This is a genomic window from Nonomuraea sp. NPDC047529 (assembly GCF_040642995.1).
Taxonomy (GTDB): Bacteria; Actinomycetota; Actinomycetes; order Streptosporangiales; family Streptosporangiaceae; genus Nonomuraea.
In genome coordinates this window covers 1-55369 of the sequence record NZ_JBEYTJ010000027.1, presented here as the reverse complement: position 1 = coordinate 55369, position 55369 = coordinate 1, and the positions used below count along the sequence as shown (strand labels likewise).

Annotated in this window: 56 protein-coding genes and 1 riboswitch (1 of these 57 cut by a window edge); of the genes, 22 read left to right on the top strand and 34 right to left on the bottom strand. The window is 72.2% G+C overall.

The genetic code is table 11. The annotated features are described in order from the left end of the window. The 7 genes in view from ABZ815_RS34235 to pyrR are tightly spaced (at most 37 nt apart) and all read right to left on the bottom strand, a layout consistent with a single transcriptional unit that may run on beyond the window. Positions 1-292: the 5' portion of a dihydroorotate dehydrogenase gene (locus ABZ815_RS34235; RefSeq protein ID WP_357705340.1), read on the bottom strand. It extends 686 nt beyond the left edge of the window; 292 of the gene's 978 nt are visible here — the first part of the coding sequence; it begins with the start codon at positions 290-292; its stop codon lies beyond the left edge, outside the window. After that, the gene (locus tag ABZ815_RS34230; protein WP_357705339.1) at positions 282-1133 is read right to left on the bottom strand and encodes a dihydroorotate dehydrogenase electron transfer subunit; all 852 of its coding nucleotides are present in this window, start codon (positions 1131-1133) and stop codon (positions 282-284) included. The genes ABZ815_RS34235 and ABZ815_RS34230 overlap by 11 nt, the downstream gene beginning before the upstream one ends. Positions 1134-1170: 37 nt before the next feature. Then, positions 1171-4458, bottom strand: coding sequence for a carbamoyl-phosphate synthase large subunit (gene carB / locus ABZ815_RS34225; protein ID WP_357705338.1), 3288 nt, complete (start codon positions 4456-4458; stop codon positions 1171-1173). Beyond that, complete coding sequence (carA, locus tag ABZ815_RS34220; protein ID WP_357705337.1) at positions 4445-5551, bottom strand: glutamine-hydrolyzing carbamoyl-phosphate synthase small subunit; 1107 nt, start codon at positions 5549-5551, stop codon at positions 4445-4447. Before carA ends, carB begins: the two co-directional genes overlap by 14 nt. After that, positions 5548-6843: a dihydroorotase gene (locus tag ABZ815_RS34215; RefSeq protein ID WP_357705336.1), complete on the bottom strand. Its 1296-nt coding sequence runs from the start codon at positions 6841-6843 to the stop codon at positions 5548-5550. The genes carA and ABZ815_RS34215 overlap by 4 nt, the downstream gene beginning before the upstream one ends. After that, positions 6840-7757 carry an aspartate carbamoyltransferase catalytic subunit gene (locus ABZ815_RS34210; RefSeq protein ID WP_357705335.1) on the bottom strand — a complete coding sequence of 306 codons (918 nt, stop codon included), beginning with the start codon at positions 7755-7757 and terminating at the stop codon, positions 6840-6842. Before ABZ815_RS34210 ends, ABZ815_RS34215 begins: the two co-directional genes overlap by 4 nt. After that, complete coding sequence (gene pyrR, locus ABZ815_RS34205) at positions 7754-8299, bottom strand: bifunctional pyr operon transcriptional regulator/uracil phosphoribosyltransferase PyrR (RefSeq protein WP_357705334.1); 546 nt, start codon at positions 8297-8299, stop codon at positions 7754-7756. The genes ABZ815_RS34210 and pyrR overlap by 4 nt, the downstream gene beginning before the upstream one ends. 225 nt (positions 8300-8524) lie before the next feature. Here pyrR and ABZ815_RS34200 point away from each other — a divergent pair, with 225 nt between their 5' ends. The 8 genes from ABZ815_RS34200 (at position 8525) to ABZ815_RS34165 (ending at position 16559) form a co-directional block, all read left to right on the top strand. Next, on the top strand, positions 8525-8740 hold the full coding sequence (locus ABZ815_RS34200; protein WP_357705333.1) for a DUF3040 domain-containing protein: 216 nt from the start codon (positions 8525-8527) through the stop codon (positions 8738-8740). 105 nt (positions 8741-8845) lie between these two features. Continuing rightward, positions 8846-10261, top strand: coding sequence for an amino acid permease (locus ABZ815_RS34195; RefSeq protein WP_357705332.1), 1416 nt, complete (start codon positions 8846-8848; stop codon positions 10259-10261). Then, complete coding sequence (locus ABZ815_RS34190) at positions 10258-11502, top strand: arginine deiminase (RefSeq protein WP_357705331.1); 1245 nt, start codon at positions 10258-10260, stop codon at positions 11500-11502. Before ABZ815_RS34195 ends, ABZ815_RS34190 begins: the two co-directional genes overlap by 4 nt. 22 nt (positions 11503-11524) lie before the next feature. Next, the gene (gene argF / locus ABZ815_RS34185; RefSeq protein ID WP_357705330.1) at positions 11525-12529 is read left to right on the top strand and encodes an ornithine carbamoyltransferase; all 1005 of its coding nucleotides are present in this window, start codon (positions 11525-11527) and stop codon (positions 12527-12529) included. Continuing rightward, on the top strand, positions 12530-13465 hold the full coding sequence (gene arcC, locus ABZ815_RS34180) for a carbamate kinase (protein WP_357705329.1): 936 nt from the start codon (positions 12530-12532) through the stop codon (positions 13463-13465). A gap of 9 nt (positions 13466-13474) precedes the next feature. Further along, positions 13475-14896, top strand: a complete 1422-nt coding sequence (locus ABZ815_RS34175; protein ID WP_357705328.1) for an amino acid permease — start codon at positions 13475-13477, stop codon at positions 14894-14896. A gap of 1 nt (position 14897) precedes the next feature. After that, on the top strand, positions 14898-15764 hold the full coding sequence (locus ABZ815_RS34170; protein WP_357705327.1) for a universal stress protein: 867 nt from the start codon (positions 14898-14900) through the stop codon (positions 15762-15764). Positions 15765-16064: 300 nt separating this feature from the next. Continuing rightward, the gene (locus ABZ815_RS34165; RefSeq protein ID WP_026214021.1) at positions 16065-16559 is read left to right on the top strand and encodes a transcriptional regulator; all 495 of its coding nucleotides are present in this window, start codon (positions 16065-16067) and stop codon (positions 16557-16559) included. Positions 16560-16850: 291 nt separating this feature from the next. Here ABZ815_RS34165 and ABZ815_RS34160 read toward each other — a convergent pair whose 3' ends face one another. From ABZ815_RS34160 to ABZ815_RS34150, 3 genes are all read right to left on the bottom strand, one after another. Continuing rightward, positions 16851-17237, bottom strand: coding sequence for an SAV_6107 family HEPN domain-containing protein (locus ABZ815_RS34160; protein WP_357705326.1), 387 nt, complete (start codon positions 17235-17237; stop codon positions 16851-16853). A gap of 554 nt (positions 17238-17791) precedes the next feature. Next, entirely contained in the window at positions 17792-17983 is a 192-nt protein-coding gene (locus tag ABZ815_RS34155) for a (4Fe-4S)-binding protein (RefSeq protein ID WP_357705325.1), read from the bottom strand. A gap of 6 nt (positions 17984-17989) precedes the next feature. Next, positions 17990-19162 carry a cytochrome P450 gene (locus ABZ815_RS34150; protein WP_357705324.1) on the bottom strand — a complete coding sequence of 391 codons (1173 nt, stop codon included), beginning with the start codon at positions 19160-19162 and terminating at the stop codon, positions 17990-17992. Positions 19163-19252: 90 nt separating this feature from the next. Here ABZ815_RS34150 and ABZ815_RS34145 point away from each other — a divergent pair, with 90 nt between their 5' ends. Both ABZ815_RS34145 and ABZ815_RS34140 read left to right on the top strand, forming a co-directional pair. Further along, positions 19253-19852: a helix-turn-helix domain-containing protein gene (locus tag ABZ815_RS34145; protein WP_357705323.1), complete on the top strand. Its 600-nt coding sequence runs from the start codon at positions 19253-19255 to the stop codon at positions 19850-19852. A gap of 114 nt (positions 19853-19966) precedes the next feature. Further along, positions 19967-20470: a hypothetical protein gene (locus ABZ815_RS34140; protein ID WP_357705322.1), complete on the top strand. Its 504-nt coding sequence runs from the start codon at positions 19967-19969 to the stop codon at positions 20468-20470. Here the strand turns inward: ABZ815_RS34140 and ABZ815_RS34135 are convergent. Further along, on the bottom strand, positions 20453-22081 hold the full coding sequence (locus ABZ815_RS34135; RefSeq protein WP_357705321.1) for a hypothetical protein: 1629 nt from the start codon (positions 22079-22081) through the stop codon (positions 20453-20455). The genes ABZ815_RS34140 and ABZ815_RS34135 overlap by 18 nt on opposite strands. A 158-nt stretch (positions 22082-22239) precedes the next feature. Beyond that, complete coding sequence (locus ABZ815_RS34130) at positions 22240-23079, bottom strand: L,D-transpeptidase family protein (RefSeq protein ID WP_357705320.1); 840 nt, start codon at positions 23077-23079, stop codon at positions 22240-22242. A 99-nt stretch (positions 23080-23178) separates the two neighbouring features. On the opposite strand from ABZ815_RS34130, the gene ABZ815_RS34125 reads away from it, so the two are divergent. Then, positions 23179-23655, top strand: a complete 477-nt coding sequence (locus ABZ815_RS34125; RefSeq protein ID WP_357705319.1) for a YbaK/EbsC family protein — start codon at positions 23179-23181, stop codon at positions 23653-23655. A gap of 10 nt (positions 23656-23665) precedes the next feature. Next, complete coding sequence (locus ABZ815_RS34120; protein ID WP_357705318.1) at positions 23666-24229, top strand: GNAT family N-acetyltransferase; 564 nt, start codon at positions 23666-23668, stop codon at positions 24227-24229. A 187-nt stretch (positions 24230-24416) separates the two neighbouring features. Here the strand turns inward: ABZ815_RS34120 and metF are convergent, their stop codons facing one another. Next, the gene (gene metF / locus ABZ815_RS34115; RefSeq protein ID WP_357705317.1) at positions 24417-25337 is read right to left on the bottom strand and encodes a methylenetetrahydrofolate reductase [NAD(P)H]; all 921 of its coding nucleotides are present in this window, start codon (positions 25335-25337) and stop codon (positions 24417-24419) included. Positions 25338-25422: 85 nt separating this feature from the next. Between metF and ABZ815_RS34110 the strand changes: the two genes are divergently transcribed. Further along, positions 25423-26490, top strand: coding sequence for a polyprenyl synthetase family protein (locus tag ABZ815_RS34110; RefSeq protein ID WP_357705316.1), 1068 nt, complete (start codon positions 25423-25425; stop codon positions 26488-26490). Between the two features lie 62 nt (positions 26491-26552). Here ABZ815_RS34110 and thiE read toward each other — a convergent pair whose 3' ends face one another. The 3 genes from thiE to ABZ815_RS34095 are packed head-to-tail and all read right to left on the bottom strand — an operon-like array spanning position 26553 to position 28758. Beyond that, entirely contained in the window at positions 26553-27206 is a 654-nt protein-coding gene (thiE, locus tag ABZ815_RS34105; protein WP_357705315.1) for a thiamine phosphate synthase, read from the bottom strand. Then, entirely contained in the window at positions 27184-27558 is a 375-nt protein-coding gene (locus tag ABZ815_RS34100) for an Rv2175c family DNA-binding protein (protein WP_357705314.1), read from the bottom strand. The genes thiE and ABZ815_RS34100 overlap by 23 nt, the downstream gene beginning before the upstream one ends. Positions 27559-27588: 30 nt before the next feature. Further along, complete coding sequence (locus ABZ815_RS34095) at positions 27589-28758, bottom strand: FAD-dependent oxidoreductase (RefSeq protein ID WP_357705313.1); 1170 nt, start codon at positions 28756-28758, stop codon at positions 27589-27591. Positions 28759-28810: 52 nt separating this feature from the next. After that, positions 28811-28927, top strand: a riboswitch (TPP riboswitch). On the opposite strand from ABZ815_RS34095, the gene ABZ815_RS34090 reads away from it, so the two are divergent. The 4 genes from ABZ815_RS34090 (at position 28917) to pknB (ending at position 33506) form a co-directional block, all read left to right on the top strand. Further along, positions 28917-30458 (top strand): FAD-dependent oxidoreductase, encoded by a 1542-nt coding sequence (locus ABZ815_RS34090; protein WP_357705312.1) that lies wholly within the window; start codon positions 28917-28919, stop codon positions 30456-30458. (Overlaps the previous riboswitch by 11 nt.) Further along, the gene (thiS, locus tag ABZ815_RS34085) at positions 30455-30655 is read left to right on the top strand and encodes a sulfur carrier protein ThiS (protein WP_352331034.1); all 201 of its coding nucleotides are present in this window, start codon (positions 30455-30457) and stop codon (positions 30653-30655) included. The genes ABZ815_RS34090 and thiS overlap by 4 nt, the downstream gene beginning before the upstream one ends. Further along, a complete protein-coding gene (locus ABZ815_RS34080; protein ID WP_357705311.1) occupies positions 30648-31403 on the top strand; it encodes a thiazole synthase in 756 nt (251 codons plus the stop codon). Before thiS ends, ABZ815_RS34080 begins: the two co-directional genes overlap by 8 nt. 168 nt (positions 31404-31571) lie before the next feature. Continuing rightward, positions 31572-33506, top strand: a complete 1935-nt coding sequence (pknB, locus tag ABZ815_RS34075; RefSeq protein WP_357705310.1) for a Stk1 family PASTA domain-containing Ser/Thr kinase — start codon at positions 31572-31574, stop codon at positions 33504-33506. Between the two features lie 6 nt (positions 33507-33512). On the opposite strand, the gene alc is transcribed toward pknB, so the two are convergent. Genes alc through ABZ815_RS34060 form a run of 3 tightly spaced genes read right to left on the bottom strand, consistent with a single transcriptional unit; the run spans position 33513 to position 36910 of the window. Beyond that, a complete protein-coding gene (gene alc / locus ABZ815_RS34070; RefSeq protein WP_357705309.1) occupies positions 33513-34460 on the bottom strand; it encodes an allantoicase in 948 nt (315 codons plus the stop codon). Then, positions 34461-35771, bottom strand: coding sequence for an allantoinase AllB (allB, locus tag ABZ815_RS34065; protein ID WP_357705308.1), 1311 nt, complete (start codon positions 35769-35771; stop codon positions 34461-34463). After that, positions 35768-36910, bottom strand: coding sequence for a glycerate kinase (locus tag ABZ815_RS34060; protein ID WP_357705307.1), 1143 nt, complete (start codon positions 36908-36910; stop codon positions 35768-35770). The genes allB and ABZ815_RS34060 overlap by 4 nt, the downstream gene beginning before the upstream one ends. Before the next feature lie 247 nt (positions 36911-37157). On the opposite strand from ABZ815_RS34060, the gene ABZ815_RS34055 reads away from it, so the two are divergent. After that, positions 37158-38309, top strand: a complete 1152-nt coding sequence (locus ABZ815_RS34055; RefSeq protein WP_357705306.1) for a winged helix DNA-binding domain-containing protein — start codon at positions 37158-37160, stop codon at positions 38307-38309. Between the two features lie 78 nt (positions 38310-38387). Here the strand turns inward: ABZ815_RS34055 and ABZ815_RS34050 are convergent, their stop codons facing one another. The 7 genes from ABZ815_RS34050 to uraD are packed head-to-tail and all read right to left on the bottom strand — an operon-like array spanning position 38388 to position 43046. After that, complete coding sequence (locus tag ABZ815_RS34050; RefSeq protein WP_357705305.1) at positions 38388-38600, bottom strand: EF-hand domain-containing protein; 213 nt, start codon at positions 38598-38600, stop codon at positions 38388-38390. 46 nt (positions 38601-38646) lie between these two features. Continuing rightward, positions 38647-40029, bottom strand: coding sequence for an 8-oxoguanine deaminase (locus tag ABZ815_RS34045; protein WP_357705304.1), 1383 nt, complete (start codon positions 40027-40029; stop codon positions 38647-38649). Beyond that, positions 40026-40496 (bottom strand): (2Fe-2S)-binding protein, encoded by a 471-nt coding sequence (locus ABZ815_RS34040; protein ID WP_357705303.1) that lies wholly within the window; start codon positions 40494-40496, stop codon positions 40026-40028. The genes ABZ815_RS34045 and ABZ815_RS34040 overlap by 4 nt, the downstream gene beginning before the upstream one ends. Continuing rightward, positions 40496-41356, bottom strand: a complete 861-nt coding sequence (locus tag ABZ815_RS34035; RefSeq protein ID WP_357705302.1) for an FAD binding domain-containing protein — start codon at positions 41354-41356, stop codon at positions 40496-40498. Before ABZ815_RS34035 ends, ABZ815_RS34040 begins: the two co-directional genes overlap by 1 nt. Before the next feature lie 5 nt (positions 41357-41361). Then, positions 41362-42225, bottom strand: coding sequence for a factor-independent urate hydroxylase (gene pucL, locus ABZ815_RS34030; protein ID WP_357705301.1), 864 nt, complete (start codon positions 42223-42225; stop codon positions 41362-41364). Further along, complete coding sequence (uraH, locus tag ABZ815_RS34025; RefSeq protein WP_357705300.1) at positions 42226-42525, bottom strand: hydroxyisourate hydrolase; 300 nt, start codon at positions 42523-42525, stop codon at positions 42226-42228. It lies immediately after the preceding gene. Beyond that, entirely contained in the window at positions 42522-43046 is a 525-nt protein-coding gene (uraD, locus tag ABZ815_RS34020; protein ID WP_357705299.1) for a 2-oxo-4-hydroxy-4-carboxy-5-ureidoimidazoline decarboxylase, read from the bottom strand. The genes uraH and uraD overlap by 4 nt, the downstream gene beginning before the upstream one ends. A gap of 145 nt (positions 43047-43191) precedes the next feature. On the opposite strand from uraD, the gene ABZ815_RS34015 reads away from it, so the two are divergent. Beyond that, entirely contained in the window at positions 43192-44034 is an 843-nt protein-coding gene (locus ABZ815_RS34015) for a deoxyribonuclease IV (protein ID WP_357705298.1), read from the top strand. Positions 44035-44612: 578 nt separating this feature from the next. Here the strand turns inward: ABZ815_RS34015 and ABZ815_RS34010 are convergent. The 3 genes from ABZ815_RS34010 to ABZ815_RS34000 all read right to left on the bottom strand — a co-directional run bounded on the left by ABZ815_RS34010 (position 44613) and on the right by ABZ815_RS34000 (position 47211). Continuing rightward, entirely contained in the window at positions 44613-45353 is a 741-nt protein-coding gene (locus tag ABZ815_RS34010; RefSeq protein ID WP_357705297.1) for a LytTR family DNA-binding domain-containing protein, read from the bottom strand. A 66-nt stretch (positions 45354-45419) separates the two neighbouring features. Further along, positions 45420-46559: a histidine kinase gene (locus ABZ815_RS34005; protein WP_357705296.1), complete on the bottom strand. Its 1140-nt coding sequence runs from the start codon at positions 46557-46559 to the stop codon at positions 45420-45422. A gap of 55 nt (positions 46560-46614) precedes the next feature. Beyond that, positions 46615-47211, bottom strand: coding sequence for a molybdopterin-dependent oxidoreductase (locus ABZ815_RS34000; RefSeq protein ID WP_357705295.1), 597 nt, complete (start codon positions 47209-47211; stop codon positions 46615-46617). Between the two features lie 156 nt (positions 47212-47367). On the opposite strand from ABZ815_RS34000, the gene ABZ815_RS33995 reads away from it, so the two are divergent. Beyond that, positions 47368-47658 carry a YiaA/YiaB family inner membrane protein gene (locus tag ABZ815_RS33995; RefSeq protein WP_357705294.1) on the top strand — a complete coding sequence of 97 codons (291 nt, stop codon included), beginning with the start codon at positions 47368-47370 and terminating at the stop codon, positions 47656-47658. A gap of 1 nt (position 47659) precedes the next feature. On the opposite strand, the gene thiI is transcribed toward ABZ815_RS33995, so the two are convergent. The 3 genes from thiI to ABZ815_RS33980 form a co-directional block, all read right to left on the bottom strand. Further along, a complete protein-coding gene (gene thiI / locus ABZ815_RS33990; protein ID WP_357705293.1) occupies positions 47660-48856 on the bottom strand; it encodes a tRNA uracil 4-sulfurtransferase ThiI in 1197 nt (398 codons plus the stop codon). Between the two features lie 66 nt (positions 48857-48922). Continuing rightward, on the bottom strand, positions 48923-49591 hold the full coding sequence (locus tag ABZ815_RS33985) for a response regulator transcription factor (RefSeq protein WP_357705292.1): 669 nt from the start codon (positions 49589-49591) through the stop codon (positions 48923-48925). A 9-nt stretch (positions 49592-49600) separates the two neighbouring features. Next, positions 49601-50728 carry a DUF5931 domain-containing protein gene (locus ABZ815_RS33980; protein ID WP_357705290.1) on the bottom strand — a complete coding sequence of 376 codons (1128 nt, stop codon included), beginning with the start codon at positions 50726-50728 and terminating at the stop codon, positions 49601-49603. A 114-nt stretch (positions 50729-50842) separates the two neighbouring features. Here ABZ815_RS33980 and ABZ815_RS33975 point away from each other — a divergent pair, with 114 nt between their 5' ends. Beyond that, entirely contained in the window at positions 50843-51703 is an 861-nt protein-coding gene (locus ABZ815_RS33975; protein WP_357705288.1) for an MHYT domain-containing protein, read from the top strand. Positions 51704-51925: 222 nt separating this feature from the next. Here ABZ815_RS33975 and ABZ815_RS33970 read toward each other — a convergent pair whose 3' ends face one another. Further along, positions 51926-52951 carry a 6-phosphofructokinase gene (locus tag ABZ815_RS33970; RefSeq protein ID WP_357705286.1) on the bottom strand — a complete coding sequence of 342 codons (1026 nt, stop codon included), beginning with the start codon at positions 52949-52951 and terminating at the stop codon, positions 51926-51928. Positions 52952-53125: 174 nt separating this feature from the next. Here ABZ815_RS33970 and ABZ815_RS33965 point away from each other — a divergent pair, with 174 nt between their 5' ends. Next, the gene (locus ABZ815_RS33965) at positions 53126-53851 is read left to right on the top strand and encodes a Clp protease N-terminal domain-containing protein (RefSeq protein WP_357705284.1); all 726 of its coding nucleotides are present in this window, start codon (positions 53126-53128) and stop codon (positions 53849-53851) included. On the opposite strand, the gene ABZ815_RS33960 is transcribed toward ABZ815_RS33965, so the two are convergent. Continuing rightward, complete coding sequence (locus tag ABZ815_RS33960) at positions 53848-55209, bottom strand: N,N-dimethylformamidase beta subunit family domain-containing protein (RefSeq protein ID WP_357705282.1); 1362 nt, start codon at positions 55207-55209, stop codon at positions 53848-53850. The two genes, ABZ815_RS33965 and ABZ815_RS33960, sit on opposite strands and share 4 nt — an antisense overlap. Positions 55210-55369 lie beyond the last annotated feature (160 nt).

Below are 55369 nucleotides of genomic sequence, written 5' to 3'. Positions count from 1 at the left end.
TGGTCTTGATGCCGCGCTGGGCCAGCCAGGGCAGCTCGCGCTCCAGGTACGCCTCGATGCCCGGCCCCTGGAGCCCGACGGCGTTGAGCATGCCTGAGGGCGTCTCGGCCATGCGCGGCGTCGGACGCCCCGCGCGCGGGGCCATGGTGACGGACCGGGTGGTCAGCGCGCCGAGCCGGTGGAGGTCGAAGAACTGGGCGAGCTCCTGGCCCGAACCCGCGCAGCCGGCGGCCGTGGTGATCGGGTTCCCCAGCTCCACGTGCGCCAGAAATGTACGCATATCAACTGACATGTCGTGCACCGCCTCCGGGGGCGCCGAGCGCGTCGAACGGGATCGTTCCCACGTCCTCGAACCGCACCCGCTCCCCCCGGAACACCGGCCCCTCCGCGCACGCGCGGACCATCCTGGTCGCGCCGTCGTCGCCGATGACCGGGATGACGCACGTCATGCACACGCCGATGCCGCAGGCCATCGACTCCTCGACGGCCACCTGCACCGGGATGTCGAACTCCATCGCCACCGCCGTCACCGCCCGCAGCGCCGGCATGGGCGCGCAGGCGTAGACGGCGTCGGCCCGGGTGTCGGCGATCACCGAGGGCAGCGCGTCGGTGACCTTGCCGCGCAGGCCGAGCGAGCCGTCCTCGGTGGTCAGGGTCGTCGTCTCGGCGATGCGGCGGGCCCGCATGGCGCCGAAGACGCGGTCGGCCCCGGCGCCGCCGAGCACGAAGTCGACCCGGCAGCCGCGCGCCAGCAGCGCGTCGGCCAGCGGGAACAGCACGGCCGAGCCGTACTCGGCGCCGACCAGCACGCAGTTGACCGGGTCGCGCGGCAGCGGGAACGGCCTCCCGAGCGGCCCGACCAGGTCCAGCGTGTCGCGGGCGCGCCGCTCGGCCAGCCAGGACGTGCCCGGCCCGGCGGCGGTGAAGACGAGCTCGACCGTGCCGCCGTAGTCGGACTTGACGTCATGGATGGACAGCGCGCGGCGCGTCACCATCGACGTGTGGGGCCCGCCGACCGCCACGGAGACGAAGTGGCCGGGGCGGTAACGCTCGGCGATGCCGGGCGCCACCACCGTCAGCGCATGGTAGGCGTCGACCCGGCGCGTCGTCAGCACCGTGCCCGTCACCTGCACAGGTGTGCCGGCCAGTCGTCTTCACCTCCCGCGCGGGTCAGCCGCGTAGTGCCTGTGCGTGCTCCTGGAGTGAACGCACCCCGACGTCGCCGCGGACGATCGCCTGGATCCCGGCCGCCGCGGCGGCCAGCCCGGCGACGGTGGTGATGCACGGGATGCCGCGCAGCACCGCCGCGGTGCGGATCTCGTAGCCGTCCAGGCGCGGCCCGGACTGGCCCGGGCTGCCGAACGGCGTGTTGACGATCAGGTCCACCTCGCCGTCGAGAATCGCCTGCACGCTCGTAGGCTCACCTCCGGGCCCGGTCCCCTCGCTGTGCTTTCGCACGATCTTGGCATGGACACCGTTGCGGCGCAGCACCTCGGCCGTGCCCTCGGTGGCGAGGATCTCGAAGCCGAGGTCGGCCAGTGCCTTCACAGGGAAGATCATCGCACGCTTGTCCCTGTTGGCCACGGACACGAACGCGCGTCCCTTGGTCGGGAGTTCCCCATAAGCGCCCGCCTGGGACTTGGCGTACGCCACGCCGAAGAACGCGTCGATGCCCATGACCTCGCCCGTGGAGCGCATCTCGGGCCCGAGCACGATGTCGACGCCCCGGAAGCGGTTGAAGGGCAGCACGGCCTCCTTGACCGCGATGGACGCCTCCATCGGCAGCGTGCCGCCGTCGCCGGTGGCCGGCAGCATGCCCTCCGCGCGCAGCGAGGCGATCGAGGAGCCGAGCATCACCCGGGCCGCCGCCTTGGCCAGCGGCGTGGCCGTGGCCTTGGACACGAACGGCACGGTACGGCTCGCCCGCGGGTTGGCCTCCAGGACGTACAGGACGCCGGCGGACATGGCGTACTGGACGTTCAGGAGCCCGCGCACGCCCACCCCGGCGGCGATGGCCTCGGTGGCGGCGCGGATGCGCTTGACGTCGTGGCTGCCGAGCGTCAGCGGCGGCAGCGCGCAGGCCGAGTCGCCGGAGTGGATGCCGGCCTCCTCGATGTGCTCCATGACGCCGCCGAGGAACAGCTCCTCGCCGTCGTAGAGCGCGTCCACGTCGATCTCGATGGCCTCGTCGAGGAACTTGTCCACCAGGACCGGGTGGCCGCCCTCCTGGGCCGCCATGTACGTCGTCAGCGTGCTGTCGTCGTAGACGATGGCCATGCCGGCCCCGCCGAGCACGTACGAGGGCCGCACCAGCACCGGGTAGCCGATCTCGCCGGCGATCTCCAGCGCCTCCGGCACCGTCAGCGCGGTGCCGTGCTTGGGCGCGGGCAGGCCGGCCTCGGCCAGCACCCGCCCGAACGCGCCGCGCTCCTCGGCCAGGTGGATCGACTCGGGCGAGGTGCCGACCACGGGCACGCCGGCGTCCTTGAGCGCCTGCGCCAGGCCGAGCGGCGTCTGCCCGCCGAGCTGCACGATCACGCCCACGACCGGGCCGGTCTGCTGCTCGGCGTGCACCACCTCCAGGACGTCCTCCAGCGTCAGCGGCTCGAAGTAGAGCCGGTCGGAGGTGTCGTAGTCGGTGGAGACGGTCTCGGGGTTGCAGTTGACCATGACGGTCTCGAACCCGGCCCGCGACAGCTCGAACGAGGCGTGCACGCACGCGTAGTCGAACTCGATGCCCTGCCCGATGCGGTTGGGCCCGGAGCCGAGGATGATGACCTTCTCCCGCTCGCCGTAGGGGACCTCGGTCTCCTCGTCGTAGGTGGAGTACAGGTACGGCGTCCTGGCGGCGAACTCGGCGGCGCAGGTGTCGACGGTGTTGTAGACCGGCCGCACGCCGAGCGCGTGGCGCAGCCCGCGCACGTGGGCCTCCTCGACGCCGCGGATCTCGGCGATCTGCGCGTCGGAGAAACCGTGGTGCTTGGCGCGGGTCAGCGCGCCGGCGGTGAGCTCGGGCGCGGCGGCGATCTCCTGGGCCTCCTCCTCCAGCAGCAGGAGCTGGTCGAGGAACCAGGGGTCGACGCTGGTGGCCTCGAACAGCTCGGCCGCGGTCGCGCCCGCGCGCACGGCCTGCTGCATCGTGCGCAGCCGTCCGTCGTGCGGGGTGCGGCAGGCCGCCAGCAGCTCGTCCTTGTCCTGGACGGGCCCCGCCCAGGTGAAGGCGGAGTCCTTCTTCTCCAGCGAGCGCAGCGCCTTCTGCAGCGCCTCGGTGAAGGAGCGGCCGATGGCCATGGCCTCGCCCACGGACTTCATGTGCGTGGTCAGCGTGCGGTCGGCCCCGCGGAACTTCTCGAAGGCGAAGCGCGGCACCTTGACCACGATGTAGTCGAGCGTCGGCTCGAAGGAGGCCGGGGTCTCCTTGGTGATGTCGTTGGGGATCTCGTCGAGGGTGTAGCCGATGGCCAGCTTGGCGGCGATCTTGGCGATCGGGAAGCCGGTGGCTTTGGAGGCCAGGGCGCTGGAGCGGGAGACGCGCGGGTTCATCTCGATGACGATCATGCGCCCGGTGCGCGGGTCGACGGCGAACTGGATGTTGCAGCCGCCGGTGTCGACGCCGACCTCGCGGATGACCGCGATGGCGACGTCACGCATGTTCTGGTACTCGCGGTCGGTCAGGGTCAGCGCGGGCGCGACGGTGACGCTGTCGCCGGTGTGCACGCCCATCGGGTCGATGTTCTCGATGGAGCACACGATGACGACGTTGTCCGCCTTGTCGCGCATGACCTCCAGCTCGTACTCCTTCCAGCCGAGGATGGACTCCTCCAGGAGCACCTCGGTGGTCGGCGAGGCGTCGAGGCCGGCGCCGGCGATGCGGCGCAGGTCGTCCTCGCCGTAGGCGAAGCCGGAGCCGACGCCGCCCATGGTGAAGCTGGGCCGTACGACCAGCGGGTAGCCCAGCTCGCCGGCGGCGGCCAGGCAGTCCTGCATCGTGTGGCAGATGACCGATTTGGCCGACTCGGCGTTGAGCCCGTGCTCGCGCGCGACCTTGGCGACGATCTCCTTGAACTTCTCGCGGTTCTCGCCCGCCTGGATCGCGTCGAAGTCGGCGCCGATCAGCTCGACCTCGTACTTCTCCAGCACGCCCGACTCGTGCAGGGCGACCGCGGTGTTCAGCGCGGTCTGGCCGCCCAGGGTGGGCAGCAGCGCGTCGGGGCGCTCCTTGGCGATGATCTTCTCGACGTACTCGGGGGTGATCGGCTCGACGTACGTGGCGTCGGCGAACTCCGGGTCCGTCATGATCGTGGCCGGGTTGCTGTTGACCAGGATGACGCGGAAGCCCTCGGCCCGCAGCACCCGGCAGGCCTGGGTGCCCGAGTAGTCGAACTCGCACGCCTGGCCGATCACGATCGGGCCGGAGCCGATCACCAGGACCGACCGGATGTCCTCACGCTTGGGCACGGCTCATGACCTCACAGAACTCGTCGAAGAGATAAGCGGCGTCGTGCGGACCCGCGGCGGCCTCGGGGTGGTACTGGACGCTGAAGGCCCGCCCGTCGAGCAGGCGCAGGCCCTCCACGCAGCGGTCGTTGAGGTTGACGTGGCTGACCTCGGCCGGACCGTACGGGGTCTCGAACGCCTCGCCGATCGGCGCCTCGACCGCGAACCCGTGGTTGTGGGCCGAGATCTCGACCTTGCCCGTGCGCACGTCCTGGACCGGCTGGTTGACGCCGCGGTGGCCGTAGCGCAGCTTGTACGTGGACAGGCCGAGCGCGCGGCCGAAGAGCTGGTTGCCGAAGCAGATGCCGAAGAACGGCACCCTGGCCGCGAGGACACTCTGAAGGGCCGACACGTCGGCGGTGGCGGGGTCGCCGGGGCCGTTGGAGAAGAACACGCCGTCGGGCTCGACCGCCATGATCTGCTCGTACGTGGCCGTGGCGGGCAGCACGTGCACCTCGCAGCCGCGCTCGGCCATGCGGTGCGGGGTCATGCCCTTGATGCCCAGGTCGACGGCGGCGACGGTGAAGCGCCTGGCGCCGACGGCGGGCACGACGTAGGGCTCGGCCGTGGCCACTTCGGCGGCCAGGTCGGCGCCCTCCATGGCGGGCGAGTTCCGCACCCGCTCGACGAGCTCGTCGACGGTCGCGGAGGGGTCCGAGAAGATGCCGGCCCGCATCGCGCCGCGCTCGCGCAGGTGGCGGGTCAGGGCGCGGGTGCCGGTGATGGCGATGCCGACGACGCCCTGCTGCTTGAGGTAGTCGTCGAGCGAGCGGTCGGCCCGCCAGTTGGAGACGATCCTGGACGGCTCGCGCACGACGTACCCGGCGACCCAGACGCGGCCCGACTCGGGGTCCTCGTCGTTGACGCCGGTGTTGCCGATGTGCGGGGCCGTCATGGCGACGATCTGCCGGTGGTAGGAGGGGTCGGTGAGGGTCTCCTGGTAGCCGGTCATGCCGGTGTTGAAGACCATCTCGCCGAACGTCTCGCCTTCGGCGCCGTAAGAGGTTCCGCGGAAGACGCGGCCGTCTTCCAGGACGAGCACCGCGGTGTTCAAACCAGCTTCCCTTCGAGAACGGTCGGCGTGCCGCGCAGGAACGTGGCGACCACCCGGCCGGGCAACGTCATCCCCTCGTACGGGGTGTTCCTGCTCTTGGAGGCGTAGGCGGAGGGGTCCACCTCGGTGCGGGCCGACGGGTCGTACAGCGTGATGTTGGCCGGCGCGCCCGGCTCCAGCGGCCTGCCGTGGCCGGACAGGCGGCCGATGCGGGCGGGGGTGAGCGACATGCGCTCGGCGACCCCGGCCCAGTCGAGCAGCCCGGTCTCGACCATGGCCTCCTGGACGACGCTCAGCGCCGTCTCCAGGCCGATCATGCCCATGGCCGCGGCCGGCCACTCGGTCTCCTTGTCCTCGACCGGGTGGGGGGCGTGGTCGGTGGCGACGACGTCGATCGTGCCGTCGGCCAGCGCGGCGCGCAGCGCCTGGACGTCGGCGTGCGTGCGCAGCGGCGGGTTGACCTTGTAGATCGGGTTGTAGGCGCCGACCGGGGACTCCTCGACGAGGTCGTCGGTGAGGAGCAGGTGGTGAGGGGTGACCTCGGCGGTGATGTTCCAGCCCTTGGACTTGGCCCAGCGGATGATCTCGACCGAGCCGGCGGTGGAGACGTGGCAGACGTGCAGGCGGGAGCCGACGTGCGCGGCCAGCAGGCAGTCGCGGGCGATGACCGCCTCCTCGGCCACGGCCGGCCAGCCGGTCAGGCCGAGCCTGCCGGAGACGACGCCCTCGTTCATCTGGGCGCCCTCGGTGAGCCTGGGCTCCTGGGCGTGCTGGGCGACGACGCCGTCGAACGCCTTGACGTACTCCAGGGCGCGCCGCATCAGCACGGCGTCGCTGACGCACTTGCCGTCGTCGGAGAAGACCCGGACGCGGGCGGCGGAGTCGGCCATCGCGCCGAGCTCGGCGAGCTGCCTGCCCTCCAGGCCGACGGTGACGGCGCCGACCGGCTGCACGTCGCAGTGGCCGAACTCGCGGCCGAGCCGCCAGACCTGCTCGACCACGCCGGCGGTGTCGGCGACGGGCGAGGTGTTGGCCATGGCGTGCACGGCGGTGTAGCCGCCGCGGGCCGCGGACTGGGTGCCGGTCTGGACGGTCTCGGCGTCCTCGCGGCCGGGCTCGCGCAGGTGGGTGTGCAGGTCGACCAGGCCGGGCAGCGCGATCGCGCCGCGGCCCTCGACGGTCTCGCCGCCGGGACCGGCGTCGAGGCCGGCGCCGATCTCGGCGATGCGCCCGTCGGCGATCCGGATGTCCACCGGCTCCCCGCCGAGGATCCTGACATTTCTGATGATCACTGGATCTCTCCCCCGAGCAGCAGGTACAGGACGGCCATGCGGATGGTCACGCCGTTGGCGACCTGCTCCACGATGGTGGAGCGCGGCGAGTCGGCCACCTCGGCGGCGATCTCCATGCCCCGGTTCATCGGCCCGGGGTGCATGACGATGGCCTCGTCCGGCATCTTGGCGAAGCGGTCGCGGTCGAGGCCGTAGCGGCGGGAGTACTCGCGCTCGCTGGGGAAGTAGGCGGCGTTCATCCGCTCCTTCTGCACCCGCAGCATCATGACCGCGTCGGACTTGGGCAGCACGGCGTCGAAGTCGTAGGACACCTCGCACGGCCAGGTGCCGACCGAGACGGGCAGCAGCGTGGGCGGCGCGACGAGGGTGACCTCGGCGCCGAGCGTGTTGAGCAGCAGCACGTTGGAGCGGGCGACCCGGCTGTGCAGGACGTCGCCGACGATGGTGACCCGGCGCCCGTCGAGCCCGCCGAGGCGGCGGCGCATGGAGAAGGCGTCGAGCAGGGCCTGCGTGGGGTGCTCGTGGGTGCCGTCGCCGGCGTTGACGACGCTGCCGCGCACCCAGCCGGCCAGCCGGTGCGGCGCGCCGGAGGAGCCGTGGCGGATGACGACGGCGTCGGCGCCCATGGCCTCCAGGGTGAGCGCGGTGTCCTTGAGCGACTCGCCCTTGGACACGCTCGACCCCTTGGCCGAGAAGTTGATGACGTCGGCCGAGAGCCGCTTGGCCGCCGCCTCGAAGGAGATGCGGGTGCGCGTGGAGTCCTCGAAGAACAGGTTGACCACCGTGCGGCCGCGCAGCGTGGGCAGCTTCTTGATGGACCGTTCCGAGACCCTGGCCAGCTCCTCGGCGGTGTCGAGGATGAGCAGCGCGTCGTCCTTGGCGAGGTCGCCCGCCGAGATGAGATGCCGGTTCATCTGTCGTCCTCCTTCATGAGCAGGACGGCGTCGCGGCCGTCGATCTCGGAGAGGTAGACCTTGACCTTCTCGCTCTTGGCGGTGGGCAGGTTCTTGCCCACGTAGTCGGCGCGGATCGGCAGCTCGCGGTGGCCGCGGTCGACCAGCGTGGCGAGCTGCACGGCGGTGGGACGGCCGAGGTCGTTGAGCGCGTCGAGCGCGGCGCGGACGGTGCGGCCGGAGTAGAGCACGTCGTCGACGAGGACGACCACCTTGCCGTCGATGCCGTCGGGCGGCAGCTCGGTGCGCCCGAGCGGGCGGACGGGACCGCTGCGCAGGTCGTCGCGGTACATCGTGATGTCGATCGAGCCGACGGGGATCTTGAGCCCTTCGAACTGCTCCACTCGGTCGCCGAGCCTGCGGGCGAGCGTGGCGCCGCGGGTCGGGATGCCGAGGAGGACGACGTCACCGGCGCCTTTGGTGCGTTCGAGGATCTCGTGCGCGATACGGGTCAGCGCCCGGTGGATGTCCGGGCCTTCAAGCACGGCCCTGGAATCGGACATGGAGGATCTCACCACCTTTCCCGCCTCACGGGACGGGTCTTAAAAGGGTGTTGGTCGGGACACACAGTACCAGGCACTACCTGGTACAACGCGAGCACCCCGCCCTGCCCTCCGGGTGCGGCGGGCCCTCCTGACCGGCCGTTCGTCCCGCCACACCAGCGAATTTGGCAATTGCCGACATACAGGTATAAAACCTCCTCTAAGTCTTCTCGGGGGAGGTTTCACATGGCGTTGTCGGCACGCGAGCAGTCGGTGCTCAAGGCCATCGCCCGGCAGGTCCGGCAGGAGGACCCCGAGCTGTTCGCGGCCATGTCCCGGCACGGCGCCCCCGCGTCGCTGGCCTGGCCGTTGGCGCTGATGGCGCTGTGCCTGGCGGTGTTCGCCGTCGTGCTGCTGCTGACGGGCTCGCCCGACACCCTGCCGCACCCCGCGATCAGGTAAAACCCCCGCCACTCCCCGTGTCGGCGTCCTTCGCGTAGGGCACGTCCCCGAGGGCCGTACGCGTTCGGCGGCGGCTCTTCCTGGGGACTCGCGCGGGGGGCACGCATGGGGGAACCACGTCCGCCCTCGAACGGCGTGCGGACGGCGGCGCGCGGGACGCGCTCGTCGGCCGCGGGCGGCCTGGGCCTCGGCGCGGCCGTCGCGCTGGTCATGGGGAACGTCGTGGGCACCGGCATCTTCCTGCTGCCCGCCTCGCTGGCGGCGTTCGGGACGGTGAGCCTGGTCTCCATGGTCCTGGTCACCGCGGGCGCCATCGCGATGGCGATCGTCTTCGGCCGCCTGGGCGGGCGCGTCCCGGCGGCGGGCGGCCCCTACGCCTACGCCCGCGAGGCGTTCGGGGAGTTCGCCGGGTTCTGGATCGCCTGGTCGTTCTGGCTGACCGCGTGGATCGGCAACGCGGCCATCGCCGTGGCGTGGGTGGGCTACGTCCAGTACCTGGCCCAGGGGTTGTTCGGGCTCAACTGGGGCGGCACGCTCAGCGCGATCCTGATCGGCCTGGCCGGGGTGTGGATCCCGGCCGTGGTGAACCTGGCGGGCGTGCGCAACGCGGCCGCCTTCCAGGTGGTCACCACGATCCTGAAGTTCGCGCCGCTGCTGTTCGTGGCGGTCGTGGGCCTGTTCTTCGTGCACCAGGACAACTACCCCCCGTTCAACGCCACCGGGGACGGCTGGGTCTCGGCCGTCTCCCTGGCGGGGGCGGTCACGCTGTTCATCTACTCGGGCGTGGAGAGCGCCGCCATCGCGGCCGACCGGGTCAGGGACCCCGCCCGCACCATCGGCCGGGCCAGCGTCATCGGCGTGCTGGCCTGCGCCGTCATGTACATCCTCAGCACGGTCGCCGTCATGGGCACCGTGCCGCAGGAGGAGCTCGTCGGGTCCACCGCGCCGTTCGCCGCCGCGCTCGACCACATGTTCGGCGGCACCGGCGGCGGGCTGCTCATGGCGGTCTGCGCCATGATCTCCGGCATCGGCGCGCTGAACGGCTGGACCCTGCTGGTCGCCGAGATGCCGCTGGCCGCCTCCAAGGACGGCTTGTTCCCGCCCGCCTTCGCCGTGGTCACCCGCCGCGGCGCGCCCCTGACGGGCATCCTGGCCGGGACCGTCCTCACCTCGCTCATGCTGCTGGTGGGCTACGCCTCCGCCAACGCCTTCGACACGATCGTGCTGCTGGCCTCCTTCACCACGGTCATCCCGTACTTCTTCTCGGCCGCCGCGCAGCTGTTCTGGCTGGTGACCCGGGAGCGGCGGATCGACCGGGGGCGGCTGGCCCGCGACCTGGCCGTCGCGGTGCTCGCGCTGCTGTTCTCGTTCTGGATGGCGTACGGCTCCGGGCCCCCGGCCGTGCTCGGCGGCACGCTCATGTTGTTGGTCGGCGTGCCCGTCTACATCTGGCTGAAGGCCAGGCACGGCGAGTACGGACCGCGTGATGTCCGCCGCGCTGAGGGGATATCTGAAAAATGACCTTTCATGTCGATTCAGAGGTCGGCCGGCTGCGTCAGGTCCTGCTGCACAAGCCGGAACTGGCCCTCAAACGGCTGACCCCGAGCAACAAGGACGCCTTCCTGTTCGACGACGTGCTGTGGGTGCAGCGCGCGGTGGAGGAGCACGAGGAGTTCGAGCGGGTGCTGCGCGACCGCGGCATCGTCGTCCACATGCTGGCCGACCTGCTGCGCGACGTGGTCGACATCCCCGAGGCCCGCAAGCACATCCTCGACGCCGTCATCGACGAGCGCTGGCTCGGCCCGGTCGCCATCGACGACATCCGCAACACCCTCGACGGCATGGACGCCACCACTCTCCAGGTGCACCTGACCGGCGGCATCACCAAGCGCGAGCTGGTCGCGATGGGCTGCGACCCCAAGTCGGTGGCCTTCCACTCCACCGCCGACGACGACTTCATCCTGCCGCCGCTGCCCAACCACCTGTTCACCCGCGACACCTCCTGCTGGATCTACGACGGCGTGTCGATCAACGCGATGCGCAAGAAGGCCCGCATGCGCGAGACGGTCAACCTGGAGGCCGTCTACCGGTTCCACCCGATGTTCGCCGCCGGCTTCGACCGGCCTTACGAGGGCGGCTTCCACTGCTGGCTGCCCGGCCACGCGATGGCGCCGGCCACCCTGGAGGGCGGCGACGTGCTGGTCATCGGGCGCGGCGCGGTGCTGGTCGGGATGAGCGAGCGCACCCAGCCGCAGGCGGTCGAGATGCTGGCCCAGCGGCTGTTCAGCGCCGGGTCCGCGACCCGGATCGTGGCGCTGGACATGCCGAAGGCGCGCGCGTTCATGCATCTGGACACGGTCATGACCATGCTCGACGTCGGGGTGTTCACCAAGTACGCCGGGCTCGGGATGTTGCCGGCGTACACCATCGAGCCGGGCGACACCTCCAAGGAGCTCAGGGTCACCGACCACCCACCCCAGGACATGCACAGGGCCATCGCCCATGCCCTGGACATGGACGACATAACCGTCCTGACCCCCCACCAGGACGTGTACGCCGCCGAACGCGAGCAATGGGACGACGGCTGCAACGGCCTGGCCGTCGAGCCCGGCGTCGTCGTCGCCTACGAGCGCAACACCACCACGAACAACCACCTGCGCGACAACGGCATCGAGGTCATCACGATCCGGGGCAGCGAGCTGGGCAGAGGACGCGGCGGGCCGCGGTGCATGAGCTGCCCGCTGGAGCGCGACGGCATCTAGGACGGCATCCAGAAGGGATGACATGGCGTTCAACCTGCGCAACCGCAGTTTCCTCAAGGAACTGGACTTCACGCCGGAGGAGTTCGGCTTCCTGCTGCACCTGTCGGCAGAGCTGAAGGCCGCCAAGTACGCCGGGGTCGAACGGCAGCGGCTCCACGGCAAGAACATCGCGCTCATCTTCGAGAAGACCTCGACCCGCACCCGCTGCGCGTTCGAGGTGGCCGCCCACGACCAGGGGGCGCACGTCACCTACCTCGACCCGGCCGGCTCGCACATCGGGCACAAGGAGTCGGTCAAGGACACCGCGCGGGTGCTGGGCCGGATGTTCGACGGCATCGAGTACCGGGGCAGCAAGCAGTCCTACGTCGAGGACCTGGCGGCACTGTCCGGCGTGCCGGTGTGGAACGGCCTGACCGACGAGTGGCACCCCACGCAGATGCTGGCCGACATGCTCACCATCCGGGAGCACAGCGACAAGCCGCTGCGCGAGGTGTCCCTCGCCTACCTCGGGGACGCGCGCAACAACACCGGCCACTCGCTGCTGGTCACCGGCGCGCTGCTCGGCCTGGACATCCGGCTGGTCACCCCGCCGGCGCTGCGGCCCGACCGCGACCTCGCGGTGCGGCCCGCCGAGGAGCTGGCCAGGTCCACCGGCGCCCGGATCACCATCACCGAGGACGTGGCCGAGGGCGTCAGGGGCGCCGACTTCCTCTACACCGACGTGTGGGTCTCGATGGGCGAGCCGAAGGAGGTCTGGGACGAACGGATCGAGCTGCTGCTGCCGTACCAGGTGAACGACGACGTCGTCCGGGCCACCGGCAATCCGGACGTGAAGTTCATGCACTGCCTGCCCGCCTTCCACAACCGGGAGACCGGCGTGGGCGCCGACATCTACGCCAGGACCGGCCTGGAGGCCCTGGAGGTGACCGACGAGGTCTTCGAGTCGCCGCGTTCCATCGTCTTCGACGAGGCCGAGAACCGGCTGCACACCATCAAAGCGGTCATGGTCGCAACCCTGGGGGACTGAATGCGGGTCATCGTCGCACTCGGCGGCAACGCGGTGCTCAAACGCGGCCAGAAGCCGGACGCCGAGGCGCAGAGGGACAACATCGCCACCGCCGTCAGGACGCTGGCCCGGCTCGCCGGCGAGCACGAGCTGGTCATCACCCACGGGAACGGCCCCCAGGTCGGCATGCTGGCGCTGGAGAGCGCCGCGGACCCGAACCTGAGCCGCCCCTACCCCTTCGACACGCTCGGCGCGCAGACGCAGGGCATGATCGGCTACTGGATGCAGCAGGCGCTGCAGAACGCCCTGCCCGGCCGGCAGGTGCTCGCCATGGTCACCCAGACCCTGGTCAGCGCCGTCGACCCGGCCTTCGACGACCCCACCAAGTTCGTCGGCCAGGTCTACGAGGAGGACGAGGCCCGCAAGCTGGCCGCCGAGTACGGCTGGACGGTCAAGCCCGACGGCGACCGCTGGCGGCGCGTGGTGCCCTCGCCCACGCCGCAGCGCATCGTGGAGACCCGGCTGATCCGCAAGATGATCCGCGAGGGCGTCGTGGTGGTCTGCGCGGGCGGCGGCGGCATCCCCGTCGTGCGCGACGCCCGCGGCCGGCTGGCGGGCGTCGAGGCCGTGATCGACAAGGACCTGACCGCCTCGATGCTGGCCGAGGCGCTGGAGTGCGACGCCTTCCTCATCCTGACCGACGTCCCGCGGGTGTACCGCGACTTCGGCGCGCCGGGCCAGACCGAGATCGCCTGCACCACCCCGCACGAGCTGCGCGGGCTGCGCTTCCCGGCCGGGTCGATGGGGCCGAAGGTCGAGGCGGTGTGCCGGTTCGTCGAGACGACCGGCGACATGGCCGCCATCGGCAGGCTCGACGAGGCGGCGGACATACTCGCCGGCTCCGCGGGCACGATCGTCACGCCCAACGGGATGTGGCCGCTGACGAGCACCCTCTAGGAGACCGACGTGACACTGGCCGCACGGCTGCTGCGCACCAAGCCGACCGAGCGCATCGTGGCCGAGGGCGGGCAGGGCGAGGGCGGCGAGCTGCGACGCACGATGACGCTGTGGCAGCTCACGCTGTTCAGCGTCGGCGCCACGCTCGGCACCGGCATCTTCGTCATCCTCGGCCAGGCGGTGCCCAAGGCGGGGCCGGCGGTGGTGCTGTCGTTCGTGCTGGCGGCGATCACGGCGCTGTTCTCGGCCCTGTCGTACGCCGAGCTGGCCGGGACGATCCCGGTGTCCGGGTCGTCCTACTCCTACGCATACGCGACGCTGGGCGAGCTGGTGGCCTGGGTGTGCGGCTGGTGCCTGATGCTGGAGTACGCCGTGTCCGTCGCGGCCGTGGCCGTGGGCTGGGGCGAGTACCTCAACGCGTTCCTGCGCAGCCTGTTCGGCTGGACGCTGCCCGAGGCGATCACCCGCTCCCCCGGCCAGGACGGCGGCGTCGTCAACGTCACCGCGATCCTCATCGTGCTCCTGGCCACCTGGCTGCTGCTCTACGGGGCCTCGGAGTCGGCCAGGGCCAACGCGGTGTTCGTGCTGATCAAGATCGCGGTGCTGGTGTTCTTCTGCGTGGTGGCGTTCACGGCGTTCCAGACCGGGAACTTCACCCCGTTCGCCCCCCTGGGGGTGGCCGGGATCACGGCCGCCGCCTCGCAGGTGTTCTTCTCCTACATCGGCTTCGACGCCGCCTCCACCGCCGGTGAGGAGGCCAGGAACCCCAAGCGCGACCTGCCCCTGGCCATCCTGCTGTCCCTGCTCATCGTCACTGCCGTGTACGTCCTGGTCGCCGTGGCCGCCATCGGGGCCAAGCCGTGGACCGAGTTCGACCCGGAGAGCACCGAGGCGAGCCTGTCGCAGATCGTCGACCAGGCCACCGGCGCCACCTGGCCCGGCGTGATCGTCTCCTTCGGCGCGGTGATCGCCATCGCCAGCGTCGTGCTCACCGTCATCTACGGCCAGACCCGCATCCTGTTCGCGATGTCCCGCGACGGGCTCATCCCCAGGATCTTCCAGCGGGTGAACCCGCGTCACCAGGTGCCGGTCGCCAACACGCTGATCGTGGCCCTGTTCATCTCGGTCCTGGCCGGGCTGGTGCCGCTCGGCCAGCTCGCCGAGGCCACCAGCATCGGCACGCTGTTCGCCTTCTTCATCGTCAACGTCGGCGTGCTGGTCCTGCGCCACCGCAGCCCCGAGCTGCCGCGCAGCTTCCGTACGCCGCTCTTCCCCCTCACCCCGGTGCTCGGCGCGGTCTTCTGCGTCATCGTCATGGCCGGGCTGGCGGGCGTCACGTGGGCCGCCTTCGGCCTGTGGATGCTGGCCGGCCTGATCTGCTATTTCCTGTACGGCTACGGGCATTCGCGGCTGAATGCCGAGGTGCGGTGACATGAAGTTCGAGAAGGTGCTGGCCGGGTACATCGCCGAGCCACGCGGCAGGGACGGGCTGGCGCTGGCCGTCCTGCTGACCCGGCAGACCGGGGGGAGCCTGACGGTGGCGACCGTCCAGCCGCCCGTGACCACCACGCCGGGCCCCGCCCGCGCCGACGAGGGCGCCTGGCGCTCCTACCTGCGCGAGCAGGCCGAGACCGCGCTCGCGCAGGCCCGCGAGCTGGCCGGCGACCAGGTCGAGTACGTCCGCCAGACCAACAGGGGCAGCGGGCGCGGGCTGGTGGAGGTGGCCCGCAGGCGCGGCGCCGACGTCGTGGTGATCGGCTCGGCGCCCGGCGGCGGACGGTCCCGCATCACCGTCGGCAGCACCGCCGACCAGCTCCTGCACTCCTCGCCGGCGCCCGTGCTGCTGGCCCCGCGCGGCTACGGCGACGACCCGCCGGCCGCGTTCGAGCGCATCACGGTCGCCTACCGCCGCGGGCCCGGCGCCGACACCGCCGTCAAGGGCGCGGCCAAGGCCGCGGTCACCCTGGACATCCCGCTGCGGCTGGTCACGCTGGTGGTCAGGACCGGCCGTCGCGTGCAGATCGAGGAGGACATGCTCGTCCGGCTGCGCGACCAGGCCGCCGCCGACCTGCGTGCCGCGGCCCGGGGGCAGCGGCGCAGGCTCCAGGTCGAGGTGGAGCTCCTTGAGGGCCGGAACGTGGCACAGGCGCTCGGCACGACCACCTGGCTGCCCGGGGAACTGCTCGTGTGCGCCTCCAGCGACGCCGGGCCGCTGCGGCGGGTCTTCCTGGGCGACACGTCCATCAAGATCGTCCAGGCCGCGACCTGCCCGGTCATGATTTTGACCCGCGAGACCTGACGCTCGATTTCACTCGTCAAACTATGACGAAGTAGTGTTGCCATCGGTACAAGAGGGGCGTTTGTTGCGTTCCCTCCCGGACCGGATTCGGCATCTTTTTTCCAATCAGCTTGACCTTAGGCTCCCACCCCTTTACCGTCACTGTGCGTAACCACACCGCGCGGCGTTCTGGGGTAAACCCAGGGCCACGGCTACCGATGGTGCCGAGCCTGGCACTGTACCCCCCGGTGGCTGGGGCATATGCCGCAAGGGAGCACAATCTACTGAGAGCGCTACATACGAGAGCCGGGGGGCCACACGATGCCGTCTGAGTACGCAAAGTCGCTGGGTGCAAGACTCCGCGCCATCCGCACCCAGCAGGGGCTGTCCCTGCATGGAGTCGAAGAGAAGTCGCGCGGCCGGTGGAAAGCCGTGGTCGTGGGCTCCTACGAGCGTGGCGACCGAGCCGTGACCGTGCAGAAGCTTGCCGAGCTTGCCGATTTCTACGGAGTGCCCGTCTCCGAGCTGCTGCCCGGGGGCGCCGCTCCGAGTCCGCTCGGGCCCACTCCCAAGCTTGTGATCGACCTGGAGCGCCTGGCGACACTGCCGAAGGAGAAGGCCGGAGCGCTCGCCCGTTACGCCGCCACCATTCAGAGCCAGCGTGGCGACTACAACGGCAAGGTCCTGTCGATCCGCCAGGAGGACCTGCGTTCGTTGGCTGTGATCTATGACAAGTCGCCCAGCGAGTTGACCGAGGAACTCATCAGCTGGGGCGTGCTCGACGCCGAGGCGCGCCGGGCCGTCGAGTCGTTCTAGGACCTACCGCTTCACCACTGGAGGGCTCGCCAATTCCCCTGGCGGGCCCTCCGCCGTACCGGCTGGGAATTCTTCGGCCCGATACACGGACATTACGCCCTTTTACCCCGATAACCCGCTATTACGAACAACGGTCCGGGGAAACGACAGCGCCGGGAGCCCGCCGAAGCCGCGCCCGCTTTTGGGCATGCGTCAGGGCCACAGCCGCCCTGCCTGCCTCTTCGCGCCGCTAGACCCCGCCACCCGCGCTTCTCCGCTCGGCGGCGTCGCCCGGAGAGCCGGACGGCGGGGTCAGCCCGCCAGCGGGACGTCCACGGGAAGCTGGGCCTGGACGGGGACGCCGAGCAGCTCTTCCACCGTGGAGACGAAGGTCTCGGCCTCGGCCAGGATCTCGGCGGCGTCGGCCGCGCTGATGCCGCGGACCACGCCCGCCTCCGCGGCCGCGCGCTTGGCGGCGCTCACGGAGAAGTAGGCGGCCCACTCGGCAAGGTGGGGCTCGGCCTCGGGCAGCAACTCCCACGCGCTGCGCAGACGGCGCCTGCGGCCCTCCATGGGACGGGGACGGGCGGCCAGGATCGCCGCAGCCGCCCGAAGAGCCGCCAGGTGAGCGGCCACGTATCGGGACGCCGGGGTGCGGGCGGCGGTCGCCTCCGCCAGGCAGGAACGTGAATCGGTCAAGTGTGCCCGAACCGCAGGCGACAGCCGGGGCCCGGGTGTTTCTCTAGGCCGTGGTGCCATCTTGCGCGCCTCCTTGGAGTCGTGGGCGGCGGCCGGCGTCTCCGCCGGTGAGGTCAACACTTGCAGACGCCACCGACATTTCCGCCGAGCCGGCCGGACGAGGAGCTTCCCCTCTCCCCGTCCGGCCAGGACACGCCCACTCGTCTCCGCCGACGACGAGGACGCGCCCTTCGCCCGTGGAACCCGGCCGCGGGGATCGCTTTGGGGAAGCGAACGGCCCGCGACCAGGTCCTGGGGTGACGTTGAGCCGCGAGCCTCACCGCCACTAGGTCGAACATAATTTCGATCACGCTCGGTGTCAACCTGTTCCACGAACACAGGTTCGATGACCAAGGATCGAAGTGATCGATCCGGCGCGTGACGTCACCCTGTTCGCGCGTGATCCCTTGCGGGTGGCGTCCGGCCCTCAGAGGGCCCCCACGAGGCCCGGGCCGCCGCACACGAAACCGCCGCCACCGGAGGCGGTGACGGCGGCGGGGCGGGCGGGGGGCGGTTCAGGAGACGGAGATGGCCCCCGACGGGCACAAGGACACCGCACGCCGCACGGCCTCCTCCTGCCCTTCCTCGGGCACCTCGCGCAGCAGCACCACCGTGCCCTCGTCCTCACTCTGGTCGAACACCTCCGGCACCGTCAGGGCGCACATGCCCGCCCCGATGCACACCGTCGTATCCGCTGTGATCTTCATCGTGACCTACCAAGTGACAGGGAGGCGGTGCACTCCATAGATGCTCATGTCCGAGCGCATCGGCACCTCCTCGGGTGATACGGCCAAGCGTAGGCCAGGCAGGCGCCGCAGCAGCGCCGGGTACGCGATGCGCATCTCGGCCCGGGCGAGCTGCTGCCCGAGGCACTGGTGGATGCCGTGGCCGAACGTCAGGTGCCCGCCGGCCGGCCGGTGGAGGTCGAGCCGGTCGGCGTCCTGGAAGCGGGAGGGGTCCCGGTTCACGGTTGGCAGGTGCAGGGCGATCGACTCCCCCGCCCTGACGAGGTGACCTTCGACCTCGACGTCCTCCAGGGCGCTGCGCACCGGGCCGAGATGGATGATCGTGAGGTAGCGCAGCAGCTCCTCCACGCCGTTCTCCACCACCGACGGGTCGTCGCGCATGGCGGTGAGCTGGCCGGGGTTGGTGAGCAGCGCGTACGTCCCCAGCCCCAGCATGTTGGCGGTCGTCTCGTGCCCGGCCAGCAGGAGCAGGAACGCGACCCCGGTCAGCTCCTCGTGGTTCAGGTCCTCGACGAGCCCGCTGAGCAGGTCGTCGGCCGGCTCCGACCGCTTGCGCCCGATCAGCTCCGACAGGTACGCCCCGATCCTGGAGAACGCGGCCAGGGCGTCGTCGGCCTTGGTCTCCAGGTTGACCAGGATCTTGGTGGCCTCCTGGAACTCCACACGGTCCTCGTACGGCACCCCGAGCAGCTCGCAGATCACCAGCGACGGGATCGGCAGCGCGAAGGACTCCACCAGGTCGGCGGGCGGCCCGGCGGCCTGCAGGGCGTCCAGGCAGGAGTGGGTGATCTCCTCGATCCTGGGTTCGAGCGCCTTCATCCGCCGGACGGTGAACTGCCCCATGAGCAGTTTGCGGTAACGCGTGTGCTCGGGCGCGTCCATGCGCAGGAAGAACCCGGGCGGCACGTCCCGCTGGAGCTGCATCCGGGCGGGCACCACGGGGTGCAGCCGCTCCGGACGGTTGCTGAAGCGGGGGTCGGCCAGGATCGAGCGGGCGGCCGAGTAGCCGGTGACCAGCCAGCCGAGGTGGCCGTCGGCGAAGGTCAGGCGGTGCATGGCGCCCTGTTGTCGCAGGGCCGTGGCTTCCTCAGGCGGATCGAACGGCTGCTGACGGGTGATGGGAAAGGTCAGGTCGGACATGCTGGCTCCTTTCCGAGCTCCCCTCCAGAAAACCTCACTCGATGCAAAACTTCAATGCATGAAATTCGTTCACCGGTGTAGAGTTCCGTCATGGTAGGACTGCGGGAGCGCAAGAAGCAGCGCACGCGCCGGGCGCTGATCGAGGCCGCGCTCCGGCTGTTCAGTGAGAAGGGCTACGAGGAGACCACGCTGGCGGAGATCGCCGCCGCCGCCGAGGTCTCCACCCGCACTTTCTTCAGCTACTTCGCCGGCAAGGAGGACGTGCTCTTCTACGACTCCGAGCAGCAGATCGAGCGCGCGCTGGCGTACCTGGCCGCGCCGGCTCCCGGCCAGACGCCGGCCGACCTGCTGCGCGACTTCATCGAGGACACGCTGTCGACGTCGGACGACGGCCGGGAGAGCTGGTCGGAACAGTCGTCGCTGCGGCTGGAGCTCATCATGCGCGAGCCGCCGCTGCAGGCGCGGGCGCTGCACCTGCTGTTCGACAGCCAGCTCCGGCTGGCGGCGGCGCTGTCGGCGGCCTTCCCCGGCCGGCTCGACCGGGTCGAGGCGGCGGCGGCCGTGGGGTCGCTGATCGGCGCGGTGAAGCTGGCCGTGATGACCACGCTCATCGACGGCCTCCCGGTGGAGCAGGCCCGCGACGCCGCCCGCCGCGCGGCCGACGTCGCCGTCCACGGCCTCCCCCGCTGACCCGGGGCCCGGCGTCCCGGGGTGGCGCGCGACGGCTCGCGTCTGGCAGGCTGACCGCGCGGTGCCGGGGTGCGGACGGACCGGCCGTACGGGGCGGCGACGCGAGGGGGATCGATGCGGGGACGGACGGGCACTCTCGTGCTGCTGCTGTCGGGGCCGGTCCTCGTGGCGGCGTACGCGGCCGTCAACTACGCGGCCCTCCGCACGGCCTCGCAGGCGCGCGTCGGCGACCCCGGTGGCCGGATCACGTCCGGCGGCCTCTCGTCGCTGGGCTCGGACCTCTGGTGGATCACGCGGGGCGTCGCGCTGGTGGCGGCCGTGGCGGCCGTGGGGCTCGCCGTGGTGGGCCTGCTGCTCCGCCGCGCGACCCGGCGGCGCGGCGCGCTGCTGGTGTTGTCGGGCGTCCTCATCCTGCCGTACACGCTCGGGGTCATGGCGGCCGTCTACAACCCCGCGCCGAGGCTGGCCGGGTTCTACGACGATGTCGCCTTCGAGGACGCGCTCCCGCCGTGGCAGTACGCCTCCTCCCTGCTGGTGGTGGCGGCCGCCCTGGCCCAGGCGGTGGGCATGGTCCGTGCGCACAGCGAGGCGCGGACGGCCTCAGCTCCCCCGCGGTGACGTGCCGCCGGGGCAGCGGTCGTCGACCCAGGTCGTCCAGCCCTGCCAGGCGCCGCCCGCGCCGGTCGCGGTCCACCCCTCGGGCGGCGGCCCCGCGTCGGGCGGGACGACGGCGGTGCAGACGCCGTCCGGCGGCGTACGGTCGAAGTGCTCGATCTCGGTCCAGGACACGCGGTAGGCCAGCAGGGCCCGGACGTTCCACTTCACCTGCCGGTCCACGGCCACCCGTCCGGGCCCGGTGATGACGGGCAGCCAGTCGGGCCCGGCGGCGGGCGCGGACTTCGGCGCCAGATCGGCGGCGAAGACGACGTTGGTCAACGCCAGCGCGGCCACGACCGCCGGCCAGGCCCTGCGGGCGGTCAGGAGGGCCGCTCCCGTCAGGCACGCCAGCAGGGCGAGCGTCACCGCGGAGGCGGCGACCAGGTCGAAGGAGTCCCGCACCCGGGTGAGGAAGATCACCTCCGGGAAGTCGAAGGCGATGAACGCGTACCGCTGGAGCCGGTCCCCCGCGTACCAGACGACCACGCCGCCGGTCACCGCGAGCAGCCCGGCCGCCGCGAGGGCGTGCCGCACGACGGCCCGGCGGCCGGCTCGGGCCAGCACGAGCAGCCCGGCCAGCGTCCAGGCGATCGCCACGCAGGCCAGGTAGCGGCCGTAGGCGTAGTTGCCGACCCGGTGCTCGTCGGGGAGCGCGGCCGAGGAGGCGTACGCGATGCCCAGGGTCGTGACGAGCAGGACGGCCGCGAGGAAACGCCGCGGCCCCGGCGCGGACCGCCTGGCCACGACGGCGACCGCGCCCGCGATCCCCACCCCGGCCAGCCCCCAGGTCGCGACGACCAGGTACCAGAGCTGCCCGGCCGCCCCCGCCAGCGCCCACGCCTGCCCGTCGAGCCCGGCCAGCCGTCCGGCCAGGATGCCCGACAGGTCACGCGGCCCGCCGGGGTACAGCGCCGCGGACAGCGCCCGGTTCAGCACCGTCCCGGCGACCGCGACCACCACGGCGGTCACCAGCCCGGCCACGGCCGCCCGGCGGCGCGCCGGGAGCAGCGCCGTCATGGCCAGCATGGCCAGTACGGTCACCGCCAGGACGACGGTGCCGCGCAGGTGCACCGTCATGGCGAACCCCGCGAGCCCGCCCGCCGGCACCCCCGCCCCGGCCGACCCTCTGGCCGCGAGGTCGTGCAGCGCGACCAGCCAGGCCAGGACGAGCGTGGGCAGGATCGCGTCGGCCAGCGCCAGCCCCGAGAACAGCAGCAGCGACGGCGACAGCCCGCCCGCGAACGCCGCGGCCATCGCCGCCCGACGGCCCGCCCCCAGGCGCCGCAGCAGCAGGTACGCCAGCGGGAACGCCCCCGCCGCCACCATCGACCCCACCGCGACCACCAGCCGGTACGCCACCACCGGGTCACGCGTGACCCAGAACACCGGCGCCAGCAGCAGCGGATAACCGCCCTGGTAGAAGGTGAACCCGGTCAGCTCCGCGCCGGGCCCGCCGGTCAGCCACCGGGCGGCGAGCAGGTACCCGGTCTCGTCCGGGTTGGCCACGGGCCCGGTGTGCTGCCGGAACAACCACAGCCGCAGCACGACCTGCGCCACCCAGCCGATCGCCAATGTCCACCGCAGAAGCGACCGGCCCCCGCGCCGCACGTGCGGAGCAGGGGCCGGAACACGAACTATGGATGTCGTCGTCATGGAATCCCCCTAGAAGTCGGGGGAAGTCCAGCAAGAGGCGGATAACCCGGCCGTCACCGGATCCGGTTATGCGGACGTTATGCGCGCCTGAACGCACCTCTCACGTGCACCGGAACGCCCTTGCCGAGCAGTCCGGGCAGCACCTCGGCCACGTTCATCGGCATGCGCACGCAGCCGTGCGAGGCCGGGGAGAGCGGCACCGACAGCGCGCCGTGGAAGGCGATGCCGCCGTTGAAGAAGATCGGGTTGTAGAGCTGCCCCAGGTAGGACTTGTGCCAGCCGCCGGCGCGCCAGGTCGTGCGGTAGTCGCCGGTCGGCGTCCGGGCCGAGCCGCAGAAGCGCTGCTCCTTGCCCTGCCAGGCGGTCGTCTCGCAGTACGGGACGCCGCTGCCGGAGGAGACGTGGGTGATGAGCCGTACCTGGCCGCCGACGTACAGGACCATGATCTGCTTGGTCAGGTTGACCTCTGCGCGGGTCGGCTTGCCGTTGGCCACCAGGACCTTCGGGCTCTTCGGCCGTTCCAGCGCCTCCCACGTCCTGCGGGCGATCGTGCTGGTCGGGGTGATGCCGTTGACCTTCTGGAAGGCCCAGACGGCGGCGAGGGTGGTGCCGCCGTAACTGCCGTCGGCCTTGCCGGGCAGGTAGCCCAGGGCGGTCAGCCGCCGCTGCAGCCAGGTGACGGACTCGCCCTTGGCGCCCAGTTTCAGCGTCTTGCGCGGCGCCGATACGGGCGCCGTGACGGGTGCGGTGACGGATGCCGCCGCCGGGCCCGCCTTGGCCCCCGCGGTGCCGGGGGTGCTCGCCGTACCGGTCAGGCCGGTCGGCGCGGCGGGTGTGACCGTCTGCGCGCAGCCCGTGAGTACGACGGCCCCAGCCGTCAGAAGAGCAGCCACTCCGGGCAGCCGTCGAGCCCCCACCGGTACCACCTCTTTTGTCACGAACACTCCGGATCGATGGACCCTACACCACCTACCACGAACAGGTAATAAGGCGGTCAACCTGTTTAGAGTGTCCTCATGTCTGAGAAGTTGCCGGCGAACGCCGTCGTCGTGGAGGCCGCCCTGCGCGCGGTGGGGGCCGCCGGGGAGATCGTCGTCCTGCCCGAGAAGGCGCCGACCGCGGCGACCGCGGCCGCCCAGCTCGGCTGCGAGGTGGGGGCGATCGCCAACAGCCTGATCTTCGACGCCGACGGCGCGCCGCTGCTGGTCCTGACCAGCGGCGCCCACCGGGTGGACGTCGAGCTCATCGCCCGCACGGCGGGCGTCGCCCGGGTGCGCCGGGCCACGCCCGAGTTCGTCCGGGCCGCGACCGGTCAGCCGATCGGCGGCGTGGCCCCGGTCGGCCATCCGGCCCCGGTCCGCACCCTCGTGGACAACTGGCTGAGCAAGCACGACGTGGTGTGGGCGGCCGGCGGCCACCCGCTGACGGTCTTCCCGACGACGTTCGAGGAGCTGGTGACGATCACCGGGGGCACCGCGGTCGACGTCGAGTAATGTGCGACGGGTGATCGAGTTTCGCGGGGCGGGCCCGGCCGAGTTCACCGAGCGCCTGGACACGGTGATCGACATCTACACGGCGGCGATGAACCCGCCCCCCGAGCAGATCTCCGGCCGCAAGACCATCATGCGAAATCACGGGACATATCCCCATTTCCAGTGCTATTTCGCAGAGCTGCGGGACCCGACCGGCACGGAACGCCCCCGGATCGTCGGCTTCGCCTACGGATTCCGCGGCGCGACCGGCCAGTGGTGGCACGACGTGGTGAGCAGGGCGCTGGCCGACGAGGCCGGCGAGGAGGCCGCGCACGCCTGGATGGGCCACGCGTTCGAGCTGGCCGAGATCCACGTGCACCCCGATCACCAGGGCAAGGGCATCGGCCGGGCCATGATCAGGACCCTGTGCGCCGGCCGCCCCGAACGCTCGGCCGTGCTGTCCACCCACGACCGCCCCACGGCCGCCCGCCACCTCTACGCCGGCCTGGGCTTCACCGACCTGCTGACCCGCTTCGTCTTCCCCGGCGGCCACGAGGAGTACGCCATCGTGGGCCGCCCACTCCCCCTCGACTGAACGCTTCGCACGTCACCGCGGGTAAAGCCCTGGGCTTGACGGGTTTGCCTGGGCATGCCGCCGGGCATCTTGGTGACAGAAAGTGACGGACACGTTACCTACCGGATACCACCCCTTGCCCGTCACCCGCCCGGTCCCCCTGCGGGCGGGTGACGGGCACCGCCTTGTACGGGGGGTTTGTACGGGGTCAGGCGGTGGCGGCGACCGGCGTCAGGCGCTGGAACACCTCGCGCGAGGCGCTGGACCGGTTGAACGTGATGAAGTGGATCCCGGGCGCGCCCTCGTCGAGCAGCCGCTGGCACAGCTCCGCGCCGTGCTCGATGCCCAGCGCCCGCACCGCGGCCGGGTCGTCGGCGACCGCCTCGAAGCGGGCCGCCACGTCGGACGGGAACGGCGCCCCCGACAGCTGCTCCGAACGCGCGATCGTGCTCATCTGGGTGACCGGCATGATGCACGGGATGATCGGCGTGTCACAGCCCTGGGCCGCCACCCGGTCGCGCAGCCGCAGGTAGTCGTCGGCCTGGAAGAACATCTGGGTGATCGCGTAGTCGGCGCCCGCGCGGCACTTGCGCACGAAGTAGTCGGTGTCGGACTCGACGGACGGCGATCGCGGATGCTTGTACGGGAACGCCGCCACGCCCACGCAGAACTCACCCGCCTGCCGGATGAGCCGCACCAGCTCCTCGGCGTAGAGCACGCCCTCGGGGTGGCGCACCCACTCGGCGGTCGGGTCGCCGGGCGGGTCGCCGCGCACGGCCAGGATGTTGCGCACGCCCGCGTCGGCGAAGCGGCCGACCAGGTGACGCAGCTCACGCAGCGAGTGGTTGACCGCCGTGAAGTGCGCCACAGGGGTGAGCGTGGTGTCGTGGGCCAGGCGCTCGACGATGTCGACCGTGCGGTCGCGGGTCGAGCCGCCGGCGCCGTAGGTCACCGAGACGAACGTGGGCCGCAGCGACTCCAGCTCCCTGATCGCCTTCCAGAGCTGCCGCTCGCCCTCGTCGGTCTTCGGGGGGAAGAACTCGAAGGAGAACGACCGGCCACCGGTGGCGAGCAGCTCGCGGACGGTGGGGACACGATCGGGCAGGACGGAGGGTCGACCAAGCGCCATGCACCAAGCGTACAGGCCGGTGTCCGGGTCGACCGCCCCTAGACCGGGGACCCGAACCCGAGTCCGCGCCCACTAGTCTCAAGGCATGACCACTGACGCCGCGAGCATGGACGCCCTGCGCACCCAGGTGGAGCGCGCCTTGGGGGAGTTCGTCGAACGGCAACTGCCCGCCTCGGGCGACGCCGAACTCGAACCGCTGCGCACCGCCGCGGGCGACCTGCTGGCCGGCGGCAAGCGCCTGCGTCCCGCGTTCTGCTACTGGGGCTGGCGCGGCGCGGGCGGCACCGACGTGCCGGAGATCTTCACCGCCGCCGCGTCGCTGGAGCTGTTGCAGGCCAGCGCGCTCGTGCACGACGACGTGATGGACAAGAGCGACCTGCGCAGGGGCATGCCGGCCGCCCACCGCCGCTTCCAGACCCTGCACGAGAAGGAGGGCTGGCACGGCTCGGCCGACCAGTTCGGCGAGGGCGCCGCGATCCTGCTGGGCAACCTGCTGCTGGTGTGGTCGGGCGAGATGTGGCGCACCAGCGGCCTGCCGCCGGCGTCGCTGGCCGCCGCCCAGCCCGTCCACGACCACATGCGCACCGAGCTGATGTGCGGCCAGTACCTCGACCTGCTGGAGCAGGCCCACGGCGAGAACACCTTCGAGTCGGCGCTGCGGGTGGCGCTGTTCAAGAGCGGCAAGTACTCGGTGGAGCAGCCGCTCCGGCTCGGCCTGGTGCTCGCCGCCGCCGCCCTGGAGCCGTGGATGGACGAGCTGTGCACCGGCTACGGCCGCCGCGTCGGCATCGCCTTCCAGCTCAGGGACGACATCCTCGGCGTGTTCGGAGACCCGGCCCAGACCGGCAAGCCGGCCGGCGACGACCTGCGGGAGGGCAAGCGCACGATGCTGGTGGCCCGTACCCTGGCCGCGGCCACGCCGGAGTCGGCCGCGACGGTGCGCAGGCTGCTCGGCGACCCCGCGCTCGACGAGGACGGGGTGACCGCCCTGCGCGAGATCATCACGGACACCGGCGCGCTGCGGGAGTGCGAAGACCTGATCGCCGGCTATCTCGCCGACGCCCTGACCGCGCTCGACGAGGCGCCCGTCACCGCCGAGGCGCGCACGGCGCTGACCGAGCTGGCCATCGCCGCGACGTCCCGCAAGACCTGACCCCGGCACTCTGGCCGGGCACCTGGCCTGGGGCGCCCGTCGAGGACGGGCGCCCGGTCGGTTCAGGGGCTCAGGCGCTTGGCGAACTCGGCCGCCGCCGCCCCCGGGTCCTCCGCGTCGGTGATCGCGCGTACGACCACCACGCGGCTCACGCCGTACGACATGACCTCGTCGAGGTTGGCGAGGTCGATGCCGCCGATCCCGAACCACGGCCGCGGCGATTCCGGGTCCGAGGCCGACCCCAGCGACGCGGCGTGCCGCAGCAGCGCCGGGCCTGGCGCGTGGCGGCCCGGCTTGGTCGGCGTGGGCCAGATCGGGCCGCAGCAGAAGTAGTCGACGCCCTCCTCCACGGCCGCGGCGGACGCCTCGGCGATGGAGTGGGTGGACCGGCCGATGACGATGTCGTCGCCGAGTATCTCTCGCGCGACCGTCACGGGAAGGTCGTCCTGCCCCAGGTGGAGCACGTCGGGCCGGGCGGCGTAGGCGATGTCCGCCCGGTCGTTGACGGCCAGCAGCTTGCCGTGCCGGTCGCAGGCGTCGCGGAAGACTTCCAGGAGCGCGAGTTCTTCGCGTGCCTCCAGGCCCTTCTCCCGCAGCTGGATGATGTCCACGCCGCCGGCCAGCACCGCATCGAGGAACTCTGCCAGGTCGCCGCGGTCGCGGCGGCCGTCGGTGCAGAGATAGAGGCGGGCCTCAGAAACCGAGGGCCTGGGCACGCCGCTTGACCTCCGTGTGACGGCCGGCCTTGATCGCCTCGATGGGCGACCCCGGCAGGGACTCGTCTGGGGTGAAGAGCCAGCGCAGCGACTCCACGTCGTCGTAGCCGGCGTCGAGCAACACGGTCAGTGTGCCGGGCAGGCCCTTCATCACGTCCTTCCCGTCGAGGAACACCGCGGGCACCTGCGGCCCGCCGCCGCCTCGGCGTACGCCGAGCAGCTTGTGGTCCTTGAGGAGTTGCTTGGCCCGCCCGATCGAAAGGTCGAGGCGTGAGGCCACTTCGGGGAGAGTGAGCCACTCGTCGACGAGCTGGTCGGTCTCCCGGTCGATCTGTGCAACAGAAAGCGTCACGAAACCACAACTACCACATGCCGTCCTTGCTCAAACAACACAATCCCGTAGGGGGACCTCTGGATCTACCAGGCGTTCTGTGTCGAGGCGGTGACCGCCTTCGATGATCCTACGGCCCTGCACGTAGTCCCGGGGCCGGTCGACGGCGAGCACCGCGGCGAGGGTGTCGCCCGAGGTCAGCCAGACAGCCGACCACTTGCCCTCGGGCTCGCCCCGGTAGACCAGGCGGTCGCCGGAGGGATGGTGGCCGATGTACTGGACCATGTGACCGAACTGCTCGGACCAGAAGTAGGGCGCCGGATCGTAGACGGCCTCCTCGCCCAGCAGGGTCGCGGCGGCGACCTCGGGCGAGCCGAGCGCGGTGTCCCAGTGCTCGACGCGGAGCCGGGTGCCGTAGCGGCGCGACCACCAGGCGGCGCAGTCGCCGGCCGCGACCACACCCGGCATGGACGTGCGCAGGTGCTCGTCGGTGACGACGCCGTTGTGCAGGTCGATGTCGGAACCGGCCAGCCATTCGATGGCGGGCCGCACGCCGATGCCGGTGACGACCACGTGGGCCTGGACGAACTCGCCGCCCACCAGCCGTACGCCGCCCTCGTCCACCTCGTCGACCATGGTGTTCAGGCGCAGGTCGATGCCGTCGTACCAGTGCAGGGTGCGGGCGCCGATCTCCGGGCCCACGGCGTTGGCCAGCGGGGTGGGGCCGGCCTCGATCACGGTCACCGTGCAACCGGCCTTGCGGGCGGCGGTGGCGACCTCGGCGCCGATCCAGCCCGCGCCGATGATCGCGACGTGCGCCCCGGCCACCAGCCCGGCGCGCAACTCGTGGGCGTCGTCGAGGGTGCGCAGGACGTGCTGGGGGCCGTCGCCGGGCACGGTGATCGGCTCGGCGCCGGTGGCGATCACCAGGCCGTCATAGCCGAGCTCGCCCTCGGTCGTCTCCAGGACGCCCTGGCGCAGGGCCTTGGCGGTGACGCCGGGCCAGAAGTCGATCTCCAGCGCGTCGAGGTCGGCCTCCAGGAAGCTGGAGTCGGCGGCGCCCGACAGGACGGCCTTGGACAGAGGCGGGCGGTCGTAGGGCCGATGGCGCTCCTGGCCGATCAGCGTGATCCGTCCGGTGAAGCCGCGCCCGCGCAGCGCCTCGGCGCTCCGCAGCCCGGCCAGGCCCGCTCCCACCACTACGACATGGTTCACGTTCATGACCATAACGGGGGCCGTGCCGGCGCGTCGCACCGAGGCCGTAGGCTGGGAGGGCAAGACGCGCGGGAGTCCGGCCGTCACCGGGCTGAGAGGAAGGCTTGAACGGGCCTTCGACCGCAAGACACCTGATCCGGATCATGCCGGCGAAGGGAGCGCGGATGAATGTGATCGTGGGCGGCGGGGTCGTCGGGTTGTCGATCGCCTGGCGGCTGGCCCGAGCGGGGTCGCCCGTCACGGTGGTCGACCCGGCCCCGGGCCGCGGGGCCTCCTACGCGGCGGCCGGGATGCTCGCCCCCGTCAGCGAGGTCGCCTACACCGAGGAGCCGCTGCTGCGGCTGGGGGCCGCGTCGCTGAGCCGGTGGCCGTCCTTCGCGGCCGAGCTGGCCGCCGACGCGGGGCTGGACGACGGGTCCGCCGCGGGCTTCGCCACAGGGCTCGCCGGTGGCACCGGCTCGGGCTTCGGCGCGGGGCTCGCCAGTGGGACCAGCTCGGGATCCGGCGCGGGGTTCGGCGGCGGGTTCGGGCGGGTGGCCGGGGAGGCGGGGTCGATGGAGGCCGCGCGCCGGGGGCTCGACCTGCGCGCCGACGGCACGCTCGACGTCGCCTTCGGGGCCGACGACCTCGCGGCGCTCGACGACCTGGCGGCGTTCATGGACAAGCTGGGGCTCCGGGTGGAGCGGCTGACCGGGCGCGAGTGCCGCCGCCTGGAGCCCATGCTGGCCCCGTCGGTGCGCGGCGGGCTGCTGGCCCCCGGTGACGCCTGGGTCGACCCGCGCCGCGTCACGGCGGCGCTGCTGGCCGCGCTCGACCGGCTGGGCGTGCCCCTGGTGCGGGCGCGGGTGACCGAGCTGCTGCGCGACGGCGACACCACGACCGGCACTGGGACCGACGCTGGGATCGGTGCTGGGACCGGCGCTGGGATCGGGGCGATGACCGGGGCCGCGGCGGGTGCCGTGATCGGTGTGCGCCTCGAACCCGACCCGGGTCAGCCTGGCGCCGCCGTGCGGGAGATCGCGGCCGATCGCGTGGTGCTGGCCGCCGGGGCGTGGAGCGGAGAGCTGGCCGGCGTGCCGGTACGGCCGGTCAAGGGACAGATCATGCGGTTGCGCTCGCCGCAGCCGCTGCTCGGGCGGTGCGTACGCGGGATGGTGCACGGCGCCCCCGTCTACCTCGTCCCCAGGGGCGACGGCGAGCTGGTGCTCGGGGCCACGCAGGAGGAGCTGGGGTTCGACACCCGGGTGACCGCCGGCGGGCTCTACGAGCTGCTGCGGGACGCCAGGGAGCTGGTGCCGGGCGTCACCGAGCTGGAGGTCGCCGACGTGGTCGCCGGGCTGCGGCCGGGCACCCCCGACAACCTGCCGATCATCGGGCCGGGCGAGGCTCCCGGGCTGGTGCTGGCGACCGGCCACCACCGGGGCGGGGTCCTGCTGGCCCCCCTCACGGCGGCCCTGGTCACAGCAACCCTCACGACCCCTGCCGCGGCGACACCGTCCCCTGCGCCCCCCACCACGGTGACGCCGCCATCAGGGGCAGCCCCCAAGGGGCCAACGGCCTCAGGAGCGGCGTCTGCAGGGGCGGCCGCGTCCTCAGGGGCGGCGTCACGCGGGGCGGGGTCGTTGCCGGGTGCGGGGATTCTGACGGGTGAGGAGGGCGAGCTGGCCGCGCTGTGCTCGCCCGCGAGATTTCGGGATATTTCATGATTGTGACGATCAACGGCGCCGCGCACGAGGTGGCCGACGGCACCACCGTGGCCCAGGCCGTACGGACGCTGACCACCGCCACCACCGGGGTCGCGGTGGCCGTGAACGACGAGGTGGTGACGCGCAGCTCGTGGGAGACGACGGCGCTCGGCGACCGCGACCGCGTCGAGGTGCTGACGGCGGTGCAGGGTGGATGAGCTGATCATCGCCGGGGAGAAGTTCTCCTCCCGGCTCATCATGGGCACCGGCGGCGCGCCCTCACTGGAGGTGCTCGACCAGGCGCTGGCCGCCTCGGGCACCCAGCTGACCACGGTGGCCATGCGGCGGCTCGACCCCGGCGCCCGCGGCTCGGTCCTCGACGTGCTGCGCCGCCGCGACATCAAGGTGCTGCCCAACACCGCGGGCTGCTTCACCGCGGGCGAGGCCGTCCTGACAGCCCGGCTGGCCCGCGAGGCCCTGGGGACGAACTGGGTCAAGCTAGAGGTCATCTCCGACGAGCGCACGCTGCTGCCCGACCCGATCGAGACGTTCGACGCGGCCGAGCGGCTGGTGGCCGACGGGTTCGTGGTGCTGCCGTACATCGGCGACGACCCGGCGCTGGCGCGGCGGCTGGAGCAGGCCGGCTGCGCGGCCGTGATGCCTCTGGGCGCGCCGATCGGGTCGGGCCTCGGCATCAGGAACCCGCACAACATCGAGCTCATCGTGGAGGCCGCCGCGGTGCCGGTGATCCTCGACGCGGGCATCGGCACGGCCAGCGACGCCGCCCTGGCCATGGAGCTGGGCTGCGACGCGGTGCTGCTGGCCACGGCGGTGACCCGCGCGCAGCGGCCCGAGCTCATGGCCTCGGCGATGAGGGCGGCCGTGGCGGCGGGGCGCCAGGCGCGGCAGGCGGGCAGGATCCCGCGCCGCCGCTACGCGGAAGCGTCCTCGCCGACGACCCCGTAGGGGCCCGCCGGAAGTTCGCCGCGTAGGATCCCCCTCAGATCCCTCGGAGGGCTCGGCTCGCGCCGGGTCCTCCCGCCGGTCGGGGCCGCCCTCCTGGGAACGTCTCCGCATCGGTTTCGGGCGCGCGGGCCCTGCCGGTGCCAAAACGCCCGTAAACTCAGGGGGGTGGTGGATAAGACGACTGCGGACCCCCTGGTCGGGCGGCTCCTCGATGGGCGCTACCGCATCGAGAGCCGGATCGCCCGGGGCGGTATGGCGACCGTCTACCTGGCGCTCGACGTCCGGCTGGACCGCACTGTCGCGCTGAAGGTCATGCACTCCTCGCTCGCCGAGGACCCGGCCTTCGTCCGCAGGTTCATCGGTGAGGCCAAGTCGGTCGCGAGTCTGTCCCACCCCAACGTGGTGCACGTCTTCGACCAGGGCACCGACACCGACGTCGTCTACCTGTCGATGGAGTACGTGCCGGGCCGCACGCTCCGCGACATCCTGCGCGAGCGCGGCAGGCTGCCCGCCCGCGAGGCGCTGGAGATCATGATCCCGGTGCTCGCCGCCCTGGGCGCGGCCCACCAGGCCGGGATGGTCCACCGCGACGTGAAGCCCGAGAACGTGCTGATGACCGACGACGGCCGGGTCAAGGTCGTCGACTTCGGGCTGGCCAGGGCCATCGAGGCGACCAACCAGACCCGTACCGGCGTGATGATCGGCACGATCGGCTACATGTCGCCCGAGCAGGTCACCACCGGCGGCGCCGACGTGCGCAGCGACGTCTACGCCGCGGGCATCATGCTGTTCGAGCTGGTGACCGGGCAGCAGCCCTACGACGGCGAGACGCCGATGTCGGTGGCCTACCGGCACGTCCACGACACGGTGCCGCCGCCGTCGGCGCTGGTGCCCGAGGTGCCGCCGCTGATCGACACGCTCGTCGCGCACGCCACGGCCCGCGAGCCGCACGACCGCCCCAACGACGCCACGGCGATGCTCGTCCAGGCGGTCGAGGCCCATCGCATGTTGCCCCGGCTGAGCACCCCGCCGGCCATGACGGCGGTGTTCAACCAGTCGATCCCGCCGCGTCCGAGCGGCGCGGGCGCCCCGTCGATGCCGATGGCCGCGCCCGCCCACACGCTGATCCAGCCGCGCGCCGAGATGGCGCCGCCGGTGCCGCCGGTGCCGCCGCCGCCGTCCACGCGCTCGTTCAAGCCCAACTGGTTCCTGGTCACCCTCGCCGCGGTCATGGTGGTCGCGGTGGCGCTGACCGGCTGGTACTTCTCCCAGACCAAGATGGTGCCGGTGCCCGATCTGGTCGGCCAGAACATGGTGGTCGCCGAGCGGACCGCCACGAGCAAGGGCTTCAAGATCCACAAGGTCGCGGGCGAGTACGACGAGGACACCGCCGAGGGGCTGGTGCTGCGTACCGACCCCGAGGGCAAGACCGAGCTGGAGAGCGGCGGCACGATCACGCTGGTGCCCTCGCTCGGCCCCAAGCGGGTGATCGTCCCCAGCGTCAAGGGGCTGACCAGCGACGAGGCCCGCGTCAAGATCGCCGAGGCCGGGCTCACCGTGGGCAGCGTCAAGCGCCTGCCCAGCGCCGAGGTCGAGCGGAACAAGGTGATCCGCAGCTCCCCCGAGGCGGGCGAGAAGGTCAAGGAGGGCGCGAAGGTCGGCATCTTCGTGAGCGCCGGCATGGTGATGCCCGACGTGACCGGCATGCCGAAGGACGAGGCCGCCGCCTACCTGGGCGGCCAGGGCTTCCAGGTGCAGGTCAACGAGGTCGACGACGACGCCGAGCCCTGCACGGTCATCGCCCAGGCGCCCAAGGCCAAGTCCGAGGTCGACAAGGGCACGCCCGCCATGATCACGGTGGCGCGCTGCCAGACCGACTTCTGGGACTGGTTCAAGGGCGACAACGAGGCCCGCGACGACCAGGACTTCCGCCTGGTGCCCGCGGTCATCGGCAAGAACGTCAAGGACGCCAAGTCGGAGCTGGAGTCGCTGGGCTTCCACGTCCGGGTCAGCCGGCTGGCCAACGGCGGCGTCGTCCAGTACCAGCGGCCGTTACCGAACAGCGAGCGACCGCCCGGCGCCACCGTCTACCTCTGGCAGTAGCCCTCCTCAGGCCAGGTGGCCGTGCAGGCGGACCCTGGCCAGCCCGCCGTCGGGGTAGATGTCGACCCGGACGTGGGTGACCGGTTCGGAGTGGTCGAGGCGGAAGCGGTGGGGCAGGTCGGGCTGCAACCGGGTCTTGGGCAGCAGCCCGATCTCACGTCCGCCGGACAGCCCGGTGAGCGCCACGTGGCCGGGGGCATTGAAGATCAGGTTCGTGGTGTCGATCTCGGCCAGGCGCACCAGGCCCGGCCCGGCCAGGCGGATCAGCAGCCAGTCGTTGCCCGGCTCCCGGCGGCGCGCGGTCTCCCAGCCCTCGGCCTGATGCCGGGCCAGCCCGGGAGCGATGACATTGTTGGGCGCGGAGTAGAACTCATCAGAACAGGCGGTGACCAGGCCGCCGTTCTGCAGCGCGGCCAGGTCGAGGCTCAGGCCGTCGTAGACCGACAGGTCGGGGCGTACCTCGCCGTGCACGCGCAGACGGGCGATGCCGCCGTCGGGATACATGTTCAGCCGTACGTGGGTGTACCGGGTGTCGTCGCCGGTGACCTCGACGTGATGCTCGGCGTCGCCCTTGAGCCCCGTCCTGGGGACGATCTCCGTCCAGTCGGCGGCGGCCAGCTCGGCCGGTGAGGGATGGCCGGGCACGGCGGCGGCCTCGACCGACGCGTGCGGCGGGTAGTTGCCCTTGAACCAGGCCGTGTCGATCACCACGCCGCGGATCACCCCCGGCAGGCCCAGCCGCACCAGCGCCCAGTCGTGGCCGGGCGTGCGGCGGCGGCGGGTCTCCCACCCGTCGTACACCTGCCCCTTGTTGCCGAACGTCTCGGCGCGGAACCCGGGGCGGCCCGGCCTGATCAGGCTCTCCTTCTCGGCGAAGGACTCGTCGCTGGCCGCGACGACCGAACCGCCGAGGGTGCGCAGGGCCAGGTCGGGCAGGGTGGTGAAGCCGGACATCTACTGTTCTCCCAAGATGAGGCGGCCGTGTGGCTGCGTGTCCACGGGACGGCCGCGCAGCCAGGTGGTCAGGACGACGCCCTTGAGCACCCGGCCGTGGTACGGGGTGACGGGATTACGGTGGTGCAGACGGGCGGCGTCCACCGGGTTGTCGGCGCCGGGGTCGAAGGCGACCAGGTCGGCGTCGTTGCCGGGGCGGATCGCGCCCTTGCCGGGGATCGCGGCCACCGCGGCCGGCGCCGACGACATCCAGCCGACGACGTCGGCCAGGGTGTGACCGCGCCGGGCGGCCTCCGTCCACACCGCCGACAGACCCACCTGGAGAGAGGCGACCCCACCCCAGGCGGCGGCGAAGTCGGGCACCTTCAGCTCGGCGGGCGAGGGCGAGTGGTCGGAGACCACACAGCTCAGCACACCGCCGGCCAGGCCCTCCCACAGCAGCTCGCGGTTGGCCCGCGACCGGATGGGCGGGCAGCACTTGTAGGCCGTGAGCCCCTCGGGAACCTGCTCGGCCTCCAGCGTCAGATAGTGCGGGCAGGTCTCGGCCGTGACCGCCACCCCCTCGGCCTGGGCCCGCGCCAGCACCTCCAGGCACTCGGCGCTGGAGACGTGCAGGACGTGCACCCGTGCCCCGGTCTGCGCGGCCAGCGCGACGACCCGCGCCACCGCACTGGCCTCGGCCGCCCCCGGCCGCGACTCCAGGAACTCCCGGTACGTCGGCCCGCCCGGCTCGGCCAGCAGCTCCGGGTCCTCGGCGTGCACGACGACGAGCCCGCCGAACCCGGCCACCTCCGCCAGCACCGCCCGCAGCTCCGCCGTGCCCAGCGGTGGGAACTCCTCCACACCCGACGGCGACATGAAGCACTTGAAACCCCGCACGCCACGCTCGTGCAGCGGCCGCAGCTCCTTGAGATTGCCCGGGACCGCGCCGCCCCAGAACCCGACGTCCACGTGGCACTGCCCGCGCGCGGCCCGCAACTTGACCTCCAGCGCCTCCACGCTGACGGTGGGCGGCACGGAGTTGAGCGGCATGTCCACGATCGTGGTCACCCCGCCGGCGGCGGCCGCCCTGGTCGCCGAGGCGAACCCCTCCCAATGCGTACGGCCCGGCTCGTTGACGTGCACATGCGTGTCCACCAGGCCGGGCAGCAAGGCCAGGTCACGCAGGTCGACGTCCTCGACGGCATCGAGGGGCGCGTCGTAGTCGTACAGGGCCTCGATGCGCTCGCCCCGCACGGCCACGGCCACCGCCCGCTCCCCCTCGGGCGTGACGGCCCGGCGGGAGCGGACGACGACGTCGTAAGCGGTCATCTGCCCTCCAGATGGTCGGCCGCCACGCGAGCGGCCAGGCGTTCGAGCAGCGGGCCCGCCTCGGCCATGCAGCGGGCCGGGTCGGGCTCCAGGTCGGTCAGGGCGTAGGCGGCCTCGATGCCGGCGTCCTTGAGCTCGGTGTCGCCGAGGGTGCGCCGGCCGCAGACCGCGACGACCGGCACGCCCGCCCTGGCCGCGGCCTGGGCCACGCCGATCGGCGCCTTGCCGCGCAGGGACTGCTCGTCGAGCGACCCCTCACCGGTGATCACCAGCCGCGCGCCCTGGACGAGCGCGCCGAAGCCGAGCAGGTCGAGCAGGTATTCGATGCCGGGACGCAGCTCGGCGTGGAGAAAGGCCAGCGCCGCGAACCCGACGCCGCCCGCCGCGCCCGCCCCGGGGGCTCCGGCCACGCCCATGGCGCGCGGGGTGTCGTCGTGCTCGACCGCGCCGACCAGGCCGTGGGTCTGCGTGGCGACCGCGGCCAGCCGGGACAGCCCGGCCTCCAGCACCTTGACGTCGTCGGGGGTGGCGCCCTTCTGCGGCCCGTAGACGGCGGCGGCTCCGTGCGGGCCGAGCAGCGGGTTGTCCACGTCGCCGGCCACGACGAACTCCACCTCGGCGACGTCGGCGAACCCGGACAGGTCGATGCGGGCCAGCCCGCGCAGCGCGGCGCCGCCGTCGGGCAGCTCGGCGCCGTCGTCGTCGAGCAGGCGCGCGCCGAGCGCCCGGACCATGCCCGCTCCCCCGTCGGTGCAGGCGCTGCCGCCCAGCCCGAGGACGATTCGCCGCGCCCCCCTGCGCAGGGCGTCGGCGATCAGCTCTCCGGTGCCGTAGGAGGTGGCGGTCAGCGGGGCGAGCCCGGCGGGCAGCCGCCGCAGCCCGGACGCCTCGGCCAGCTCGACCACCGCCGTCGGCGTGCCGTCCGCGGCCCGCCAGGCATAGGCCGCGGTCACGCGTTCGCCGGTGGGCCCGGTGACCTCCGCTGTGACCCGGTCGAACCCGCAGGCCACGGCCGCCTCGACGGTGCCGTCGCCGCCGTCGGCGACCGGCAGCTCGACCGTGGGCACCCCGAGCCCGGCCGACACCCGCGCCGCGACCTCGGCGGCGGTGAGGGAGCCCTTGAACTTGTCGGGTGCCACCAGAACCTGCTTAACCACTACGAACTCCCACAAGATGCTGAACAATGGCCGGACACGCCTTCCTGCCCGGTGCGAGCGGGCAGGAAGGCGTGACTCATCATCACATCAGGCCCCTGACCGAGGGCGGCCCAGGGTGGGTGCCCTCAGCGAACAGCCTCCCTGAAGCAGCCGCGAATCTGAGCGGTCTTGACGGGTTCTGAGGTGGTTGATCCTCCAACTAGGCTCACATCCCGTAAGGAGGCGTTTCATGCGCATTTCTGAGCGGGAGCGGCGGCGTCGTCTGGGCGTGCGCCACAGCCTGGCGGCCAAGGCGGCGAGCCCGGAGGAGGCGACGGCCTCCGTGGTGGCGCTGCACGCGACCGACCCGGCGACCGTGTTCCTGTCGGCGGGCGCGCGGCTCACCGCCCCCGGCCCGGCGCCGGTCGAGCGGGCCCTGTACGAGGACCGCACGCTGGTGCGCATGCACGGGATGCGGCGCACGGTGTTCGTGGTCCCGGCCGCGCTGGTGCCCGTCGTGCACCACTCCTCCACGCTCGCGGTCGCCACGAGGGTGCGCAGGGCGCTGGTCAAGGAGCTCACCGCGGCCGGCGGCTGGGACGAGCCGTGGCTGGCGGAGGTGGAGTCGTCGGTGCTGCGCGCCCTGGCCGAGGAGGGCACGGCGACGGCGGCCCGGCTGGGGGTGCTGGAGCCGCGGCTGCGCGAGCAGTTCCGGGTGGCCGTGGGCAAGCCGTACGAGGCCGTGCACAGCGTCGGGCAGCGGCTGATCACGCTGATGGGCATGGAGGGCCGGCTCGTCCGGCAGGGCCGCCCGTCCGGCTCCTGGACGAGCACGCAGCACCTGTGGGCCGTCGCCCCGCCCATGGACGACCTGGCCGTCCCGCAGGCCCAGGCGGAGCTGGTACGCCGCTGGCTGGCCGCGTTCGGCCCCGGCACGGAGGCCGACGTCAAGTGGTGGACCGGCTGGACGCTGCGCGAGGTGCGCGCCGCGCTGGCCGCCGTCGGCGCGGTCGAGGTCGAGCTGGACGAGGGCCCGGGGTACGTCCTGCCCGGCGACCTGGACGAGACGCCCGAGCCCGAGCCGTGGGCGGCGCTGCTGCCCGCCCTCGACCCGACGCCGATGGGCTGGCAGGGCCGCGACTGGTACCTGCCGAAGGAGCACCGGGCCGAGCTGTTCGACCGCAGCGGCAACGTCGGCCCGACCGTGTGGTGGGACGGCCGGGTCGTCGGCGGCTGGGGGCAGCGTCCCGGCGGCGAGATCGTGTGGCGGGCGCTCACCGACGTGGGCTCCGACGCCGTGACCGCCGTGGAGGCCGAGATCGCCGGTCTGGCCTCCTGGCTCGGCGGCGCACGGATCACCCCTCGCTTCCGCACGCCCCTGGAGCGCGCCCTGTCGGAGTAGGCCGCCGCCGCCGAGGCACGGCGCTGTCGGAGCGCCCTCCGGAGCGCGCCGTCGGCGTAGGCGGCGCGCCCGAGGGCGTCAGGCGACCAGGCGGATGAACTCCTCCAGCGAGTAACGCCCGTCCTGGTCGGTGTCGGCCTCCTGGCTCAGCGCGCCGAGGGCCTCGGCGGGCAGGTCGGGGAAGTGCCGCTTCAGCTCGGCCTCGCTGACGAAGCCGTCGCCGTCGGTGTCGATCTCGGCGAAGGTGCTTCTGAGCTGCGCCAGCCGCTCGCCGGGGAGTTCTGCCGACACGGGACCGCCTTTCAGTGCTGGATGCCACGTTCCGGACATTCACACCTTAGTGATGGATCTCCCTCTCCGCCGAGAGCCCGCGTTCGGCCGCCAGCCGCATGAGCCTGCGATGGGCGTCGGCGCCCGCCCGCCCGGCCGCGTCGTGGGACGTCGTCCGCAGCTCGCCGTCCTCGACCACGGTCCGGCCGCCGACCAGGACGCGGGCCACCGGCGGCGGCGGCCCGAACACCAGCGCGCACACCGGGTCGGCCACGGCGGCGGTGAAGGGCCCGCCGGTCCGCCACAGGACGACGTCGGCCAGCTTGCCGGGCTCCAGCGAGCCGAGCTCGGCCTCGCGGCCCAGGTTGCGCGCCCCGCCGAGGGTGGCCAGCTCCAGCGCCTGACGGGCCGACAGCGCGCGGGGGCCGTACCTGGCCCGCTGGAACAGCAGGGCCTGCCGCATCTCCCCGGCCGGTGAGGTCAGCTCGGAGGAGGCGCTGCCGTCCACGCCGAGGCCGACGTTCGCGCCCCGGCGCAACATCTCCGACACGCGGGCGATGCCCGCGCCCAGGCGGCCGTTGGAGGAGGGACAGTGGGCCGCGCCCGTGCCGGTGCGGGCGAGCTTGGCGATGTCGGCGTCGCTGAGGTGCACGGCGTGCGCGAGCCACACGTCGGGCCCGAGCCAGCCGAGCTTGTCCATGTAGTCGACCGGACGCAGGCCGAACTGCTCCCTGCAGTGCTCGTCCTCGTCGAGGGTCTCGGCCAGGTGGGTGTGCAGGCGCACGCCCTTGTCCCTGGCCAGGGCGGCCGACTGGGTCATCAGCTCCGCGCTGGCCGAGAACGGCGAGCACGGCGCGACCGCGACCCGCACCATCGAGGACGGCGACGGGTCGTGGTGGGCGTCCACCGCCTCGGCGGTCGCCGCCAGGGCGTCGTCGAGCTCCTCGACCACCTCGTCCGGCGGCAGCCCGCCGTGCGACCGGCCGCGGTCCATCGAGCCGCGCGCCGGGTGGAAGCGGACGCCGATCTCCCGCGCGGCCTCGACCCCGGCCGCGAACAGGTCGCCCCTGCCCTTGGGGAAGACATAGTGGTGGTCGCTGGAGGTGGTGCACCCGCCCGTCGCCAGCCAGCCGAGCCCGGCCGTGGCCGCGCCTCTGACGACCTCGGCGTCCATGGCGGCCCACACGTCGTAGAGGGCCACCAGCCACTCGAACAGGGTGGCGTCCTGGGCCAGCCCCTGCGAGGCCCACTGGTAGAGGTGGTGGTGGGTGTTGACCAGGCCGGGCGTGGCCAGGCAGCCGGAGCCGTCCACGCGCCGGGCGCCCGGGGTCGCGGGCGCGGGGCCGGGGCCGAGCGCGGCGATCCGGTCGCCCTCGACCACGATGTGGCCGGAGGGGATCTCGGGGCCGACGACGGGCGCGATGTGCGCGTTCTCGATCAGCAGGGTCATCGGGCCGCCTTCCGCTCGGCGGCCAGCCGTACCGCGTCGAGGATCTTCTCGTAGCCGGTGCAGCGGCACAGGTTCCCCGCCAGGGCCTCGCGGATCTCGGCGTCGGAGGGCCGGGGCACGCGTTCGACCAGGTCGTGGGCCTGTACGACGAGCCCGGGGGTGCAGAAGCCGCACTGCACGGCCCCGCACTCGACGAACGCCTCCTGCACCGGGTCGAGCCGGTCGCCCTCGGCCAGCCCCTCGACCGTGCGCACCCGCCGCCCCTCGGCCTGCCCGGCGGCGACCAGGCACGAGCAGACCGGCAGCCCGTCGAGATAGACCGTGCACGAGCCGCATTCGCCCTGCTCGCAGGCGTTCTTGGAGCCGGGGAGCCCGATCCGCTCGCGCAGGACGTACAGCAGGCTCTCCCCCTCCCAGACGTCGTCCACGCACTGGTCGCGGCCGTTGACGGTGACGTTGAGGCGCATCAGGCGGCCCTCCTCGCGAGGTGGTCGTTCCAGGCCCAGGTGAGCGTGCGCCGGGCCATCACGCCGACGGCGTGCACCCGGTAGGCGGCCGTGCCGCGCACGTCGTCGATCGGCGCGGCGGCGGCCGCGCACAGCTCGCCGAAGCGGGCCAGCAGCGCGGGGGCGAGCGGCGCGTCCCAGTCCAGCTCCGCGGCCAGCAGGGCCTCGGCCTCCAGGGCGCGGCGCGGCGTGGGCGCGGCCGAGCCGATCCCGGTGCCCACCCGCCGTTCGCCGGGGTGCAACGCGACCGCGAACGAGCACACCGCGATCACCATGGCGTTGCGCGTGCCGACCTTGGAGAAGTACTGGGGTCCCGGGGCGGGCCCGACGCGCACGGCCCTGATCAGCTCGTCCGGTTCCAGGGCGTTGCGCTTGACCCCGAGGTAGAACTCGTGCGCGGGGATCAGGCGGATGCCCCGGTCGCGCGACTCGGCCTCGACGACCGCGCCCGCCGCCAGCAGCGGCGGGTGGCTGTCGCCCGCGGGCGAGGCCGCGCCGAGGTTCCCGGCGACCGTGCCGCGGTTGCGGATCTGCGGCGAGCCGACCGTGCGCGCGGCCTGCGCGAGGCCCGGCAGCACGCCGTCCAGCTCGTCGACGACCGTCGCGTACGTCACCCCCGCCCCGATCCGGCAGACCCCGTCGGTCATGCCCCATTCGCGAAGCTCGGCCACCTGGTTGAGGTCGAGCAGCGCCTCCGGCCTGCGCACGTCGAAGTTGATCTCCACCATCACGTCCGTGCCGCCCTGGACGGGCAGCGCGCCGGGCCGGTCCGCCTTGGCGGCCAGCGCCTCAGCCCACGTGGTGGGCCGCAAGAAGTCCATCGTCCTCACTCCCAGGCGAATCCCGCGTCCGGCGCGTCCTCGCGCAGCACGCTGCCCTCGATCAGCCCGTAGGGGCGGTCGGCGGCGTAGAAGACCTCGTTCTCGTTGTCCAGGCCGAACGGCGACAGATCGACCAGGAAGTGGTGCTTGTTCGGCAGCGCGAACCTGACCTCGCAGACCTGCGGGCAGGTCGTCAGCACCCGCTCGCCCATCGCGTAGAGGGTCTGCTGCAACGACAGGCTGTACGTCTGCGCGAACGCGTCCAGCAGGCCCTCGCGCACCCGCGCGTACGGCGGGCGCTCCCCCGTCCCGGTGTGCCGCCACTGCGCGGTGACCGCGGTGGCCAGGACGCGGTCGGTCGTCGGCTGGAGGGTGGTGTACTCGTCCACGAGGTAGCCGTGGAACTCCGAGCCGGTCGAGTTCAGCACGACCAGGTCCTTCAGGCCGGACACGACGGTGGTGCGGCCGTCCCGGTCGTGGTGGACGACGCACGTGCGCACCTCGCCGCCGTCGCGCACGAAGGAGTGCAGCGACCGGCCGGGGATGCGGTTCCAGGCGTACTCCTCGATCTCCACCCGCGCGTGGTGGATGGAGGCGTGCGCCGAGACGTAGTGGCGGGCCAGTAAGAGGGCGAAGTCCTCGATCTCGCCGACGCCGTGCTTCCTGGCGAAGGCGTAGACGGTGTTCTTCTGCGTGTCGGTGGGCAGGACGGCGGCGTTGTCGCCGTTCCTGTGCACCTGTTCCATGTCGCCCGACAGCGAGGAGCTGACGTTGACGTCCTTGACGTGGTGGACGTCTCCGTCCCTGACCACGTGGACGAGCCTGGTCTCCGCCTTGCCGTAGCGGTTGGGGCCGAGCTTGACGGTCATCTAGCTCCCTCGGTAGGTGGAGTAGGCGTACGGGCTGAGCAGCAGCGGCACGTGGTGGTGCGCGCCGGGGTCGGTGACGGTGAAGGCGATGACGACCTCGGGGTAGAAGGTGTCGGCCAGGTAGCCGCCGGTGTCGAAGACGACCCGGTGCACGCCCTCCTCGGTGACCCAGCCCGTGATCCGGCCGTCGGCGTCGGTGCTGCCCCGGGCGAGCACGCGGCCCTCGCGCTCCAGCCGGACGCGGACCCCGGCGGCCGGCCGGCCCGCGACCGCGTCCAGGACGTGTGTCGAGAAGCTCATCTCCCCTCCTCTTCCATGAGCTTCCCCAGCCGGAGCCGGGTGATCTTCGCCAGCTCGTCGCGGACGACGCCGCGCTCGCCCTCCTCGTCGTTGCCCAGCCGGGCGCGCAGCCGGGCCAGCAGCTCGGCCCCGCTCAGGCCGGTCGCGCACACCAGGTAGACGTGCCCGAAACGCTCCTCGTACGCGCGGTTGCCCGCGGCCAGCGCGGCCCGCAGCTCCGCCGCCTCCTCGGAGGTGTCCTCCTGCGCGCCCGCCTGCTCCTCGCGCGACCAGCGCGACTCCCGGCCGTCCCCGGACGGGCGTTCCCCGATCCGCGGGTGGGCCGCCAGCGCCTCCAGCACGTCGGGCCACTTCAGCTCGCGCACCGCGGTCTCGGCGGCCTCGGCGAGCCGTTCGCGGCCGGCGTAGGGCCTGCGGGCGGCCACCGCCGCGGCGAAGGCGCGGGAGGCGCAGCAGGCCAGCAGCTCGGCCTCCGCCTCCTCACGCGGCCGCCGGTTGAACCGGGCCAAGGAGTTGGGCATGTCAGCAGTACACACAGGGGCCTGCTCCCCGGTCCATCCGTGAGAACTCCCAAGTACGCAACGGGATGGCCAGGACTTTTCGTGTCATGCTCCAACCCGGCCCCGGCCGGGACGCCGCTGAGCTGCGCCTACACTGGGAGCCATCATGACCTTGACATCCCTGATCGGCGGGCACGTGTCCGTCACCGGCGGCCTGGCGACCGGCGGCCTGAAGTACATGGCCGAGATCGGCGCCGAGATGATCCAGGTGTTCGTCACCAACCCGCGCGGCTGGGCGCTCAACGACGGCAAACCCGCCGAGGACGCCAAGCTGGCCGAGTCCGGCGTCACCGCCTTCATCCACGTGCCGTACCTGGTGAACTTCGGCTCGCCCAACCCCGAGACGCTGGCCAACTCCATCGCGGTCGTCCGCCACGGGCTGCGGCGCGGGGTCGAGACCGGCGCCAAGGGCGTCGTCGTCCACACCGGCTCGGCCGTCACCCAGTCGCGCGACGACGCGCTGCGCCAGGTGCGCGAGACGCTGCTGCCGCTGCTCGACGAGATCCCCGAGGGCGGCCCCGACCTCCTGCTGGAGCCCATGGCGGGCCAGGGCGCGATGCTCTGCGCGACCGTCCAGGACCTGGAGCCCTATCTCGCGGCGCTCGACTGGCACCCGCGGGCCTGCGTCTGCCTCGACACCTGCCACGCCTTCGCCGCCGGCCACGACCTGGCCGCCGAGGGCGGGGTGCGGGAGACGTTCGACGCGCTGCACGCCCTCGCGCCCGGCCGGCTCAAGCTCATCCACGCCAACGACTCGAAGGACGTGTGCGGGGCCAAGAAGGACCGTCACGAGAACATCGGCGCGGGCCACATCGGCGCGGAGCCGTTCGCCGAGATCATGCGGCATCCGGCGGTGGCGGGGGTGCCCATCTGCATCGAGACGCCCGGCAAGGCCGACAGGCACCGCGAGGACATCGAGCTGCTGAAGAAGCTTCGCGACGAGGGCTGATCCGGCGTCCCCCCGGTGACGGGCGCCTGGTTCCTGATCGTGAGAGGGGCGCCTGCTTTCGCGATCCGGCCGCCCCCGAAGGCCGGATCGCGGGGCCGGGGTCCGTGGCCTCCGCAGGCGCCCCTTCACGTGATCGGCAGGCGGGCCCTACCCCCCGGTCAAGGGCCCGACAGCCGTGGTGACCTGGTTGGTCACCGGTGAAGCCGACGCATCAGGCCCTTGCTTGGGCCTCGCGGCCCGTCCCCCCCGATGCGCCGGGTGGCTTCCGATGCCGAAACACTACGGTCGCGATCTTGTAGGAGACACCCCGTTCACGGTCAGCTCGCTGAACGGTCTGTAGTCATCGACATACGGAGGGTGTCCGCCCGGTGAACGGTCACCCACCGGCGACGAACGGTTGCTTCCTGGGTTCTCCACGGAGGCCGCGCGACGCGGCCGGGCCCTGCCCGCACCGCGTCCGACCCATGTGACCTGGGAAGACTTTTACCATCGGGCAGCCGCGACGGGCTCGGCGACCGGCCGTGGACCGGCCGCCGGCACGCCCTGCTTCACGCCCGCCCATTCGTGCCGGGCGAGGGTCAGGAGAAGACGCCGCGATGCTGGCGGACGAGCTGCTCACGCACCTGGCGGCTGTGACGCCGGCTGACCTGAAGCGTCTCGGTGCCGACGGTGAGCGTGACCCGGCCGCCCTCGAAACGCAGCTCGCTGACGTGCCGCGCCGAGACCAGCGTGCTGCGGTGGACGCGGATGAACCCCGCCTCCGACCAGCGGCGTTCGAGCGCGGCCAGCGACATGCGGACGAGGTAGCTGCCGTCGCCGGTGTGCAGCCGCACGTAGTCGCCCTTGGCCTCGGCGAACCAGACGGCCTGCTGCGGCACGAACCTGGTGCGGCCGCCCAGCTCGACCGGGATGACGTCGTCCTGGCTCGGCTCGGCGGGCGGCGCGGAGGCCGCCTCCAGCCGCCTGACCGCCTCCGACAGCCGCTCGGCCCGGACCGGCTTGAGCAGGTAGTCGACGGCCTCCAGCTCGAACGCCTGCACCGCGCACTCCTCGTGCGCCGTGACGAACACCAGCTTGGGCGGGCTGGGAAAGCCGCCGACCAGCCGGGCGAGGTCGAGCCCGCCGAGGCCCGGCATCCGGATGTCGAGGAAGATCCCGTCGAGCCGCTCGCCGCCGCCGATCATCTGCACCATGTCCTGCAGCGCGGTGACGCCGTCGGCCGCGGTCGCGACGTGTTCGATTCTGGTGTCCTGGCGCAGCAGATAGGCGAGTTCCTCAAGAGCGGGCACCTCGTCGTCGACTGCCAGGACCCTCAGCATGGCCTCCACGCTCCCGTATGAAAGCAAAGGTCAGCCGCGACACGCCAGCCCAGCGTAAGGAAAAGACTACAATGAGCTAAATTGCGTCTTCGGGACGCGCAGCCGCACCCTCGTGCCGGCGCCGAGCGCGGTCTCCACGACGAGGCCGTAGCCGTCGCCGTAGATCTGGCGCATGCGCAGGTCGACGTTGGCCAGGCCGATGCCGCCGCCCTCGCGGGCCGGTTCGCCGTCGAGCATGCGCCTGGCGCACTCGGGGTCCATGCCGGTGCCGTCGTCCTCGACGGTGATGTGGGCCTCGGGGCCGGCGTCGCGGACCACGACCCGCACCTCGCCGCCGCCGCGCCGGCCGCGCATGCCGTGCTTGATGGCGTTCTCCACCAGCGGCTGGAGGCACAGGAAGGGCACCGGCACCGGCAGCACCTCGGGCGCGACCTGCATGCTGAAGCGCAGCTTGTCGCCGAAGCGGGCGCGTTCCAGCAGCAGGTACCGGTCGACGCAGGTCAGCTCGTCGGCCAGGGTGGTGAAGTCGTGGGCCCTGCGCAGGGCGTAGCGGGAGAAGTCGGCGAAGTCGAGCAGCAGCTCGCGGGCGCGCTTGGGGTTCGTGCGGACGAACGAGGCGATCGTGGTCAGCGCGTTGTAGACGAAGTGGGGCGAGATCTGGGCGCGCAGCGCGCGCATCTCGGCCTCCAGCGCCCGCCGCCGCGAGGCGTCGAGGTCGGCCAGTTCGAGCTGCCCGGACACCCAGCGGCCCAGCTCGGTCACGGTACGCACGAGCGTCGCGCTGACCTCCTCGTCGAAGGCGGCCAGCGTACCCACGACCGTGCCGTCGACGGTCAGCGGCACGACCACGGCCCCGTACGGCCGCCCGGCGAACACCTGCGCCCGCCCGGCGGCCAGGGTGGTGCGGGCATAGGTGAGCACGTCGTCGGTGCACGGGCCGTCCCAGGCCAGCGCGGCGTCGATGGAGGTGATCGCGACCGCCCGGGTGCCGAGCAGCGTGTGCAGGTGGCGTACGGCCTTGCGCGCCGAGTCGCGGTCGAGCCCGGTACGCAGGGCGGGCGCGGCCAGCCCCGCGACGTGCAACGCGGTGAAGGTCGCCTCGTCCTTGCCGCCGCCTCCGGGAAGCGGCCGGCGGCGCGCCCTGGCACAGGCGTAGCCGAGGACGAAGGTCAGAAGGGAGAGCGCCACGCATGCGGTGGTCTGCATGCGCAAAACCGTAGCCAATAACCGGTCGTGTTCGGGCGGAAACCCGGAGTGAAGTCTAGGGTGGACCCTCGCCGGGTTCCTCCTGGTAGGAGTAACGCTGTTCGCGCCAGGGATCGGCCAGGTTGTGGTACCCGCGCTCCTCCCAGAAACCTCGCCGGTCCTCCAGGAGATATTCGATGGCCCGCACCCATTTGACGCTCTTCCAGGCGTACAGGTGGGGGACCACGATGCGTACGGGGTAACCGCGGTCGGGACTGAGCGGCTTCTCGTCCAGCTCCGTGGCGAGCAGGGTGTCGGGGGCGGCGAAGTCGGACATGCGGAGGTTGGCGCTGTAGCCGTACTCGGCCCAGATCATGACGTGACGCACGCCGGGGTCGGGCGGCGCCAGCTCCATGATCGTGGCCGGGGTGACGCCCCGCCACTCGTTGGCCATGAGGGAGAACTTGGTGACGCAGTGGAAGTCGGCGATGCGCGTGTCCCGGGGCAGCTTCTCGAAGTCCGCCCAGGTCAGACAGTGCTCCTCGCCGGAGGCCGTGGCCCCGAAGACGCGGAAGTCCCAGCTGTCCGGCTTGAACGAGGGCACCCTGCCGTAGTGGATCACGGGGCGGCCGCGCGGGACGTACTGGCCTGGAGGCAGGCGCGACTCCTCCACGATCACTCCCCTCACCGATCTCGCGTCTTGGGCCATCCTGCCATCGGCCCGGCCGAGCCCCGCGCCCGGGGCTGGGGCGTGGCCTTGTCGTACTCAGGAGTAACTTGAGTACGACACCTCATGCGGCGGCCTGGCCTGCGGGATCACCATGAGCTCATGACCAAGCCCATCCGTACCACGCAGACCACCGCGTTCTACGTCCAGGCGATCCTGTCGTTCGCCGTCGCCGTGTCGTCCGTGGTGATCGCCCTGATCTACCTGCCGGCCTCCGGCTGGATCCGGGCCTTCCTCGCGCTCGGCCTGTTGTACGTGGTCACCTCCACGGTCAACCTGTGCAAGGTCGTCCGCGACCGGCAGGAGCTGGCGGAGGTCACCAACCGCGTGGACCAGGCCAGGCTGGACAAGCTGCTGGCCGAGCACGACCCGTTCAAGGTCGACGCGGCCTGACCTACAGCGTGTACTCCTGGATCGAGTCGGCGAGCTGCACGCACAGCTCCTCGGCGTCGAGCCGCTTCTCGATCTGCTTGAGGTCCTCGATCTTGGCCCGGGTCTCGGCGCGCTTGGGAGCCAGCAGGGAGCAGCAGTCCTCGTCGGGCAGCTCCGAGATCTCCAGCGTGCCGATGCGCCGGGCCTCGGCCATGATCTCGGTCTTGTCCCAGCCCACGAGCGGGCGCAGGATCGGCAGGTCGACCGCGTTGTCCTGGGCGGTGATGTTGGCCAGCGTCTGGGAGGAGACCTGGCCGAGCGCGTCGCCGGTGATCAGGGCGCCGGCGCGGATGCGGTGGGCGACCTCCTCGGCCGTCTTCAGCATGAGCCGCCGCTGGGCGATCACCGCCAGGCGGTCCTGGCCCGAGTTGCGGATCGACTGCTGCGCCTTGCCGAACGGCACCACCCACAGCCGCGACCTGCCCTGGAACCTGTCGAGCTTCCTGACCAGCGCGTACGCCTTGTAGATCGACTCGGAGGTGGTGAACGGGATGCCGGAGAAGTGCAGGAAGTCGACGTGGAGGCCGCGCTTCATCATCCGGTAGGCCGCCACCGGCGAGTCGATGCCGCCCGACATGAGCACCAGCGCCCGGCCGCTGCTGCCGACAGGCAGGCCGCCCTGGCCCGGGATGCCGTCGGTGAAGACGAACACCTCGTCCCTGTCGACCTCGATGTGCACGGTCAGCTCGGGGTTCTTCAGGTCGACGGGCAGGTGGTACTCGTCGTTGATCGCGCCGCCGACGAGCCGGTCGAGCTCGTTGGAGCGCAGCGGGAAGCGCTTGTCGCGGCGGCGGGAGCGCACGGCGAAGCGGGCCCCGCGGGCGACCTCCTCGCGGTCGCGGATCAGCTCCAGGGCGGCCTTGAGCACGCTGTCGGGGTCTTTGGCCACCCGCCAGGTCTGGTGGATCCACACCAGGCCGGGCACGTCGGCGACCCGCCGGGCCACCGCCTCGGCCTGCTCGACGCCCGAACCCTCGGGCAGGAAGATCGCGACGACGCCGTGGCGTCTGCGCACGTCCGTCTTGAGGCCGAGATCCTGGAGCGCGAAGCGGATGTTGTCGATCAGGCGACGCTCGAACAGCTCACGGTTCTTGCCCTTGAGGACGATCTCGCCCAGCTTGAGCAGAACGCATGGCTCGCCCAGGGCGGACATCGTCATGGTGGAACCTCCGGGGAAGACGGGGAAAGCGCGGCCGTAGGAAGGCAACGCCGCGACCCATCGAGTTTAGTCCGCGTCGAGGCCCTGCTCGATCGCATATCGGACCAGTTCCACCCGGTTGTGCAACTGGAGCTTGACCAGCGTGTTCTGCACGTGGTTCTGGACCGTGCGGTGCGAGAGCACCAGGCGGTCGGCCACCTGCCGGTAGGTCAGGCCCTTGGCGACCAGCCTGAGCACCTCCGTCTCACGCTCGGTCAGCCTCGGCCCGTCGTCGCCCGCGCGGCCGGCGGCGGCCGGACTCGCGGCCGGACTCGCGGCCAGCCGCCGGTACTCCCCGAGGACCAGCCCGGCCAGGCCCGGCGTGAAGACGGCGTCGCCGTCGGCGGTGCGGCGGACGGCGTCGAGGAACTCCTCCCGGCTCGCCGACTTCACCAGATATCCGGACGCGCCGGCCTTGACCGCGGCCAGCACGTCGTCCTGCTCGGCGCTGGCCGACAACACCAGGACCTTCGGCGCCGGGTCGGCCCCGGCCAGCCCGGCGGCCACCTCGGCCCCGGACATGTCGGGCAGGTGCAGATCCAGCACCACGACCTCGGGACGTACGGCCCCGGCCGCCCGGATCGCCTGCCGCCCCTCCCCCACCACCGCCACGACGTCGTAGCCCGCCTCGGACAGATCCCTGGCCACGCCGTCGCGCCACATGGGATGGTCGTCCACGACCATGACCCGCACCATGACGCCACTCTAACCGGGGCCGCCCGTGCCTTTCCGCGTCCGCTCGGCGGGCAGGCTGATCTCGATCTCGGTCCCCGACGGCGCGGAGGTGACGGCGACCGTCCCGCCCAGGTCGGCGACGCGTCCGCGGATGGACTGCGCGACGCCCAGGCGGCCCTCGGCGGCGGCCCGCTCCAGGCGGCCCTCGGGGATGCCGGGCCCCTCGTCCCGGACGGTCACCATGACCACGTCGTCGCAGGACTCGGCGAACACCCAGGCCCGCGCGTCCGGGCCGCAGTGCCTGCGCACGTTGTCCAGGGCGGCCCCGACCGCGGCCGCCACGCCCTCGGCCGCCGGGGTGGGCAGGACGAGCGGCGTGGCCGGGGTGGAGACCGTCACCAGCGGCGAGCCGTGCCGCATGAGCAGGGAGCGCAGGTCGGTGGAGCCGGTCGGGGCCGGGCGGGCGGCGATGAGCTCGCGCAGCGCGGCCTCCTGCTCGCCGGCCAGCCGGCCCAGCTCGGCCGCCTCGCCGCCGATCTGCCGGCCGCGCCGCTGGACCACGGCCAGCACCTGGAGGACGGAGTCGTGCAGGTCGCGGGCCAGCCGGTCGCGTTCGCGCTGGGCGGCCTCCATCTCGGCCGCGCGCTGCATGCGCTCCTCGGCCTCCTTGGCCAGCCGGGCCACGTGTCCGACCACCACTCCTGACAGGAACAGCAGGACGGCGCCGTTGATCATCACGGGCGCGTCCGGGGCGCGCACGCGCAGCCACAGGTCCGCGGCGGCGACGACGGCCGCCGCCACCGCGCCCGCGCGCCTGCCGCCGTACACGGCCCAGGCCAGGACGGGCGCCGCGATCCAGGTGGCGGGCACGGGCATGGTGCCCGCCGCGCCCTGCCGGGCGCCCTCGACGTACGGCGAGGCCAGCAGGCAGGCCAGGGCCACCAGCAGGTCGATGGCCGGCAGCGGCCACCCGCGCAGCCCCTCGACCGAGTACGCGTACGTGGCCCCGGCCGTCCACAGGGCCATCAGGGCGATCACCAGCCAGCCGATGACCGGCTCCTCGTACCCGCGGTACTGGGCCATCAGCACGGCGGCGTACAGCAGCGACGCGACGCGGAAGACCGCGATCGCCCGCCAGAAGGGCCCCTCGATGCTCATGAGACCTTTTCATGTTTCCGACACGGCGGTTGACAGATAGTTGCGTTATCCATGCGATAAGGACGGGACGGATGACACAATCCGTGAACCCCTAATCACAAGGAATGTCGATATATGACCGCTGTTAATCATTTCACCCACGGACCGCTCACTCCGCTGCTCGCGTACCTGATGTCGTGCCTGGGTTCGATGCTCGGACTGCGGCTGACCGCCCAGGCCCACGCGAGCCGCGGCGCGTCGCGGATGCGCTGGCTGATCGGCGCGGCGATCTCCATAGGCGGCACCGGGATCTGGGTCATGCACTTCGTCGGGATGATGGGCTTCGCGGTGGAGGGCACGCAGATCAAGTACGACGTGCCGCTCACCGTCGCCTCGGCCGCCGTGGCCATCGTGGTGGTCGGCACCGGGCTGTTCCTGGTGTCCTACGGCCGCGGCCGGGCCCTGGCGCTGCTCGGCGGCGGCCTGCTCACCGGGCTCGGCGTGGCCAGCATGCACTACCTCGGCATGTACGCCATGAACATGAGCGCCCACGTCTCCTACGACCGCACGACCGTGGCCGCGTCCGTGGTCATCGCCGTCGTGGCCGCGACCGCCGCGCTCTGGTTCACCCTGCGGGTCAAGAGGACGATCTGGATCACCGGCGCGGCGATGGTCATGGGCGTGGCCGTCTCGGGCATGCACTACACCGGCATGTACGCCATGCGGGTCTCCGTCGACGCCGAGCCCGGCATGGTCACCGGCGCCGACGCCCTGGACTTCCTCGTCCCCCTCATGACCGTGATCAGCCTGATCACGCTGACCATGCTGCTCATGGTGATCCTCGCGCCCTCGGAGGAGGAACTGCACGAGGACGCCGAGATGGTCGCCCGCCTGGAGCTGCGCCGGCGTACCGCCCAGCAGCAGCGCCTGGCCTACCCCGCGCCCCCGGCCGCCCCCCGCCCGCAGCAGCAGATGATGCGGACGCCCCGCCGCTGAGCCCGCACGCTCCCGTGGACGCGACGAGGGCGCGCCGGAGGTGGATCTCCCCGGCGCGCCCCGCGGTTGAGCTATCTCCTGGGTACGGCTTGCGGCGCGAAGTGGGCCGCCGACTCGCTGCGCCCCAAGCCGTACCCCGAGGGGGGTTGTAAGCGGTAACCCCGCTGTCCAGAAGGTACGGCCCGGCGCTTGCAAGCCGCTTTCACCCAGCCGAAGAAGACCTCAGCCGAAGAAGACCTCGGCCTCGGAGTACCGGGACACCGGCACGGTCTTCAGCTCGGCCGTCGCCTCGTCGAGCCCGACCCGGACGATGTCGGTGCCGCGCAGGGCGACCATCTTGCCGTAGTCGCCCTCGTGCGCGGCGTCGATCGCCTGGAGGCCGAACCTGGTGGCCAGCACCCGGTCGTAGGCCGTCGGGGTGCCGCCGCGCTGGATGTGCCCGAGCACGGTCGTCCGGGCCTCCTTGCCGGTGCGCTTCTCGATCTCCTTGGCCAGCACCTCGCCGACGCCGCCGAGCCGGACGTGCCCGAACGCGTCGAGGGTGCCGGTCTGCAGCTCCATCTGGCCCTCGATCGGGTGGGCACCCTCGGCCACGACGATGATCGGCGAGTAGCGGGTGCGGAAGCGGGACTCGACGTACTCGCAGACCCGGTCGATGTCGAAGGGCTTCTCGGGGATGAGGATCACGTTGGCGCCGCCGGCCATGCCCGCGTGCAGCGCGATCCAGCCCGCGTGGCGGCCCATGACCTCGCAGATCAGCGCGCGGTGGTGGGACTCGGCGGTGGTGTGCAGCCGGTCGATGGCCTCCATCGCGATGTTGACCGCGGTGTCGAAGCCGAAGGTGTAGTCGGTGCCGGACAGGTCGTTGTCGATGGTCTTGGGCACGCCCACGACGTTCACGTCGCGGTCGTAGAGCTGCTTGGCCACGCCGAGCGTGTCTTCGCCGCCGATGGCGATCAGGGCGTCGACGCCGGTGGCGAGGAGGTTCTCCTTGATGCGGTCGACGCCGCCCTGGATCTTGATCGGGTTGGTCCGGGAGGATCCGAGAATGGTGCCGCCCCGCGGCAGGATGCCTCGTACGGCCTGGATGTCGAGCGGCATCGTGTCGCCTTCGAGGGGGCCGCGCCAGCCGTCGCGGAACCCCACGAACTCATGGCCGTACGCGCTCACCCCCTTACGCACCACGGCCCTGATGACGGCGTTGAGACCCGGACAGTCTCCGCCTCCGGTGAGCACTCCTATACGCATGGCGGGTTCCTCCCGATGGGGTTCACGAACCATTGCTCGGTGACAGCTCGCATTGTGCCTGCCGGGGCGCACAGTGGTCTAGACCAAACGCCAGGCGCAGATCATTTCCGGAGAGGAACCCACATTCGTCAACCAAGGGTTGACGAATAGAGAACGTCAACCTATGGTTGACGCATGGATGGAACCGTACGTCTCGACGACCTCATCGCCGCCATCAAGAGCCGCCACCCGGACGGCGACCCGCTCGGCCAGCTCACCGACGCCGTCACGCTCGGCGAGCACCTCGGCGAGGTGGCCGACCACCTGATCGGCCACTTCGTGGACAACGCCCGCCACTCCGGCGCCTCCTGGACCGACATCGGCCGCAGCATGGGCGTCACCAAACAGGCCGCCCAGAAGCGGTTCGTGGTCAAGGAGGGCAGCTCGCTCGCCGACGACCTGCGCAACTACGCCCGTTACACCGACAAGGCACGGGTCGCGGTGGTCAAGTCGCAGGAGGAGGCGCGGCTGTCGGGGCACGACCACATCGAGGTCGGGCACCTGGTGCTCGGGCTGCTGCACGTGCCGGAGGCGCTGGCCGCCTCGACCATGGCCACCCTCGGCGCGTCCGCCGAGGCGGTCAGGGAGGCCGTCACGGCGGCCATGGGGCCGGGCGGCGGGCAGTCGCCCGTCACCCTGCCGTTCGCCGCGCAGAGCGCCAAGGCGCTGGAGCTGACCCTGCGGGAGGCGCTGCGGCTCGGGCACAACTACGTCGGCACCGAGCACCTGCTGCTCGGCGTGCTCTCCCTGGAGGAGGGCCCGGTGGTGCAGGCCCTCGCCGACCTCGGCGTGCGCAAGGAGGCGGCCGAGCAGGAGATCAGGAAGCGGCTGGAGGCGATCCTGCGCGAGCGCCGCTCCTAGCCTTCCTGGGGGCCTTCAGGGGTGCCTTCAGGGGTGCCTCCCGGGGCGTGCCGGCGGATCTTGGGGGCGGCGGCGTTCCCCGTCGGCACCCCGTGCTTTTGAGGGGCCCGGGCGGGGTGGTGCGGAAGCGCGGCGGCGCGTTCGCCGGCGGGGCCCGCCGCGAAGCGGGTCAGCACGTTCGCCGTCGCGCGGCGGGTGAAGGCGGCCGCGGACTCGGGGACGCCGTGACCGCACCGCTTGCCGCGCATCGCGCACACCCAGCGCATCGTGCCGGACGCGAACACCCCGGCCCCGCTCGGCGCGGTGTAGTACGTGCTCTGCGACGTCGTCGCCCGTCCCCCGCACGAGAACGACGAGTCGGCCAGCACCTCGACGCCCTTCGGCGAGCCGCGCGAGACCTTGTCGCTCTCCGGGCCGACCATGCCGGGGAAGCGCCGCCCCCGGGTGCCGGCGAAGATCCAGTGACCGGGCCTGGTGACCGTGTAGGCGCCCTGGGCGGGGAAGCAGTCGTACATCTGCCCCACCAGGGCGCTCTCCGGGCGGGAGTCCCGCCACAGCGGGCACAGCCGTTCCTTGTCGCAGGCGACCGTCCTGCCCTTGATCGCGATCCGCCAGTAGACGGCGTTCGCGCCGAGGAAGGCGAGGTTCGTCCCGCTGTCCCTGGCCCGGGTGACGGCCGTGCGCATGGCGGGCGACCAGTACTCGTCGTGGCCCAGCGAGAGCACGGCCTTGGCGCCGTCCAGCACGCCGGGGCCGAGGTCGAGGCTCGTGAGGTAGGCCAGGGGCACGCCGCTGCGCTCGGCCACGTCCAGCGCCGACTGCTCGAAGTCGAGGAACAGGCGGGCGCCGGCGCCGTCGTACGGGCGGTCGAAGGTGACCTCGCGCGAGCGGTCGGCGAAGCCGCCGGGGCCGAGGTACAGGCTGCGCCCGCCCCACAGGTTGTACGCCTGCCAGGTGGTGACCGCGTTCACCACCACCACGCGGCCCCGGGTCGAGGCCGAGCGCACGGTGATCGGCACGTACCGCTGGGCGCCGGTCGAGGCGTCCAGCCTGATCAGGTACGCGCCCTCCGTCCAGCCTCGGGTGTCCACGGTGAGCGAGGGCTTCCAGTGCGCGGCGGTCACCATGCGGGCCACGGTCCTGGCCGGGGGCTGGCGTACGCCCTTGACCTGGGAGGACTCCCACACCTTCGCCGGGTGCGCGCCCATCCTGAAGGCGGCGGCGGTGAAGCGCGGGGCGGTGGTGGACACGTGCAGGGCGAAGCGCTCGCCGGGCAGCACGCTCACGTGGTCGGCGTAGCCCTCGATCTCGTGCTCGGCCCCGCGGGTGGTGATCCGCCACGACTCCCCCGCGTTCACCGTCGGCGGCGACGGGCGGCCCGGTTCCGAGGGCGTCGGCGCGGGCGGCGCGAGCGCGGCGGGCACGTCCGCACGCCGCACACCACGCCCACCCGCAGCAGCTCGCCCTCGTCGTCGCGCCAGGTCACGCCTCTGACCTTGAGGCGCCTGGCGAGCGCGT

Coding starts and splice junctions, on each gene's coding strand:
- ABZ815_RS34210 (WP_357705335.1), bottom strand. CDS start 7,757: ATGAACCGGCATCTCATCTCGGCGGGCGACCTCGCCAAGGACGACGCG.
- pyrR (WP_357705334.1), bottom strand. CDS start 8,299: ATGTCCGATTCCAGGGCCGTGCTTGAAGGCCCGGACATCCACCGGGCG.
- ABZ815_RS34200 (WP_357705333.1), top strand. CDS start 8,525: ATGGCGTTGTCGGCACGCGAGCAGTCGGTGCTCAAGGCCATCGCCCGG.
- ABZ815_RS34195 (WP_357705332.1), top strand. CDS start 8,846: ATGGGGGAACCACGTCCGCCCTCGAACGGCGTGCGGACGGCGGCGCGC.
- ABZ815_RS34190 (WP_357705331.1), top strand. CDS start 10,258: ATGACCTTTCATGTCGATTCAGAGGTCGGCCGGCTGCGTCAGGTCCTG.
- argF (WP_357705330.1), top strand. CDS start 11,525: ATGGCGTTCAACCTGCGCAACCGCAGTTTCCTCAAGGAACTGGACTTC.
- arcC (WP_357705329.1), top strand. CDS start 12,530: ATGCGGGTCATCGTCGCACTCGGCGGCAACGCGGTGCTCAAACGCGGC.
- ABZ815_RS34170 (WP_357705327.1), top strand. CDS start 14,898: ATGAAGTTCGAGAAGGTGCTGGCCGGGTACATCGCCGAGCCACGCGGC.
- ABZ815_RS34165 (WP_026214021.1), top strand. CDS start 16,065: ATGCCGTCTGAGTACGCAAAGTCGCTGGGTGCAAGACTCCGCGCCATC.
- ABZ815_RS34155 (WP_357705325.1), bottom strand. CDS start 17,983: ATGAAGATCACAGCGGATACGACGGTGTGCATCGGGGCGGGCATGTGC.
- ABZ815_RS34150 (WP_357705324.1), bottom strand. CDS start 19,162: ATGTCCGACCTGACCTTTCCCATCACCCGTCAGCAGCCGTTCGATCCG.
- ABZ815_RS34145 (WP_357705323.1), top strand. CDS start 19,253: ATGGTAGGACTGCGGGAGCGCAAGAAGCAGCGCACGCGCCGGGCGCTG.
- ABZ815_RS34140 (WP_357705322.1), top strand. CDS start 19,967: ATGCGGGGACGGACGGGCACTCTCGTGCTGCTGCTGTCGGGGCCGGTC.
- ABZ815_RS34125 (WP_357705319.1), top strand. CDS start 23,179: ATGTCTGAGAAGTTGCCGGCGAACGCCGTCGTCGTGGAGGCCGCCCTG.
- metF (WP_357705317.1), bottom strand. CDS start 25,337: ATGGCGCTTGGTCGACCCTCCGTCCTGCCCGATCGTGTCCCCACCGTC.
- ABZ815_RS34110 (WP_357705316.1), top strand. CDS start 25,423: ATGACCACTGACGCCGCGAGCATGGACGCCCTGCGCACCCAGGTGGAG.
- ABZ815_RS34095 (WP_357705313.1), bottom strand. CDS start 28,758: ATGAACGTGAACCATGTCGTAGTGGTGGGAGCGGGCCTGGCCGGGCTG.
- ABZ815_RS34090 (WP_357705312.1), top strand. CDS start 28,917: ATGAATGTGATCGTGGGCGGCGGGGTCGTCGGGTTGTCGATCGCCTGG.
- thiS (WP_352331034.1), top strand. CDS start 30,455: ATGATTGTGACGATCAACGGCGCCGCGCACGAGGTGGCCGACGGCACC.
- alc (WP_357705309.1), bottom strand. CDS start 34,460: ATGTCCGGCTTCACCACCCTGCCCGACCTGGCCCTGCGCACCCTCGGC.
- allB (WP_357705308.1), bottom strand. CDS start 35,771: ATGACCGCTTACGACGTCGTCGTCCGCTCCCGCCGGGCCGTCACGCCC.
- ABZ815_RS34055 (WP_357705306.1), top strand. CDS start 37,158: ATGCGCATTTCTGAGCGGGAGCGGCGGCGTCGTCTGGGCGTGCGCCAC.
- ABZ815_RS34045 (WP_357705304.1), bottom strand. CDS start 40,029: ATGACCCTGCTGATCGAGAACGCGCACATCGCGCCCGTCGTCGGCCCC.
- ABZ815_RS34040 (WP_357705303.1), bottom strand. CDS start 40,496: ATGCGCCTCAACGTCACCGTCAACGGCCGCGACCAGTGCGTGGACGAC.
- ABZ815_RS34035 (WP_357705302.1), bottom strand. CDS start 41,356: ATGGACTTCTTGCGGCCCACCACGTGGGCTGAGGCGCTGGCCGCCAAG.
- pucL (WP_357705301.1), bottom strand. CDS start 42,225: ATGACCGTCAAGCTCGGCCCCAACCGCTACGGCAAGGCGGAGACCAGG.
- uraH (WP_357705300.1), bottom strand. CDS start 42,525: ATGAGCTTCTCGACACACGTCCTGGACGCGGTCGCGGGCCGGCCGGCC.
- uraD (WP_357705299.1), bottom strand. CDS start 43,046: ATGCCCAACTCCTTGGCCCGGTTCAACCGGCGGCCGCGTGAGGAGGCG.
- ABZ815_RS34015 (WP_357705298.1), top strand. CDS start 43,192: ATGACCTTGACATCCCTGATCGGCGGGCACGTGTCCGTCACCGGCGGC.
- ABZ815_RS34010 (WP_357705297.1), bottom strand. CDS start 45,353: ATGCTGAGGGTCCTGGCAGTCGACGACGAGGTGCCCGCTCTTGAGGAA.
- ABZ815_RS34005 (WP_357705296.1), bottom strand. CDS start 46,559: ATGCAGACCACCGCATGCGTGGCGCTCTCCCTTCTGACCTTCGTCCTC.
- ABZ815_RS33995 (WP_357705294.1), top strand. CDS start 47,368: ATGACCAAGCCCATCCGTACCACGCAGACCACCGCGTTCTACGTCCAG.
- thiI (WP_357705293.1), bottom strand. CDS start 48,856: ATGACGATGTCCGCCCTGGGCGAGCCATGCGTTCTGCTCAAGCTGGGC.
- ABZ815_RS33985 (WP_357705292.1), bottom strand. CDS start 49,591: ATGGTGCGGGTCATGGTCGTGGACGACCATCCCATGTGGCGCGACGGC.
- ABZ815_RS33980 (WP_357705290.1), bottom strand. CDS start 50,728: ATGAGCATCGAGGGGCCCTTCTGGCGGGCGATCGCGGTCTTCCGCGTC.
- ABZ815_RS33975 (WP_357705288.1), top strand. CDS start 50,843: ATGACCGCTGTTAATCATTTCACCCACGGACCGCTCACTCCGCTGCTC.
- ABZ815_RS33970 (WP_357705286.1), bottom strand. CDS start 52,951: ATGCGTATAGGAGTGCTCACCGGAGGCGGAGACTGTCCGGGTCTCAAC.
- ABZ815_RS33965 (WP_357705284.1), top strand. CDS start 53,126: ATGGATGGAACCGTACGTCTCGACGACCTCATCGCCGCCATCAAGAGC.